Below are 56,528 nucleotides of genomic sequence, written 5' to 3' on the forward strand. Positions count from 1 at the left end.
CAGCGGCACGTCGAGCAGGGCGCCCACCTGCACGCCGCGGTAGCCTTCGGCGAAGGCGGCGGTGCGCGGATCGGTGGTCACGTCCCGGATCAACAGCGGGCGGTCGGCCTTGAGCGTCGCGAGCGCCTCGGAGCCGAAGATGTCGAGGGAGAGGGTGACGCCGGTGAGGCGCTCGACGTCGCCGCGGCTCCAGTCGCCGAGGATGACCATCCGCGCGCCGTCCTCGCTGATCTGGGCGTAGCCGGTGCGGGCCGCGCCGAGCCGCTCGCCCAGCAGGCGCGCGGCGGCGGCGAGGATCTGCTCGGGATCGGAGAGGGCGCGCAGGGTGTCGGCGACCTCGAGCATGAAGGCGCGGCGGCTCTCGAGCTGGGCCAGGCGCTCGGCCTGGGCGCGTTCGCGCTGGGCCTGCGCCCGCCGCTCGGTCACGTCGCGGAAGTTCAGGCAGAGCCCGTCGTGCAGCGGGAAGACGCGGAACTGCAGCCAGCGGCCGGGATGCAGGTCGGAGGGGACCTCCTCCTCGGCGGTGATCCGCTCGGCCATCGCCCGGGCGAGGAAGCGCCGCAGGGCGCCCTCGGGCGGGTTGTCGACGAGGTCCCAGATGACCTGGCCGAGCGCGGTCTCGGGATCGAGGCCCAGGTGGGTCGCGGCGGCGCGGTTGCAGTAGGTGATCCGCCAGGCGAGGTCGAAGGTGATGAATCCTTCGCCCAGGCCGTCGAGGATGTCGGCGACCCGGCGCTCCAGATCGCCGGCGGCCGTCGGGCCGGGCTGAGGCGCGATGGTCTGCGAAATGGCCGTTCCCCCCTCGAACCAGCTGCACCGTAACGCGTCCGCGGAACCCGCGTTCCGCCCTGAGCCTCGCACGCGGGAGGCGGGCCCGGCGAGGGGGTTCGTCGTGGGGCGAATGGACGCTGGGGCGGGGCGTGAGAAAAAATGCGACGGCGGCGGGAACGCCGAATCCGGAACGGCGTTTTCCGATCCGACCGCACGAAGCCCCCCCCCGCGTGACGGTCGGAAAGGCCGGCTCCGCACACTCCCCTCGCATTCCCCTGGACCCGAGCGGAGCCGGCCGATTTCCCCCTGACAGTCGACGATTGGACGCGGTGCGTGACGCATCACGCACCTCCTCCCCCATCGGGGTGGGGGAGCATGCGCAGCATGGTGGTGGGGGCTCGCCACCTAGCTCGGCGGATGGGGCCGGCCCCCTCCACCGCTATCGCGGTCCCCCTCCCCCGATGGGGGAGGAGGGGGGCGGGCGTCGACGGGCTTCGGCGGCGATGGCGCGCAGGGCGGCGTCCATGTCCTCCAGGACGAGGCTGGCCGAGAGGCGCAGGGTGCGGATCCCGCGGGCGGCGAGCCAGGCGTCGCGCTCGGCGTCGCGTTCCTGGGCGCGGCCGAGCCAGTGGCGCTGGCCGTCGACCTCGACGCAGAGGGCGGCGGCCTCGCAGTAGAAGTCGAGCACGTAGGAACCGATCGGGTGTTGGCGGCGGAAGCGGAGGCCGTCGAGGGCCTTGCCGCGCAGGACGCGCCACAGCCGGACCTCGGGCGGGGTCATCCGCCGCCGCAGGGCGCGCGCCCGGCCCACGGTCGCCTTCGGTGCGTACATGGAGGGGCAGGCTATCACCCTCCTCCCCCGACGGGGGAGGGGGACCATGCGCAGCATGGTGGTGGGGGCTTGCCGGGGGCTCGGAGCGTGGGGCCGGCCCCCTCCACCGCTTCGCGGTCCCCCTCCCCCGAGGGGGGAGGAGGGGTGGGGGGGAGAGGAAGGGGGGTGGGCCCCGGCGCTCGGAGCTTCGCCGGGGCCCGGCGACGGGGGGAAGCTGGTCACGTCCCTCGAAGTCCCGTCGCGGCGCCACAACCGGGGGTCGAAGGGCATTGTTCCGGGCCGACCGATGAAATGTGGAGCGGGAACGGCAGGGGCCGGTCGCTCGTTTGGGCGCCCGATGCGTGAACCCGATCCTCAAAGGAGCGCCGCGCTGCGGCTGCTGATCGGCGCGGCCCTGGCCGCGGCGCTGGGGTCGAGCGCCGGGGCGGCGCTGCGGCCGGCGCCGGCCGAACGGGGCGGGCCGGCGGCGCCGCAGCAGATCTACCTGGACGGGGTGGCGCTGAGCGCCGCCGAGCAGTCCGGGGGCGGCTGGCCGGCGCGGGCGCGGAGCTAAAGCCGCCCCCGCTGCCCCCGCGTTAACGGAATAGAGGGGCGTTGCGCGGTCCAGTTGAGGGATGGTGACCGCGTTCCCCCCGCTCGCGCCCGCCGGCGCGGCCCTGTTGTGGCGCATCGCCCTGCTGGTCGCGGTGGTGGCGGGCCTGTCGTACGTCGGCATGGTCGCGCCCAAGGAAGCCGGCAAGGTGGCCCCGATCTGGCTGGCTAACGCCCCGGTGCTGGCCTGCCTGCTGCGGGCCCCGGTCCGGAACTGGTGGATCTGGGTGGCCGCGGGCCTGGCCGGCAGCCTCGCGGGAGAGATCGCGGCGGGCGGGCGGCTGGAGCCCAGCGTGGCGCTGTCGCTGTGCAGCAGCCTGGAGGTCGTGCTGTGCGCGACGGTGGCGGGCAAGCTGATCGGCGGCCAGATGGACGTGACCCGCGCCTGGCACCTGGCCGCCATGGCCCTTTCGGCCTGCCTGTCGGCGGTGATCTCGGCGACGCTGGCCTCAAGCTACCTCGGGCTGATGGGCGAGGGACGGTTCCTCGACCACCTGATGCTCTGGTCGGTGTCGAACGCCCTGGGGCTGACGCTGCTGACGCCATGCCTGCTGGTGCTGGTGGAGTGGCGGGGCTGGCTGGCGGAACGGCCGATGTCGCGCGCCGGGGCGGCCTCGCTGACCGGACTGGCGGGCCTGGCGGTGGCCGTGTTCGGCCAGGACAGCTGGCCGCTGACCTTCCTGATCCCGCCCGCGATCCTGGTCGCCTGCCTGACGCTGGAGATGTTCGGCGCGGCGGTGGCTGTGATGCTGACCTGTTCGATCGCGGTGGGCTTCACGCTGAAGGACCACGGCCCGCTGGCCATGACGAGCGGCGGCTGGACCGCGCGGCTGATGGTGCTGCAGCTGTTCCTGCTGGTGGACGCGCTGCTGGCCTTCCAGGTGGCGGCCCTGCTGCGCAACCGGCGGCTGATGCGCGAGGAGCTGGAGGCGGCCCGCCAGGAGGCCGAGGCGCGCGCCGCCGACGCCGAGGAGGCCAAGTCGCAGTACCGGCTGCTGGCCGAGCGGGTCACCGACGTGATGAGCCGCTCCACGGTGACGGGGCAGATCACCTACCTGTCGCCCAGCGTGGTCAAGCTCTCGGGCTTCTCGCCCGAGGACCTGGTGGGGCAGCAGATGCTGGAGGGCGTCCATCCCGAGGACCAGGCCGCCTTCCTGCACGCGCACATGGACATGCTGCGCGGCCGCCGCGCGCCGGGAACGCCGATCCGCTACCGGGTCGCCTGCAAGACCGGCGGCTGGGTGTGGATCGAGGGCAACCCCTCGCTGGTGCGCGACGAGCGGGGGCGTCCCGTCGAGTTCGTGGACGTCTCGCGCAACGTGACCGAGCGGGTCGAGCTGGAGGCGCGGCTGGCGGCGGCGGTGGCCGAGGCCGAGCGGGCGGCGACGGTGAAGTCGGACTTCCTGGCCAACATGAGCCACGAGATCCGCACGCCGCTGACCTCGATCCTGGGGTTCGCCTCGTTCCTGGACGAGCTGAAGCTGCCCGAGCCGGCGGGGGGCTACGCCGCCAAGGTGACGACCGCCAGCCGCACGCTGCTGGCCATCGTCAACGACGTGCTGGACTTCTCGAAGCTGGAGGCCGGGCGGCTGGAGATGAAGCCGCGGCCCACCGACCCGGCCGAGTGCGCGCGCGACGTGCTGGACCTGTTCGGGCCGCAGGCGCAGGCCAAGGGGCTGGAGCTGGTGCTGGAGCCGGCGGCGCCGGCCGTGGCGATGATCGACGCCGACCGGCTGCGGCAGGTGCTGATGAACCTGGTCGGCAATGCGGTGAAGTTCACCCAGTCGGGCTCGGTGCGGCTGTCGTGCGCCTACGATCCGGCCGAGCGGCGGCTGACCTGCAAGGTGGCCGACACCGGGCCCGGGATCGGGGCCGCGGCGATGGAGAAGCTGTTCCAGCGCTTCAGCCAGGTGGACGGCTCGACGACCCGGGCGCACGGCGGGACGGGCCTGGGGCTGGCGATCAGCAAGGGCCTGGTCGAGGCCATGGGCGGGCGGATCGGGGTGGAGAGCGCGCCGGGCCGCGGCTCGACGTTCTGGTTCGAGGCCCCGGCCGAGCCGGCCGCGGCGGCGCCGGCCGAGGCCGACGAGGCGCCGGACGTGCAGGTGATGGCCGGGGTGCGGGTGCTGGCCGCCGACGACAATCCGCAGAACCTGGAGATCGTCCGCTCGATCCTGACGCCGCTGGGGGTGGACCTGACCGAGGCCCAGAGCGGGGCCGAGGCGGTGGAGGCGGCGCGCCTGGCGCCCTTCGACGTGATCCTGATGGACCTGCGGATGCCGGGGGTGGACGGCTGGGCGGCGGCGAACGCGATCCGGGAAGGCCACGGGCCGAACCGCGACGCCCCGATTCTGGCGTTCTCGGCCGACGTGGCGCCCGACCGGCGCGAGGCGATGGGCGTGTTCCAGGACCTGGTCAGCAAGCCGATCGAGCCGCCGGCGCTCCTGCGGGCGATCCTGCGCTGGACGCTGGCGGAACCGGCGGCGGCGGACGGCGAGGAGTCCTCGGGACGGGCGGCCGGTTGAGGCCGGGCGGAACAAAACCGACGCGGGAACATCATTTGCAGTTGTCAAGCTGGCGGCGGCGCGCTTCGCTCGTCGGTTCGAAGAAGGCCTCACGCATGAACAGCCTCGCCCCCGCAGCCCAGATCGCCGCCATCGCCGCGGCCGTGAGCGGGCCGTTCCTGGCGGGGCTGGCGGTGGTGATGTGGTCGAAGGCCCGCGCCGCGCGCCGCCAGCAGCGGCTGGCCGAGCTGGAGGGCGACCTGCGCGGGCTCTATGGCAAGGTGGCCGAGGACGCGGTGCCCGAACGGCTGGCGATGGTGGTGGACGCGCTCGAGGAAGGCCAGGCGCTCAAGCCCGCAGGCAAGGCCGCCGACAGCAAGGCGCCGGCTTAAGGGGCGTCAGCCGCGCGAGCGTTTCCAGAACACCTGCACGGCCAGGACGATCAGGCAGACGACCAGCAGGAAGCCTGCTATGGCGCGGGCCGCGTCCACGAGGAATCCCACGACCGCGAGCGCCACGATCGCGGCGATGAGGATGCCGATCCATTTTCCCATGACCGGGGAATGCGCGCGGGAGCTTCGGCGTTCCGGTGACGGTGAAGCTTTTTTCGCCCTCGTGCGTTTGAACACGACCGGCGGCGCGGGGGCGCCGCCCGAGCAAGGGGGGGTCATGCGGCGGAGAGGCGAGGGAGTCCGGACGCGGCTGGCGGCCGCGACGGCGGTCGCGGCGCTGGCCGGGGCGCTGGCCGGGGCGGGGTTGACCGCCGGGACGGCGCAGGCGGAGGAGGCGGCCGCGCCGCCGGGACCCGCCCAGGCGCTGGGCGAGCTCTCCATCGAGGAGCTGTCGCAGGTCAACGTGACCTCGGTCTCCAAGCGGCCCGAGCCGCTCGGCCACGCGGCGGCCTCCATCTACCTGATCACCAACGAGGCCCTGCTGCGCTCGGGGGCGATGAGCCTGCCCGAGGCCCTGCGGCTCGCGCCCAACGTCGAGGTGCTGCGGATCGACGCCCTGGACTATTCGATCAGCAGCCGCGGCTTCGCCGGCTTCGAGAGCTCGAACAAGCAGCTGGTGCTGGTCGACGGGCGCAGCGTCTACACCCCGCTGTTCTCGGGCGTGGACTGGGACCAGCACCACCTCGTCATGGAGGATATCGAGCGCATCGAGGTGATCAGCGGGCCGGGCGGGACGCTGTGGGGCGCGAACGCGGTGAACGGCGTCATCAACGTGGTCAGCAAGAGCGCCTTCGACACCGACGGCCTGCTGGCGGCGGCCAACCTCGGGACGCTGGACAGCGACGTGCGGCTGCGCGCGGGTCGCCCGCTGGGCGACATCGCCGCGGGCCGGGTCTACGTCACCGCCTTCCGGCGCGGCGACCTGGAGACGGCGGACGGCGCCGACGCCAACGACGGCTGGGACGGCTGGCAGGCCGGCTTCCGGGTCGACGTGGCGGGCGACCGCGACACCTTCACCCTGCAGGGCGACGTGCAGGACGCCGACATCCCCGAGAGCCTGGGATTCGCCTCGGGCTATGCGCGGGGCGGCAACCTGGTGGCCCGCTGGACCCGGCGGACGGCCGGAGGGACACAGCTGGAGCTGCAGGGCTACTACGACGTCATGGAGCGCGAGGCGCGCCAGGCCCATGACGAGCAGCGGGTCTGGGACGCGGCGCTGCAGGTCTCGCGGCCGATCGGGACGCGCCACCAGCTGGTGGCCGGCGGCGGCTACCGGGTGACCAAGGACGAGTTCCGCACGCTCCTCGAGCCGCAGCTGCTGGCGACGCCGCGGCGCACGACCGAGATCGGCAACCTGTTCGTCGAGGACGAAATCGCCCTGACCCCCGAGCTGCTGCTGGCGGTGGGGGTGAAGCTGGAGACGAACAGCTACACCAAGGCCGAATGGATGCCGAGCGCGCGGCTCGGCTGGCGGGTGAGCGAGCGGCAGTTCCTGTGGGCCTCGGTGTCGCGGGCGGTGCGCAATCCCTCGCGCATCGAGCGGGACTTCACCATCGAGGGCCTGGTGCGGCCGGGCGTGATGGGCTCGGAGAAGCTGATCGCCTACGAGGGCGGCTGGCGCGGGCGGCTGACGCCGCGGGCGACCGCCTCGATCACGCTGTTCTATCACGACTACGACGACATCCGGACGAACGAGCTGACCCCGCCGGGGACCCTGCCGATCGTCGTCGGCAACGGCATCGAGGGCGAGACCTGGGGCGTGGAGGCCTGGGCCGACGTGCAGGTCACCGACCGCTGGCGGCTGAGCGTCGGCGGCGTGCGGCTGGAGAAGCAGTTCCGGATCAAGGACGGGGTCATCGACCTGTCGGGCTTCGAGGCCGCCGGCGCCGATCCCGCCTGGTGGCTCAAGGCCAACTCGCACATCGACCTGACCGACCGGCTGAGCCTGGACGTCGGGGTTCGCGCCTTCGACGCCATCCCGCGCCTGGCGCCGGCCGACTACGTGGGCGCGGATGGCTATGTGGAGGCCCAGGCGCGGCTCGCCTTCAAGGTGCGCGAGGACCTGGAGCTGTCGCTCACCGGCCTGAACCTGCTGCACGCCCGCCACGCCGAGGCCAGCGAGGCGCGGCGCAACGAAATCCCGCGCAGCGTCCACGTCGGCCTGCGCTGGATGCGCTGATGGGAGCACCCGCCCGGACCCGGCTGGCGGCGGCCGCGCTCGCGGCGGCGGCCCTCGCGCCCGCGGCGGCCGGCGCGCAGCCGCTGGAGACGCAGGTGAAGGCCGCGTTCCTCGCCAAGTTCGCCGCGTTCGCCTCCTGGCCCCCGGGCGTGCTGGAGACCGCGCCGGCGTTGCGCATCTGCGTGGTCGGCCGCGACCCGTTCGCCGGCGCCCTGGAGCGGGCCTCGCGCAGCCAGACCGTCTCGGGCCGGCCGCTGGCGGTGGTGCGGATGGCCGAGGTGGACCGCGGCTCGGGCTGCCATGTGATGTACGCCTCGGGCTCGGACCGGCAGTCGGCGGCCCAGGCGCTGGCGGCGGTGCGCGGCCAGCCGGTGCTGACGGTGACCGACGCGGCCCGCGGCGGCGCGCGCGGGATGATCCATTTCGTGGTGTTCGAGGAGCGGGTGCGGTTCTACGTTGACCTGGCGGAAGCCCAGCGCAGCGGCCTTGGCCTGTCCTCGAAACTGCTGTCGGTGGCGCTCACGGTGAAGCGATGAAGCTGGCCTGGCCTGACCTTACGGACCGTCGGCAGGTGGGACTCGCCTGGATGGCGGCGCTCGCGCTGACCGCCTTCGCGCTGCTGCTGGGCGGCTTCAACGAGCTCAACTACCGGCGCAGCACCGCGGCCGACGCGGTGGCCCAGGCCCAGCTGCTGGCCGGCAGCGTCAGCGGCGCGCTGGCGTTCCAGGACCGGGAGACCCTGAGCGAGCAGCTCGGCGCCCTGCGGCTGAACCCCGCCGTGGTCTCGGCGGCGGCCTACGACGCGCGCGGGCGGCCGCTGGTGGCCTACGCCAAGGAGGGGAGCGCGGCGCCGCCGCAGACCGCCCCGCCGCCCGGCGCGCGCCGCCTGGGCGGGGCGGTGCTGGTGACCCGGGAGGTGACCGAGTCCGGGGTCCGGCTGGGGGCCGTCTACCTCTCGACCCGGCCGCAGCCGCTGGCCGGGGTGCTGATGCGGCACGGCGGGCTGGCGGTGCTGACCCTGGTGGCCTACGCCCTGCTGGCGGTGCTGACCCGCGCGGGGCTGCAGCTGCAGCGGCGGGCCGACGAACTGGCCACGGCGAACGAGCGGCTGACCGTCGAGATGGCCGAGCGGGAGAAGGCCGAGGAGGCCCTGCGCCAGAGCCAGAAGATGGAGGCGCTGGGCCAGCTCACCGGCGGCATCGCCCACGATTTCAACAACCTGCTGCAGGTGGTGCAGGGCGCCTTCGAGCTGATCTCCCGGCGGGCGGACGATCCCGCCAAGGTGAAGGCCTACGCCGCCCACGGCCTGCACGCCACCGAGCGCGGGGCGAGCCTCGCCAAGCAGCTGCTGGCGTTCTCGCGGGCGCAGAAGCTGGAGCTGAAGCCGTTCGTCGTGGCCGACCTGATCCGCGACATGCGCCAGCTGCTGGTCCGCACCCTGGGGCCGAACGTGACCCTCGACTTCCGCTTCGACGACGACAAGATCGCGGTGGTCTCGGACCGCACGCAGCTGGAGCTGGCGGTGCTGAACCTGGCGATCAACGCCCGCGACGCCATGCCCGACGGCGGCACGCTGACCATCGTCACCCGCCCGAGGCCCATCCCGGCTGGCCACCCGACCCTGCCGCCGGACACCTACCTGGAGCTCTGCGTCTCGGACACCGGCAAGGGCATGCCGGCCGAGGTGGCCGAGCGGGCGTTCGACCCGTTCTTCACCACCAAGGGCGTCGGCAAGGGCACGGGCCTGGGCCTGAGCCAGGTGTACGGCGTCGCGCGGCAGGCGGGCGGCGAGGCGGTCATCCAGACCGCGCCGGGCGAGGGGACCACCGTCTCGCTGCTTCTGCGCCGCTCGGACGCCGCGCCAGCGGAGCGCCCCGAGGCGGCGCGCGCCGAGGCCGGCCACGCCGCGCCGCCGAACGCGCGGGTGATGGTGGTGGACGACGACGACGAGGTGCGGCGGCTGGTCTGCGACAGCCTGGACCTGCTGGGCTACGAGGTGGAGGCGGCCGGCGACGGCCCGACCGCCCTGGCCGAGCTGGACCGCGTCCAGCCCGACCTGCTGCTGCTGGACTTCGCCATGCCGGGGATGAACGGCGCCGAGGTGGCCACGGCCGCCCGGGCCCGGCGCGGCGGCCTGCCGATCGTCTTCGCCAGCGGCTACGCCGAGACCGACGCGGTGCGCCAGGCGGTAGGACGCGGGGCGGTGATCCTGCGCAAGCCCTTCGAGATCGACGACCTCGCCCGGGTGGTGCGCGAGGCGCTGTCGCAGGCGCCTCGGCCGCAAACCGGCCATGGTCCAGAAAAGGACACAGGCGGGTCGTTGACTTTGGACGGCGGCGCTCGCTGAATCGGAGCTACGAGGCCAGGCGCGATGATCCACTCCCTCAGGCATGCCCTCACGAGCCGGATGGCGGGACCCGTGGCGACGGCGCTCGCCATGGTGCTGGCCGCGACCCTGGGCCTGGCCTGGGCGGACTGGACCGCCGACCGGGCGGTGCTGGAGCGCCGGATCGCCGAGCTGACCCAGCAGGCCGACCGCTCGCAGTCGCTGTGGAAGGCGCAGCTCGCGGCCTGTCACGCCGCGGCCGGGGCGAACCGGCTGACCGAGGCGGCCTACGAGAGTTCCGGTGGGACTCCCGAAGGAGATCCGAAGGACGCCGCCCGCCGGCTGCTGTCGCAGCAGCCCGAGGGCATCGACGTCTGCGCCCGCATGGAAAGCGCCGACCAGGCGGTCCTCTCCACCCTGAAATGACGTTGCGCCGGGGCCTGAAGATCCTGCTGGCCGCAGGCGCCGGCCTGGGGCTCGCCGGATGCGAGACGCTGGGCGCCGGGCGGGTGAAGCCGGCGGCGCCCCCGCCGGTGATCGCCGTCAGCCCGCCGCCGGTGGTGCAGGTCGAGCCGCCGCCGGCCCAGGCGCGCCCGCGGCCGGAGCGGAGCTGCGTGCCCCGCTCGCTGGGTCCCCCGCCGCGCTATCCCGACACCGACGCGGCCCTGCGCAACGCCGCGGGCGCCGCCGACCGCTACCAGCTGCTCGCCGCCGGCCGCCTGCTGCGCCAGAAGCGCCTGGCGGAGCTGGAACGCGCGATCGCGGCCTGCCGGTAGGGGGTTAGTCCCGCATCATGCAACCTCCTCCCCCATCGGGGGAGGGGGACCATGCGCAGCATGGTGGTGGGGGCTTGCCGGGGGCTCGGAGCGTGGGCCGGCCCCCTCCACCGCTGTCGCGGTCCCCCTCCCCCGACGGGGGAGGAGGGGGGCGGGCGTCGACGGGGGCCTGCAACCTAGCTCGGAGCGTGGGGCGGGCCCCCTCCACCGCTATCGCGGTCCCCCTCCCCCGAGGGGGGAGGGGGGTGGGGGGACAGACGAAAACGCCCCGGCCGTGGGGCCGGGGCGGTCGTTGCTCTCCTGGCCGAAGCCGGGGCCTAGAACCGGTACTGCAGCTCCACGCCGTAGGTGCGCGGGGGCACGTACGAGATGGTGCGGTTGATGAAGCCGGTGTTCGGACCGGTGTTGATCCGCGAGCCGTCGGCGCCGGCGACGCCTTCCTGCTCGAAGATGTTCTTCACGTAGGCGATCAGCGTGTAGCGGTCGTCGATGTCGTTCCAGAGCAGGCGCGCGTCGGTCTGATGCCACGCCTTCCCTTCGTTGTAGTAGCGGTTGAAGATCGAATAGTAGGTCTTGTCCTTCCACACGTGGGTCAGCGAGGCCGACAGCTCGCCGACGTCGAATTCCCAGGTGTAGTTGACGTTGAACGTCACGCGGTGCGGCGTGGACGAGGGCAGCTTGGCCCCGTCGAGGTCCTGGTTGAGGCCCGCCGTCGGGCTGGCGAGCGCCGCGGCGGTGTTGCCGGCCAGCACCACGCCCGGCTGCAGGCCGCGCGGGTCCTCCGGATCCTGGAAGCAGCAGGCCTCCTTCAGCTCGGCGTTCAGGTAGGAGTAGTTGGCCAGGATCTGCAGGTTGTCGATCGGCTGCCAGATGGTCTCCAGCTCGAAGCCGACGATCCGCGCCTTCGGCATGTTGAAGAAGCGGGTGACGTTCAGGTCGGTCACCGGGTCGCGGCCCGTGATCGGCACCTGGATGTCCTGGTAGTCGTAGAGGAAGGCCGAGGCGTTGGCCTGGAAGGTCCCGCCGAAGGTCTTCTTCAGGCCGACCTCGTAGGCGTCGATGGTCTCTTCCTGGGTCGTGACGTTCGGCGTCAGGGTCGTGGTGCCCGAGTTGAAGCCGCCCGCCTTGTAGCCGCGGGTGTACTTCGCATAGGCCAGGGTGTCCGGATCGGGCTGCCAGTCGACGCCCAGGGTGCCGGTGATGCCGCTCCAGTCGTACTTCAGGCCGCGGTGGCGCAGGCCCGTCGTGGGATCGGTGAAGGCGGGCAGGTAGACGGCCGGATCGGTGCTGGTCCCCGGCGCGGCCACTGCCGTCACGTCCACCGGACGGCCCGTGACCCGCGAGATCGGGCAGGTGGCCGTGTAGAGGCAGAACAGCCGCGCGCTCTCGAACGAGCGCTTGCGGTCATAGGTGTAGCGCAAGCCGGCGGTGAACTTCAGCTCGTCGGTGAACTGCCAGTCGGCCTGGCCGAAGACCGCGTAGGACTCGCTGCGGTTCTCGGAGCTGCCGTAGGCGTAGCGCCGCTCGGGGTTCGGGGCGGCCGGAATGAGCTGGGTCGCCGGATTAAGCGAGAACAGGGTGGGGTTCTCGAACCGCGCATCGTCCGGATGGCGGGCGTCCGAGAGGGTGTAGTTGGACCCTTCGCGGAACTGGTAGGCGCCGATCAGCCACTGGAGCGGGCTGTCGTAGGTCGAGGCGATGTTGATCTCGTTCGAGAACCACCAGACCTCTTCCTGGTACTGGTTGTTGCGCCGCGGATAGTAGGGCTGGGTGCTGACCGGCAGCTGGAAGGGCGCCTGGCGCGAGGTGGCGTCGAGGTCGGTCTGCAGCCGGTAGTCGTAGTAGGTGTAGCCGGCGATGTACTTCACATCGAAGCTGTCGAGGTGCAGCGTGGCGTTGAACGCGTAGCCGTTGTTCTCGAGGCTGATGTAGTTGCCGTCGTCGGTGTCGAAGCAGAACTGGCACTGGTTGCCCGGCAGGCCCAGCGGCAGGCCCAGCGCGGCGGAGTTGGGCGTCAGGGCCGCCTGAAGCGGCGAGGTGACGTCGCGCAGGCCGTAGGTGATGGTGGTGCGCCCGCCCGGGCCGCGGCCCAGGTTGTGCCACTCGGCGCTGTCGACCTTCAGCCACCACTCGAGCTTGCCGTCGCCCAGCTCGCCGTCGAGCTGGCCCTCGACCTGCCACTGGTCGCCGCGGCCGCCCTCGGACTTGCCGTTCGGATTGAGGTTCGTGAAGTACCCCTCGCCCTGCGAGTTGTAGGAGCCGGCGAGGCGGCCGCGGATGTTCCCCACCAGCGGGCCCGAGATCGCCGCCTCGGTCATCCAGGTGTCGTAGTTGCCCATACCGGCGCGCACTTCGGCGTAGAAGTCGTCGGTGGGCCGCTTGGAGATGATGTTCAGCGCGCCGCCGATCGAGTTGCGGCCGTAGAGGGTGCCCTGGGGCCCGCGCAGGGCCTCGGTGCGGTCGATGAACAGCGTCGAGCGCGCGAAGGCCGTCACCGACGAGGTGTAGACGCCGTCGTTGTACATGGCCACGCCGCCCTCGGAGGAGCGGTTGTTCGTGAAGCGGCCGATGCCCCGCATGTTGATGCGGTCGTTGTTGGTCGAATAGGCCAGGCCCGGCGTGAAGTTGGTCAGGTCCTGCACCGAGTTGATGCCGACCATCTCGCGGCGCTCGTCGGTGAAGGCGGAGACCGCGACGGGCACGTCCTGCAGGGACTGCTCGCGCTTTTCGGCGGTGACCACGAGCTCTTCGATGACGGTCTGAGCCTGCGCCGCGCCGCCGCCCAGCGCCATCAGGGCGCAAGACAGCATTAGAGTCTTTCTGGAAATCATCAGGACGTTCCCCCAAGCCGGTTCTTCGATCGCACCTTTGTGGCGCTTGGTTTCGAAGATCGGGGATGGAATCGGCGGCGTCAACAAGGCTTTGCCGTACGCCGTATCGCCAAGGGAAGACGGGCGAGCGGCGGCGAGGCGCGCGCGGGGCGAGTGGAAGGCCGGGTACGCCGGGCCGCTGTCGGCGGCGGCAAACCGGTTCCTGCAATTCCCGGTGGAGTCCGCTCCGTCTCCCCGCCGCGTTGCCCCTGCGGGGAAGCTGGGGCACCCTCGCCGCGGGGAGGCCCGGATGGCGAGCTACCGACGGCGCCTGGAGCGCGACCTGGACGGCTGGATCGGCAGGGGTCTGGTGCCGGCGGCCAGCCGCGAGGCGATCCTGGCCGACCTGGGCGAGGCCCGCCGGCTGGACGCGGCGACGACCCTGGCGGTGCTGGGCGCCCTGCTGGCCGCGGCGGCGGCCGTGGCCTTCGTGGCGGCCAACTGGTCGGCGATTCCCCGCATCGTGCGCTTCGGGCTGATCCTGGGCGTCTTCCTGGCGTCGGCCGGCGGCGCGGCATGGGCCAGCGCGCGGGAGCGGACAGTCACGACGCACGCGCTGCTGGCCGTGGCGGCCATCGTGTTCGGGGCGGCCATCGGGCTGACCGGGCAGATCTTCGACCTGACGGGCGATGCGCAGGCGGCGCTGCGGGGCGCGGGCCTGGCCGCCGCCCTGCTGGCGCTGGCCGGCCGTTCGCCCTGGCCGGCGGCGGTGGCGCTGCTGTTCATCGGCCTTGGCGACATGAGCGGGAGCGGCTGGTTCGAGGGCGCGCCGCGCTGGCCCGGCTGGCTGGTCTGGGCCGCGCCGCTGGGGGCGGCCACGGCGCTGGCCTGGCGCTCGACGCCGCTGGCGCACGCCGCGGGGATCGCCTCGATCGCGGCGGTCCTGTCGCTGACGCAGATCGCGCCGCGCCATCCGGAAGCGCTGTTCCTCGCGGCGGCGGCCGTGCTGGCGGCGCTGGCGCTGGTTGCACGCGGTCTGCGGGACGGCCGCGAGGGCGTGGCGAGCCCGCTCTACGGCTGGTGGACGTGGGGCGCGCTGATCTGGTTCGGGGCCGCCGGCCTGGGCGAGGCCTTCCGGGGCGTGCCGCACGCGGTCGCCTGGCTGGCGCTCGCGGCCGCGGTCCTGGTCCTGGGCCGGCACGACCGGCACGCGGCGGTGACCGGGGCCGGGGTGGTCGGCCTGTTCGCGGCGGGGGCGAGCCTGCTGTTCAACCTGGGGGTCGGGCTGATGACCTCGGCGGCGGTGTTCGCCGTCTGCGCCGTGGCGGCCCTCGTCGTGGCGCTGCTGCTGAAGCGGGGGCGGGCGGCGTGAGGTTCGGGACGCCCGCGCGGATCGTGACGGCGGCGGGGCTGCTGGCCCTGGCGCTGATCGGCCTCGTCGTGCGCGAGGGCGTGGCCCGGGCGCAGGGCCGGGAGGTGCGGCTGGCCATCGAGGCCTACGATCCCCGCAGCCTGCTGAGCGGGCACTACCTGCAGTTCCAGATCCAGGACCGGCCGGCCGGGGACAGCGCCTGTCCGCCCGGCGCCGAGGGCGACCCGCGGTCGCGGATCAGGGGATGGATCGCGCTTGTCCCGGCGGGCGGGCGCCACCGGGCGGCGGGATTCGCGGACAGCCGGGCGGGCGCCGAGCGGCTGGGCCCGGTGGCGGTGCGGGGACGGCTCACCTGCCTGCCGCGCGGGCGGCCGGGCCCGGAGGGGGCCCAGATGGAGCCCGACATGACGGCGGTGCTGGACCTGGGCGTGGACCGCTTCCACGCCGAGCAGGATCAGGCCGAGCGGATGGAGGCGGCGCTGGTCCGGGGCGCCGAAGGGACGCCGGACGGGGAGACGCCGCTGGCGGTCGTCTCGGTGGGGCGCGACGGCAAGGCGCGGCTGAAGGCGGTGGTGATCGGCGGGCGGCGCACGGATCTCGACTGGTTCTGAGGCCGCGGCTGGTTCTGGGGCCGGCGGACCCTTATAGCCTCGCCGCGAGGAAGTTGGGGGACGACACTTGGCGACACTACCGGCGGCCGGCGCGGCGGCGCCCATCAGGCGCACGCCGATCTGGAACCAGCTCTATGTGCAGGTGCTGGTGGCGATCGCCGTCGGCGGGGCGATCGGCCACTTCTGGCCGGAGACCGGCGAGGCGCTGAAGCCGCTGGGCGACGCCTTCATCAAGCTGGTGAAGATGATCATCGCCCCGGTGATCTTCCTGACCGTCACCACGGGCATCGCCGGCATGCGCGACATCGGCAAGGTGGGCGGGGTGGCGGCCAAGGCGTTCGGCTACTTCATCGTGGTGTCCAGCTTCGCCCTGGTGGTGGGGCTGGTGGTGGCCAATGTGGTCCAGCCGGGCGCCGGGATGAACGTCGACCCGGCCACCCTCGACGCCGGGGCGGTGCAGGACTACGCGGCCAAGTCGCACGAGATGACCATCACCGGCTTCCTGATGGACATCATCCCCGCGACGGTCGCCGGGGCCTTCGTCAGCGGCAACATCCTGCAGGTGCTGTTCTTCTCGATCCCGTTCGGCCTGGCGCTGGCGATGATCGGCGAGCGGGGCGAGCCGGCGCTGGCGGTGCTGAACGCCGTGGCCGAGGCGTTCTTCCGGCTGGTGGCGATCTTCATGCGGGCGGCGCCCATCGGGGCGCTGGGGGCGTTCGCCTTCACGGTGGGCCGGTACGGGCTGGAGAGCATCGTCAACCTGGCGGCCCTGGTGGGCACGTTCTACGCCACCTCGCTGATCTTCGTGCTGGTGGTGCTGGGGGCGATCGCCCGGCTGCACGGCTTCTCGATCCTGCGGCTGATCCGCTACCTGAAGGAGGAGCTGCTGCTGGTGCTGGGGACCTCGTCCTCGGAGGCGGCGCTGCCCAGCCTGCTCGAGAAGATGGAGCGGGCCGGGGCGCCCAAGACGGTGGTCGGGCTGGTGGTGCCCACCGGCTACAGCTTCAACCTCGACGGCACGAACATCTACATGACCCTGGCGGCCCTGTTCATCGCCCAGGCGGTGGGGATCGACCTGCCGCTGGGCGAACAGCTGCTGCTGCTGGCGGTGGCGATGCTGAGCTCGAAGGGGGCGGCGGGCGTCACGGGGGCCGGGTTCATCACCCTGGCCGCGACGCTGTCGGTCGTGCCCAGCGTGCCGGTGGCGGGGATGGCGCTGATCCTGGGCGTCGACCGGTTCATGAGCGAGTGCCGGGCGCTGACCAACTTCGTCGGCAATGCGGTGGCGACCCTGGTGGTCAGCCGCTGGGAAGGGCAGCTCGACCGGCAGGCGCTGGAGGACGCGCTGTCGGGCGCGCCGCAGCCGATCGCGGCCCCGCCGGTGGAGGCCGACGCGGACTAGGAGCGGCCTTCGCGGGTTCAGCTCGCGCGGGAGAGCGGCGTGGCGCGGGCGGCCGCGGCGCGGGTGACCGAGGCCATCAGCCCCGAGACCAGGATGGGCTTGGCGACGAAGTCGTTGAAGCCCAGGGCCACGTACTCCTGCGGCCGGCGCGACAGGACGTCGGCGGTGACGGCGATCACCGGGGTGTCGCGGCCGGGCCCGGCCGAGGCGCGCAGGCGGCGGACCGCCTCGACGCCGGTCATGCCGGGCATGTGGATGTCCATCAGCACCACGTCGAAGGCCTCGCGCGAGAGGTGCTCGAGCGCCTCGTCGCCGGAGGCGGCCATCACGGCCGAGTGGCCGAACGCCTCGAGGATCTCCTGGACCACGCGCAGGTTCATGGCGTCGTCGTCCACGTGCAGGACCCGCAACCGGCGGGCAGGGCCTTGGGCGTCGCTCACGGCAAGCTCCTTCGGCGGGCGCGGCCGGGACCTCGCCCGAATACGTCCGGAATGTGGCGCCGAGAAGCTAAGGTAACGCTGACGGACGTGGCTAACCGCCGTTAAGGCGGGGCGGACGCCAGACGTCGGGGGGGGCGCCGGCCAGTCGAAGCCGGCTACGGCCAAGCTTTGCGGTTCAGGACGCGGCGCGCGGAAAGGTCGGCCTCGGTTAAGCCGGCGGGTTTCGCGCGGCGGAATCTGCAAGGGTGCTTGCCCGGGCGCGCGGCCGGGCTAACTAGCGGGCATGCAGCAGGCCGCGAACGCAGCGAGCATCACCGCCGGATGGCTGGTGGGCGTGATGATCGAGGTGGAGGGCGAGCCGCGGCCGCTCCGCCACTACTACGCCGTGGGCCTCGCGGACCGGGACCAGGCCCAGTGGCGGGCCGTGGACAGGGCGATCGCCGCCGGCCGCGTCGCGACGAGCCCGGTGGGCGGGCTGGAGCCGGTGCAGGCGGTCAACCCGCTGACCCTGGCGCGGATGCGGACCCTGGGCCTGGCGGCGGGCGAGGTGCGCGAACTGGGCTGGCGGCACCCGCGCCGCTGGATGAGCTAGCGCAGCCGGTCGAGCCGGGCGGCGAGCTCGCCCTCGCGGCCGATGTCGAGCTTGGCGAAGAGCGCCTTCACCTGGCTGCGGACCGTCTCGAGCGACACGCCGCGCCGGGCGGCGACGGCCTCGCGGGACTCGCCGCGGGCCAGGCGGACGGCGATGTCGGCCTCGGCCGGGGAGAGGCCGAAGACCTGGCGCAGCAGCTCCGGCAGCTGGTCGTCGCGGCGCGCCCCGCGGACGATGACCAGGGCGCGCGGTTCGAAGCCCAGGCCGTGGGGACGGAGCGGCAGCGCGGCGACGTCGACGACCTCGAAGGCCGCCGGATCGCCGGGGGCGCGGAGCACGAGCGTCTGCAACAGCGGACGCGGCGCCGTCCCACGGGCCGCGCGCAGGACGGCGGCCTCCAGCGCCCGGCCGTCCTCGTCCCTGGCGGCGTCCAGACGCCCGCCCCGCAGCCGGAGCAGGCCCCGGCGCAGCGCCCCCTCGGCGGCCGGCGTGTGGGCGCGGGCGCGGCCGGCGCCGTCGCAGACGAAGGCGGCCACGCCCGCCGACTCGAGCGCGCCGGCCAGGAGGGCGGGCCCCTGGCCCTCGAGCGTGATCTGGGTCCGCACGGCCGCCCGGACTTGGCCGACCAGAGACTCGAAGGCGCGGCGGTCCTCGGCCTGCGGCACGCCGCGGCGCTCGCCCCGCAGCACGGCCAGGCCGATGAGCATGCCGTCGTCGCGCATGAGGGTCGACTGGCTGCCGTAGGGGATGTCCCAGCGACGGCAGTAGTCGGCGTAGTCGAAGTTGCGGCGCAGTTCGTCCTCGGTGGCGCAGCGGACGTCGTGCCAGCTGGCCAGGAGCGGCGCGCGCAGGCCCATCCGCACCCGCGGATTGCGCGCCGGATCGCCTCCGCCCATGCCGACGAACTCGTCCAGCCCGGACGGGTCCATGCGGGTCATCCAGTTGAAGGGGACGGCGCGGTCGGCGCCGACGCCGATCAGTTCGCCGCGTTCGGCCCCGCAGGCGTCCGCCAGGCCTTCGAGCGCGACGGGCCAGGAGCCGTCCAGCGCGGCCGCGGCGAAGAGGTCGGCGACCGCCGTCCAGTGTTCGTCGTTGGCGATCATCCGCCGCCGCGGACGACGCCCGTCCGCCCCGGAACCACGCCTCCAAGCCACGGACTCATTACGCTTACCCCCCCCTGAAGCGTAACTTGTTATGCGACCGGAAGCCGGTCAATCGCGCGAGGGTTGCGCGCCGCGAGGCGCTGGGCGCGCTAGAGCGCGCCCCGAGGAAGTGGGCGCGCTAGAGCGCGCCGAGGAGCACGGCGGCCAGGCCGGCGAGCGAGGCGGCCAGCGCCAGCGTCTCGGCCAGCCGCCGCCAGCGGACGACGACGCGGCTCGCGCCGCCGCCCCGGGCCGGCGGCCGGTCGGTCGCGGTGAACAGACGCGGCATGGATGCAACTCCCCCCGCGGCGCAGGGTAGGGAAACCGCGCGGTCCCGCGCTTCCCCCAGATGGGGGAGTTCAGCCGCCGGGCAGCAGCGAGCGCAGGTCGGCCTGGCGGCGGACGCCGGTCTTGGCGAAGGTGGACTTGAGGTGGCTGCGGATCGTGCTCTCGGCGACGCCCAGGGCGAGGGCGGCGCTGGAGACCGCCCCGCCGTCCACCAGATGCAGGACGATGCGGGTCTCCTGAGGGGAGAGGCCGTGGACGTCGCGCAGGTGCTGGGCGCGGGCGCCGTCGGCCCGCTCGGCGGCGGCGCGGATGGCGCGGGCGGCCTCGCGCGCCAGCGGATGGCCCGACTCGTAGGCCGCCTTCAGGCGAGCGCCTATGCTGGGATAGAGCTTCGAATAGGCGGTCGCCGACTTCAACAAACGCTGGTCGAACGCGTCATCATCGCTCATGGTCGCCCACGGGGTAAGTGTTCAGGACCGAGTAATGAGCGTTTCGGTGGGGGTTGGCCAGCCCTTTGCTGGCCTGGGGGGCGTCCAGATCATGGACCGCCCCGGCGAAGCGGCGCTGAAGTCTCTGGCGCGGCGCGCGGCGAACAAGACGATGCAGTGGCTGGTCACCCGCTCCATGCGCCAGGCGGTGCGGGCGCACGCGGCGGGTCCGGAGGCGTTCCTGGCCTACGTGGAGCGCCAGCGGCGCATCCACGAGCGGTTCGACGCCCCGATCCTGCCGATGATGGAGGCCGAGGCGATCCGCGTGGCGGGCCCGGGCGTGCTGTCCTCGCCGCCGGCGCCGTCGGAGTGGTTCGCCCCCAAGGCCGCCAAGCCGCGGGGCCACGTCTTCTACGTCCACGGCGGCTCGTTCGTGGCCGAGCGCAGCCCGCGGATCACCCAGCTGGTGGCCCGGTTCGCCGCCACGGCCGAGGCGCAGGTCTTCGCCCCCAGCTACCGGCTTGCGCCCGAGCATCCCTGTCCGGCGGCGGTGGAGGACATCGTCGAGGCCTGGGCCTGGTTCCGCCGGACCTATCCCGACGAGCCGGTGGTGGCCCTGGCGGAATCGGCCGGGGCGGCGGTGCTGCTCTCGGCGCTGCAGCAGGCGAACGCGCGGGGCCTCGGCCTGCCCGGGGGCGTGGTGCTGCTGTCGCCCTGGGTGGACCTGTCGCTGCAGAGCTGGAGCGTCACGGCCGCCTCGCTGATGGGCAGCTCGCCCTACACCATGGAGAGCCTGGCGCTGGTGGCCAGGTTCTACCTCAACGGCCTGTCGGCGACGGACCCGGTCGCCTCGCCGCTGTTCGGATCCTTCGACGGCTTCCCGCCGATGCTGATCCACGCGAGCCAGGGGGACATCCTCTACGACGACGCCGTGCGGCTGGCCGACAAGGTCCGCGACGCCGGCGGCGACCTGACCGTGCGCCTGTGGTCCGAGGAGACCCACGTCTGGGAACGGATGAACACGCCCAAGGCCAAGCAGTCGATCCTGCTGGCCGCGGACTTCATCCGCCGCCGGCTGGACGCCGCAGCGCTAAACTGACGCGCCTCCCCCATTTGGGGGAAGCGAGAGGGTTCCCTACGCCAATACCGTCTACCCCCTTGGGGGGAGAGTACGCCGAAAGAACATAACGGCGTTCTCCCAGAAATGTCGTGCGCCGCGACTGAAAGTCCGCGCGCGCGTGATCTCGGATGGTGGGGACCATGGCCGAATTCAACGGAACCGCGGACGCGGACGTGCTCGACGGCGGCGTGGACGCCGACCTCGTTACTGGCCTGGGCGGGGACGACACTCTGGGCGGCGGCGCCGGAGACGACACGATCACGGGCGACGCCGGGGCGGACATGATCCGCGGCGGCGAGGGGAACGATTCCATCGACGCCGGGAGCGAGGCGGACCTCGTCTGGGGGGACGCCGGCGACGACAGCATCCTGGGCGGCGACGGCCGCGATCAGATCAACGCCGGCGACGGAAACGACACGGTCGACGGCGGGGCCGGGATCGACCGGATCAGCTACACCGGCGCCACGGGCGGCGTGACCGTGGACCTGTCGCTGAGCGGCCCGCAGGCCACCGGCTGGGGCACGGACACCCTGATGGGCGTCGAGCAGGTCTCGGGCTCGAACCACAGCGACCGGCTGACGGGAAGCGACGCCGCGAACTGGCTGTGGGGCCTGGACTTCGGGACCGAGACCATCTCGGGCGGCGACGGCGACGACCTGGTGCAGGTGGGCGCGGGCGACCACATGCTGGACGGCGGGGCGGGGACCTCGGACACGCTGGGCTTCTACGCGCTCAGCCTCGAACACCCGATCGTCGTCTCGCTGGCGCTGCAGGGATCGGCGCAGGCGACCGGCAACGGCTCGATGACCCTGAACGGGTTCGAGAACCTGTCGGGCACGATGTGGGGCGCCGACACCCTGACCGGCGACGGCCTGGCCAACGTGCTGGCCGGGTGGGGCGGCTCGGACAGCCTGTCGGGGGGCGACGGGAACGATACGCTGCTGGGCGACGGCGTGATCTTCCCCGACGCCGACGGGGCGATCACGACCTATGACGACGACGGGGTCCAGCCCGACCCCGATCCCTATTTCGAGGTCGGCTACAACGACACCCTGGAGGGCGGGAACGGCGCCGACACCCTGAAGGGCGGCGGCGGCGACGACCGGCTGACCGGCGGCGCGGGGAACGACTCCATCGACGGCGGGTCCGGGACGGACACGGTGGCGTACTCCAGCGCCGACCATCCGCTGGGCGTGTTCGTGGACCTGGCGGGGGGCGCGGCCTCGCGGTTCGACGCGGACCTTGGCGATTGGGTCGCCGAGGACACGATCGCGGGCGTCGAGAACGCCATCGGCACCGAGAGCTGGGACCGGCTCCAGGGCGACGGCGGGGCCAACCGGCTGGAGGCCCGGGGCGGCCACGATGTGGTGATCGGCGGCGACGGCGACGACACCCTGCTGGGCGGCGACGGCAACGATCTCCTCCGCGGCGGGAGCGGCGACGACGTGCTGAACGGCGGCGCGGGCATCGACCGCGTCAGCTACTTCGGCGCCGCGAACCTGGGCGACCCGGGCGTGACGGTGGACCTGAACCTCCAGGACGTGGCCCAGAACACCGGCCAGGGCATGGATGTCCTGAGCGGCATCGAGGCGGTCTCGGGCTCGGACGGCGACGACACCCTGACGGGCGACGCCGGGGCCAACTGGCTGTACGGCGGCCAGGGGAACGACCTGATCTCGGGCGGGGACGGCGACGACCTGGTCGAGGTGGGCTCCGGCAGCCACACGCTGGACGGCGGCGCCGGGCTGGACGTGGTCTCGTTCAACGGCAACACGCTCGAGACGTTCGGTGGGGTGGCGTTCTCGCTGGCGGCCCAGGGCGGCGCGCAGGCGACCGGCCAGGGCTCGGTGACGGCGAGCGGCTTCGAGGGCGTCTCGGGGTCGGGGCACGCCGACACCCTGGCGGGCGACGGCGGCGACAACACGGTGGCCGGCGGCGGCGGGGCCGACAGCCTCTCGGGCGGCGCGGGCCACGACCGGATCTACGGCGACCGGGTGGTCTCGGTGGACACCGACGGCGCGGGCACGGCCGGCGTCTCGGCCCTGCTGCTGGCGGCCTCGCCCGGCGACGATACGCTGTCGGGCGGCGAGGGGAACGACACCCTCGACGGCGGCGACGGCGCCGACACGGCGGTCTTCAGCGGCGCGCGGGCGGATTTCCAGATCGTGGTCAACGGCGACGGCTCGGTCACCGTCACCGACACCGTGGGCGCGGAGGGCGTCGACACCCTGACAGGCGTGGAGACGCTGCAGTTCTCGGACGGCGCCGTGGCGGTGAGCTCGCTGCTGGACGGCGGCGCGGGCGCGGACAGCCTGACGGGCACCGGCGGGGCCGACAGCATCCTGGCCGGCGCCGGCGACGACACCGTCGCGGGCGGCGACGGGGCGGACACGCTCGGCGGCGAGGACGGCGCCGACATCCTGCGCGGGGAGGGCGGGAACGACAGCCTTTCGGGCGGCGCCGGCGTCGACCTGCTGACCGGCGGGGCCGGCGACGACGTGCTGGACGGCGGGGCGGACGCCGACCGGGCGTCCTACTTCGACGCCACGAACGGGGTGAACGTGAGCCTGGCGGCGGCCGGGGCGCAGAACACCGGCTGGGGGACCGACACCCTGGTCTCCATCGAGCACCTGACCGGCTCGAACCACGACGACACCCTCACCGGCGACGGCGGCGCCAACTGGCTGTGGGGCGCCGGCGGCTCGGACAGCATCTCGGGCGCCGCGGGCGACGACCTGGTCTCGGTCGGACGGGGCGCCCATACGGTGGACGGCGGCGACGGGATCGACAGCCTGTCGTTCTTCAGCAACACCCTGACCGGACCGGTGAGCGTCTCGCTGGCCGCGACAGGCGCGCAGGACACCGGGCAGGGCGTGATGGCCCTGTCGGGCTTCGAGAACCTGTCCGGCAACATGCTGTCGGGCGACACCCTGACCGGCGACGGGGCGGCCAACGTGCTGGCCGGCTGGGGCGGGTCGGACAGCCTGGACGGCGGGGCCGGGAACGACCGGCTGCTGGGCGACGGCGCCATCTACGGCGACGTGGCGGGCGGGATCACCACCGCCGAGGACGACGGCCCGATCGCCGATCCGCCGTTCACCGTCACCTACAACGACACCCTGACCGGCGGCGACGGGGCGGACACCCTGATCGGCGGGGCCGGCAACGACCGCCTGGAGGGCGGCGCCGGGAGCGACACGGCGGTCTTCGCCGGGGACCTCGCGGACTACACCGTCACGACCGCCGCCGACGGCACGGTCACGGTGGCGGGCGCCAGCGGCACGGACACGCTCATCGGCGTCGAGGCGCTGCAGTTCGACGACCAGACGATCGCCCCGCCGGTCCACAACGCCAGCAACACCGGCACGGCCGGGGACGACACCCTGACGGGCGGGGCCGGGGCCGACACCCTCAGCGGCCTGGGCGGGGCCGACAACATCAGCGGCGCCGACGGCGACGACCTGATCGACGGCGGCGCGGGCGACGACTTCCTGAGCGGCTGGACCGGCAACGACACGGTGCAGGGCGGCGACGGCGTCGACCTGATCTACCTGGGCGCCGGGACGGACTCGGTGGACGGGGGCGCGGGCTTCGACCGGGTGGCCTTCGACGGCGGCGCGGCGGTGAACGTCGACCTGGCGGTCACCACGGCGCAGGCGACGGGCCAGGGCTCGAAGACCATCGTCAACGTCGAGGCGGTCTCGGGCACGAGCGGCGACGACACCCTGGCCGGCGATGACCAGGCCAACTGGCTGTGGGGCCACAACGGCGGCAGCGACGACCTGTCGGGCCGCGGGGGCGACGATGCGCTGATGGTCGGCGACGGCGACCATGCGCTGGACGGCGGCGACGGCTCGGACACGCTGGTGACCGCCTACGCCATCACGGGCGCGATCGCGGTCGACCTGAACCAGACCACGGCGCAGGCCACCGGCCGCGGCGCCTGGACGCTGACCGGCGTCGAGAACGTGTCGGGCACGGTCGGCGCCGACACGCTGACGGGCGACGGCGGCGCGAACACCCTGGCCGGCATGAAGGGCGCGGACGTGCTCGCGGGCGGGAGCGGCGCCGACGTCCTGTGGGGCGACGGGCAGATCGGACCCCTGAACGGGGTGATCGTCACCAGCCTGACGCCGTTCGCCGGCTCGCCCGAAGGCGTGGAAGGCGACGACACCCTGACCGGCGGCGCCGGGAACGACACCATCGACGGCGGCGGCGGGACCGACACGGCGGTCTTCAGCGGCGCGCGCAGCAGCTACACGATCGCCATCGCGGGCGACGGCGTGATCACGGTCGAGGGACCCGACGGGACGGACACCCTGACGAACGTCGAGCTGCTGAAGTTCGACGACGCCGTGGTCTCGGCGAACGGCGGCGAGAGCCTGACCGGCGCGGGCGGGGACGACACGCTGGACGGCGGGAACGGGCCGGACACGCTGAGCGGGCTGGCCGGCGACGACGTGCTGCAAGGCGCGGGCGGCGGCGACCTGCTGCAGGGCGGCGACGACGACGACACGCTGCGCGGCCAGGACGGGAACGACACCCTGCAGGGCGGCGCCGGCGTGGACGTGCTGGTGGGCGGCCTCGGGGACGACTCCATCGACGGCGGGGCGGGCAACGACCGCGCGGCCTATGGTGACGCGACCACCGGCGTGAACGTCAGCCTGGCGGCGGCCGGGGCGCAGAACACCGGCTGGGGCGTCGACACCCTGACCGGCGTCGAGCACCTGTCGGGCTCGCAGTACAACGACACCCTGACCGGCGACGCCGGCGACAACTGGCTGTGGGGCCTGGACACCGGGACCGAGTCCATCTCGGGCGGGGCCGGAAACGATCTCGTCTTCGTCGGCGCCGGCGCCCACGTGCTGGACGGCGGAGCGGGGACCTCGGACACCCTGGGCTTCTACGCCACCAGCCTGACGAACCCGCTGGTCGTCTCGCTGGCCCTGCAGGGGGCGGCCCAGACCACCGGCAACGGGGCGATGCGCCTCAGCAATTTCGAGAACCTCTCGGGGACGAGCTGGGGCGGGGACACGCTCACCGGCGACGGCGCGGCCAACATCCTGGCCGGCTGGGGCGGCTCGGACAGCCTCGCGGGCGGGGCCGGCAACGACACCCTGCTGGGCGACGGGGCGGTGTTCCCCGACGAAGCCAGCGCGATCACGGTGCACGACGAATACGCCATCGTCTCGGGCGCGCCCTTCACCGTCACCTACAACGACACCCTGAACGGCGGCGACGGGGCCGACACGCTGAAGGGCGGCGGCGGCGACGACCGGCTGATCGGCGGGGCCGGCGCGGATTCGATGGACGGCGGCGCCGGGAACGACACCGTCGACTACTCCGCCGCCTCCGCGGCGGTGCGCGTGAGCCTGGCCGACGGGACGGGCGAGCGCTGGGACGGCTCGGCCTTCGTCGGCGAGGACACGATCGCCGGCGTCGAGCATGTCGTCGGCACGGCGTTCTGGGACACCCTGATCGGCGACGAGGGGGGCAACAGCATCGCGGGCGGCGCGGGGCACGACGGCCTGGTCGGCGCCGGCGGGAACGACACGCTCTCGGGCGGGGCCGACGACGACTTCCTGGCCGGCGGCCTGGGCGACGACGTGCTGGACGGCGGCGCGGGCATCGACCGGGTCTCGTTCAGCGCCGGGGCGACCGCGGGCGTGACGGTGGACCTGGCCACCCAGGGCGTGGCCCAGGCCACCGGCATGGGCTCGGACACCCTGATCGGGATCGAGCACGTCTCGGGCACGGCGTTCAACGACACCCTGTCGGGCGACGGCGGCGACAACTGGATCTGGGGCGGCTCGAACGGCACGGGCGTCACCGGGAACGACAGCCTCTCGGGCGGCGGCGGGAACGACCTCATCCAGGTGGGCAACGGGACCCACACCGTCGACGGCGGCGCCGGCGTCGACACGCTGAGCTTCGAGGGCAACGGGACCGACATGTCGGCCGGCGTGAACGTCTCGCTGGCCACGGCGGGCGCGCAGGCGTCGGCGGGGGTGACGGTCACGGCCACGGGCTTCGAGAACCTGTCGGGCTCGACCCACGGCGACACCCTGGCGGGCGACGCCGGAAACAACCTGCTGGCGGGCCACGCGGGCGCCGACTCCCTCTCGGGCGGGGCGGGCGCGGACCTGCTGCTGGGCGACGGCCTCGTGGAGACCAGCAGCCCGGTGGGCAACGGCGGGCCGATCGCGACGGTGCTGGACGACGGCGGCGCCGGGGCCGACACCATCGACGCCGGCTCGGGCAACGACACGGTCAACGCCGGCGGCGGGGCCGACCGGGTGAGCGTCGACACCCAGGCGGGCGAGACCTCGCGGATCACCCTGGGCGCGGGCGCCGACACCCTGTCGCTGGCCGGCTCCACGCGGGGCATGGTGGTCACGACCGACTTCCAGGCCGGCCCCGGCGGCGACGTGCTGGACATCACCGACGCCCTGGCCGCGCGCCTGACCGGCTGGACCCCCGGAACGGATCCGTTCGCGGACGGCTACATGCGGCTGGTGCAGGACGGCAACGCCGCCGTCATCCAGATCGACGCCGACGGCGGCGGGAACGCCTGGACCGACTTCATGCGGCTGGAGAACACCAGCAGCCTGAGCCTGACGGCGGCGAACCTGGGCGATGCGGACTACGTGCCCGCGCCGATGGTCACCGGCGGCTCCAGCGGCGATTCCTTCGCCTGGACCCCCGACAGCCCGGCCACGGGCGTGGACGGCGGCGAGGGCGTGGACGAGGTGGTGATCGAGGCGCCCGCGCCGCCGCCCGGCATGAGCGCGACGATCAAGCCCAGCGCCGACGGCACGTCCATGGAGCTGGACTTCGACGGCGACGGGACCCCGGACCTGACCATCACCAACGTCGAGGAGCTGGTGCTCAACGGCAAGCGGGTGGTGATCACCGGCGACCTGTCGCGCACGGGCCTGGCCCCCAACACCATCACCTACGGGGGCGATGCGGACGACAACCTGTTCGACGCCGGCGGCATGACCTCGATCGAGTCGGTCAACGCGACCGGCGCGGGCGGGGCCGACACCCTGATCGGGGCCGGCGGCAACGACAGCCTGTCGGGCGGGGCGGGGGCCGACAGCCTGGCGGCCGGGGCCGAGAACGACACCCTGAACGGTGGCGACGGGAACGACACCCTCGACGGCGGGGCGGGGTCGCTGGACGTGGCCGTGTTCTCGGGGAACCGCGCGGACTACACCATCACCGCCCTGGGCGGCGGGGTGGTGGAGGTCTCGGGGACCGACGGCGCCGACCGGCTGTCGAACATCGAGCGGCTGCGCTTCGACGACAAGACCACCGACATCAACGGCGCGGACATCGGCGGCGGCGGTGGAGGCGGCGGCGGCGGCGGGAGCGGTCCGCCGGTCGCCACGGCCGGGAACGACATCGCCGTCTTCGGCATGGCGAACGACAGCTTCCAGGCGGGCGCCGGGAACGACTCGGTGACCGCCGGCGGCGGGGACGACTACGTGCACGGCAACACCGGCGCGGACAGCGTCTCGGGCGGGGCGGGGGCCGACACCCTGCGCGGCGGCCAGGGCGACGATCTGATCAACGGCGACGACGGCGACGACCGGCTGTACGGCGACCTCGGCGACGACCGGGTGTTCGGCGGGGCCGGGAACGACCGGATCGAGGACTCGGAGGGCAGCAACTTCCTGCGCGGCGGGGACGGGGCCGACGAGATCTACGGCGGCTCGGGCTTCGACGACGCCCACGGCAACATCGGCGACGACCTGGTGCGCGGCGGCGACGGCGGGGACTGGGTGGTCGGCGGCCAAGGCAACGACCGGCTGTTCGGCGACGCGGGCGGCGACGCGGTCCTGGGCAACCTGGGCGACGACACCGCCGAGGGCGGGACCGGGAACGACATCGTCCGCGGCGGCCAGGGGGCGGACGTGGTGCTCGGCGGCGACGGCGACGACTGGCTGTCGGGAGACCGCGGCGCGGACACGCTGACCGGCGGCGCAGGGGCCGACACCTTCCACGCCTGGGGAGACTCCGGCGAGGACCGGATCCTCGACTTCAACTTCGCCGAGGGCGACCGCGTGAACCTGCTGGCGGGCTCGACCTACACCGCCGCCCAGGTGGGCGCGGACGTGGTGGTCAGCATCGACGGCGGCGCGCAGGTGACCCTGGTCGGCGTGCAGCTCGCGAGCCTCGGAGACGGCTGGCTGTTCGTGGGTTAGGCCGCGGGGACGGGGGAACGGGGGGAGGAGCCCGGCCGGGATCGGAGAGGGACCCGGCCGGGCGATCTTCCGCGCTAGATCGCGCCGAGCAGGACGGCCAGCAGGCCCAGGGCCGAGGCGGTCAGGGCGACGGCCTCCGGAACCCGGGACCAGCGGATCACATAGCGCACGCGCACGGGTGACAGCATGGGGGGACGACTCGCCTCGCGGTGGGGCTCGTCACCCGGGCGGCCGCGCACTCGGGGGGAGGGGTGAGACGCGGCGGGCGAGGGGCGGGGCGGGCTCCAAGCCTTGCGTCCGGGTGACGAGAACTCGTTCTACAGTGAGAACGTGTTTAGTTTAAACTAAACACCCCGTCAACCGCCGTGATCCCGGAAATCGCTAGCAGGCGTAGCGGCGCTTCACCGTCACGTTGCGGCGGGCGTAGGGATCCCAGTACCGCTCCTTGGCGGTGCAGGTCCGGTAGCCGTAGCCGTATCCGCGCGGGGCGTAGGCGTAGGGCCGGTCGTAGCGGTAGTCGTAGCCGTAGCGCGCGCCGTAGGGGGCGCCGTAGCCGTAGCGGGAGCCGTAGTAGCCGTCGTTGTAGTAGGTGCGGCTGTTGCTGTTGCCGGCGAGGGCGGCGCCGAGCGCCAGGCCCGCGACGCCGGCCACGATGGCGGCGGCCGCGGCGTCGTCGTTGTCGCGGTGGCGGTAGTGGCGGCGGTAGTCTCGCGCCTCGGCCGGGGCGGCGGTCGCGGCGACCGCGCCCGCGGCGGTGACGGCGGCGAGAGAGGCGGCAAGGATCTTACGCATGGGGAGGCCTCCTGAGCTTGCCGCCAAGCCTGCGGGGCCGCCCCTGAACCCAGGCTGAACGGGGCCGTCAGGGTCGCCGTGCGGCCGCCGTTTCGGCGCGGATGGGCTTCAACTCGGAGCCCTCGTTCCAGTCCGGCCAGGCGCGGGAGTTCGCCAGCCGCAGGCCGATCTCGTAGGCCAGGTTCACGTCCGCCGCCGCGCCGCTGTAGTCGTGGGTCGGCTCCCAGCGGTCGCAGGTCTGGTGATAGCAGCGGGCGGTGAAGTCCTCGACCCACCTGTCGCCGGCGGCGCGGCCGCCCTCGACGAGGTCGGGCCCGCCGGCCAGGGCCATCAGCAGCAGGGTCGGCACGCCGCGGCGGCCGAACGAGAAGTGGTCGGCGCGGTAGTTGAGCGCGCGCTCGGGGCGCGGGTCGGGGGTGATGGTGCGGCCGCGCTTGGCGGCGGCGGCCTTCAGCAGGTCCTCGAGCTGGTTCTGACCCGAGCCGATCAGCACCACGTCGCGGGTGGGGCCGAGAGGCTGGAGGGTGTCGAAAGCGATGCTCGCGACCATCTTGCCCACCGGATAGGACATGGTCTGGGCGTAGAACTCGGACCCCAGCAGGCCCCGCTCCTCGCCGGTCCACAGGCCGAACAGGACGGTGCGCTCGGGGCGTGGGCCGGCCTTGAAGGCGCGGGCGACCTCGATGACCCCGGCCACGCCCGTGGCGCTGTCGAGCGCGCCGGGGCGGATGGTGCGGCCCTCGGCGTCGGGCGCGCCGACCCCGTAAGCGTCCCAGTGCGAGCTGTACATGACCGTCTCGTCGGGATGCCTGGAGCCACGGACGGCGCCCAGGACGTTGCGGCTGGTCAGCTTCTCGACCGCGTTGCCGTAGTCGGCGGAGAAGGCGGCGCCCTTGAGCTCGACGGGGGTGAAGGCGGCGGTGCGGGCGCGGGCCTTCTGGGCCTCGAAGTCGAGCCCCGAGGCCTTGAACAGCTCGACGGCGAGGTCGCGCTGCATCCAGCCCTGCAGCAGCAGGCGGTCGGCGGCGGGGTCCTTGCGCACGACGTCGTAGCTCTCGCCGCCGCCGGCGATCACGGTGCTCCAGGGATAGGCCGCGCCGGCGGTCTCGTGGACGATCAGCGCGCCCAGGGCGCCCTGGCGCACGGCCTCCTCGTACTTGTAGGTCCAGCGGGCGTAGTAGGTGGCGGCCTTGCCGCCGAACTTGCCGGCGACCGGCTCGCCCGCCTTGGCCTCGAAATCGGGGTCGTTGATGAGGATGACGGCGATCTTGCCCTTCAGGTCCACGCCCTTGAAGTCGTCCCAGCCGCGCTCGGGGGCGGTGACGCCGTAACCGACGAACACCAGCGGGGCGTTCTCGATGCGGATGCGCGGGGTCGGGCGCTGGGTCTCGACGCGCAGGTCGGTCTGGGTGGCGAGGGTGCGGTCGAGGCCGGGGGCGGTGAGCCGGTAGGCCCCGCCGGGGGCGGTCTGGAAGCGGTAGAGCTGGACCTCCTGCACATAGGTCCCGTCGTCGCCGGCGGGCTCGAGGCCGAGCGCCCTGAACTGCTCCACCAGATAGTCGACGGTCTTCTGCTCGCCCGGGCCGCCGGGCGCGCGCCCGAAGTAGGCGTCGCTCGCCAGCTCGCGGGTGATGTCGGAGATGCGCTGGGCCGAGATCGGGCCGGTGTCGGCGGTCGCTTCGCGGGCCAGGACCGGGGCGGCGGGAGCGGCGGCGAGGAGCGCCGCGGCGACGATGAGGGCTTTCATGCGCCGGACCCTACAGGCCCGGGCGGGCGGGGTGGAAGGGGGCGCTGCCGGTTGCGGTCAGACTTCGGCCGGAACTCGCGAAGATTTTTGCGGTTTTCGCCCCGCGCGGCCGGACCGATCGGCGGTCGGGCGCGTTTAGCTCTGGCGCGGGGCCGGCAGACGCGGCCGCGCGCGCGGAATTCGCCTGCTCGGGCGTGCGGCTTGCGGAGACGACCATGACCGATATCGACACCACCGGCGGCCTTTCGGCCGACACCTCTGGCGACACCCGGGGCGCGGGCAAGAAGGGCCAGGCCAAGGCGGCCATCGGCCAGGCGGGCCATGCGCTGAAGCAGGAGGCCCAGACCTTCGCCTCGGCGGCGCAGGAACGGGCCCGGACCGAGGCCCAGAAGCGGACCCAGACGGCCACCAAGACCCTGGGCGACTTCGCCAACGCGGTCCGGCGGGCCGGCGACGAGCTGGCCCAGGCCGACCAGAGCCCGGCCGCGCGGCTGATCGGACAGGCGGCCGACGGGCTGGAGAAGCTGACCCGGAACCTGGAGGACAAGCAGCCCGAGGAGCTGCTGGACGCGGTGCGCGACTTCGGCCGCCGCCATCCCGCGGCGTTCATCGGCGGCGCCGTGCTGGCGGGCATCGCGCTGGGCCGGTTCGTCCGCGCCAGCGAGAGCGCCACGGGCCTGACGAGCGACTACGCGGGCGATCTTTCGGATACGGCGGGCGAGACGACCTATCCGCCGGCCGAGACGTCCACCTATGCGGCCGGCCCGGCGGCGACCGCCGACGAGACCCTGGGCCTCTCGGGGGCCCTCTCGGGGGGCCTTTCGGGGGGCATGACCGGCGCCTCGGGCGTCGACGCCGAGGTGGAGACGCCCGGCCTCGTCCCCTCGGACGTGGAGGACCAGACCTCTGTGCTGGGCGTGGACGAGGATGCGCCCGAACGGCGGGGGACGTGACGCATGGATGATCCCCGCATCGGCGCCGACGCGCGGACGCTGCCCGAGCTCGTCTCCCAGCTCACGACCGACCTGGCCACCCTGGTGCGCAAGGAATCGGAGCTCGTCCGCACCGAGATGACCGAGAAGATGCACCTCGCCGGCAAGGCGGTCGGCGAGATCGTGGCCGGCGGCGTGCTGCTGCTGGCGGCGCTGGGCGTGCTGCTGGCGGCCCTGGTCCAGGCGCTGTCGGAATACATGCACCCGGCCTTCGCCTCGCTGCTCGTCGGCGTGGTGGTGGCCGCCATCGGGATCGTCCTCGTGCGTGCGGGCATGAAGATGATGAAGCCCGAGAACCTGACGCCCGACCGGTCGGCGCGGCAGCTGCAGAAAGACGCCCAGCTCGTGAAGGGAAGGTGAGGATGGCCAAGTCATCGGCGGAAGTGGAGCGCGAGGTCGAGGCCACGCGCGGGCAGATCGACCGGACGGTCGAGGCCCTGAAGGAAAAGATGCAACCCAAGGAACTGTTCGACGAGGCGACGAGGATCATGGGCGGAACGAGCAACAAGGTCCTGACCACGGTGGTGGAGCAGGCCAAGGAAAATCCCATCCCGGTCGCCATGATCGGCGCGGGCATCGCCTGGCTGGCGCTGAGCCAGGGCCGCAAGCGGCGCGACTACGACGCCTATTCGGGCGCCGGCTACTACGAGACCTACGAGGGCTACGACGAGAGCGAGGGCATGGCCGCCAAGCTCAAGGCGAAGGCCAAGGGCGCCGTCGGCGCGGCCAAGGGCAAGATCAGCGAGGCCAAGGAGAAGGTGGCCGAGGCCGCCCACCACGCCCGCAGCGGCGCGGCGGACGGCGCCTCCACCGCCAAGGGCCGCATGGCCGGCCTGACCGGCGCGGTCTCGACGCGGGCCAGCACGATGAGCCGCCAGGCGCAGCAGCGCTACCAGGAGACGCTGGACACCGAGCCCCTGATCCTCGGCGCCATCGGCGTGGCGGTGGGCATGGCCATCGGCGCCTCGATCCCGGCCAGCCGGACCGAGAACCGCTACATCGGCCCGCACCGCGACAAGCTGGTGGGCAAGGGCCGCGAGATGGCCAAGAGCTCGCTGCACGAGGCCCGCACCGTGGCCGAGCGCGCCTACGGCCAGGTGAAGGAGGAGCTCCATCGCCAGACCGGTCCGGAAGGCGAGGGCTCGACGCTGAAGGACAAGGCCAAGGCCCTCGCCGACGCCGGCGTCGGCAGCGTCCGCGAGGACGTGGACGGGCGGCTGCAGCACTAGGCTTAGGGCCGTCGGAGCTTGCTCCCCCTTCCTCCCCGACGGGGGAGGGGGACCATGCGCAGCATGGGGGTGGGGGCTTGCCGGCGGGCTCTGTGGATGGGGCCGGCCCCCTCCACCGCTATCGCGGTCCCCCTCCCCCGACGGGGGAGGAGGGCTTCTGCGTGAGGACGTGGACGGGCGGCTGCAGCACTAGTCTGAGGGCTGTCGGAGCTTGCTCCCCCTTCCTCCCCGACGGGGGAAGGGGACCATGCGCAGCATGGGGGTGGGGGCTTGCCGGCGGGCTCGGTGGATGGGGCCGGCCCCCTCCACCGCTGTCGCGGTCCCCCTCCCCCGACGGGGGAGGAGGGTGCGGGCCGCGGCAGCACTAGCGGTCTTCCGGTTCGCTGACGCGAACCGGCCCTCTCCTCGATCCTCTCCCTCTCGCTTCGCGGGGGAGAGGACGGGAGAGGGCCCGAGCGGAGCGAGGGTTTCCTAGAAGAACGCCTTGAGGCCGACGACGAGGCGGGTGTCCTCGACGGGTTCGCCCTCGGCGCGGGCGTAGTCGGCGGTGTCGCCGAACTTGCGCTCCCAGCTCACCCCGACATACGGCGAGACCTCGCGCAGACGAAGGTCGTAGCGCAGGCGTAGGCCCAGTTCGAGGTCCGAGAGGCCCGAGCCGACGCCGGTGGCCGGGTCGTCCGAGGCGGCCAGGTTGGCCTCGGCGGACGGCTCCAGGATCAGGCGGTTGGTGAGGCGCAGGTCGTAGGCGGCCTCGAGCCTGGCCGAGACGTCGCCCTCGTCGGACAGGAACAGCGCGCCCCCCACCTCGAACCAGTACGGCGCGAGCCCCTCGACCCCGAGCACGGCGTAGGTGCGGCGCGGGCGGGGCTGGAAGTCCTGACGCACGCCGGCCTGCAGGTCGAAGTAGGGCCCGAGCGCGCGCGACCACAGGGCCTGGACCTCGGCGGACTCCAGATGGCCCCCGGTCTCGCCCTCGCCCTCGGTCTTCAGCGCCAGGCGGTTCACGTCGCCGCCGACGCGGTACTCGGCCCCCCAGGCGAAGCCGTCGGACCCGTCCTGCGGGCGCAGCTCCAGCTCGTCGATGCGCAGGCTCCAGTGGCGCATGCCGCCGTGCTCGGACGCCAGGATGGCGCGGGCGCGGTCCATCTGCGCGCGGCCGAAGATGGCGTCGGCCTGGCGGTCGGCCGGCGGCGGCGGGGCCGGCGCGGTCCCGACCGGCAGGTCGGCGGCGCGGGGCATGGCGTGGCCCGCATGCGGATCGGCCGGCGCCTGGGGCATGGCGTGGCCTGCATGCGGATCGGCCGGCGCCTGGGGCATGGCGTGGCCTGCATGCGGATCGGCCGGCGCCTGGGGCATGGCGTGTCCCGCGTGAGGATCGGCCGGCGCCTGCGGCGTCGCGTGTCCCGCGTAAGGATCTGCGGGCATGGCGTGCCCGGCATGGGGATCGGCCGGCGGCGCCTTGTGGTGCGCGTGGGGGTCCGCCGCGGGCGGCGGGGCCTCGGCGGCGGGCGCCGGGTGGTGGTGGGCGTGCGGGTCCTGAGCGAGGGCCGGGGCGGCGAGGGCCGCGGGCACGAGCGCGAGGAGGGCGGGGCGGATCATGCGGCGGCTCCGTCGCGGACGGCGAACACCTGGAACATCCCGGCGTGCATGTGGAACATCATGTGGCAGTGGAAGGCCCAGTCGCCCGCCTCGGCGGTGAAGTCGAAGGTCACCTTGCCGCCGGGGGCGACGTTGACCGTGTGCTTGCGCGGCAGGCGGCCGACGGGCGCGTGGACCAGCTCGAAGAAGTGGCCGTGCAGGTGGATCGGGTGGGTCATCATGGTGTCGTTCACCAGGGTGACCCGGACGCGCTCCCCGGTCCGGAAGGTGTAGGGCGGCGGGCCGTCGGAATACTTCTTCCCGTCGAAGCCCCACATGAACCGCTCCATGTTGCCGGTGAGCCGGATCTCCAGCGCGCGCTCCGGCGGGCGGGTGTCCGGGTTCGGGTGCAGCGCCTCGAGGTCGGTGTAGACGAGCACGCGGTGGCCGACGCTCTCCAGGCCCTGGCCGGGCTCGCCGGTGCGGTCCTGGGGCATGGGCGCGATCGACTGCACGCCGGGGCCGGGCTCGACCTGGGGCGCCTTGGAGAAGTCGAGCATGTCCATCTCGTGCCCCATGACGTCCGAGCCGCGGACGCGGGGCGGGGCCATGCCGGGGACCGGAGCGGCGGCGGCGGCCATGGCGTGGCCGGCGTGTCCGCCGGAGCCGTGGCCGGCGTGCGGATCGGCGGCGGCCGGGGCGGCATGGCCTGCGCCGTGCCCGCCGCCGTGGGCCGACATGTCCATGCCCATGTCCTTCATCGTCCCGAGGGGGCGTTCGCGCAGGGGCGGGGCCTCGGCGCGCATGCCCGCCCGGGGGGCGAGGGTGGCCAGGGCCATGCCCGAGCGGTCCACCGCCTCGGCCACCAGGGCGAAGGCGCGGTCGTCGGCGGGCGTGACGATCACGTCGTAGGTCTCGGCGTTGCCGATCTGGAACTCGTCCACCGCGACGGGGCGCACGTCCTGGCCGTCGGCGGCCACGATGGTCAGCTTCAGGCCCGGGATGCGGACGTTGAAGATGGTCTGGGCCGCGGCGTTGATGAACCGCAGGCGCACCCGCTCGCCCGGGCGGAAGAGGGCGGTCCAGTTGTCGGCCGGGCCGTGGCCGTTGATCAGGTAGGTGTAGACCGCGCCGGTGACGTCGGAGATGTCGGTGGGATCCATCCGCATCTTCGCCCACTCCAGCCGCTCGGCCAGGGTCTGGTCGCGGCCGGCGAGCAGACCCGCCACGGTCTGCTTCTGGAAGTTGAACACCCCGCCCTGGGCCTTCATCCGGCGGAAGATCGTGTGCGGATGGACGAAGCTGAAGTCCGAGAGGACCACCACGTGCTCGCGGTCGTAGGCGACGGGGTCGGGGCCGGCCGGATCGATGATGATCGGGCCGTAGTGGCCCATCGGCTCCTGGAGGCCCGAGTGGCTGTGGTACCAGTAGGTGCCGCTCTGGATGACCGGGAACTCGTAGGTGAAGGTCTCGCCCGGCCGCACGCCGGGGAAGGCGACGCCCGGCACGCCGTCCATCTCGAACGGCAGCAGCAGGCCGTGCCAGTGGATCGAGGTGTCCTCGGCCAGGTTGTTGGTCAGGTGCAGCCGGACGTTCTGGCCTTCCTTCAGCCGGATCAGCGGGGCCGGCACCGTGCCGTTGATGCCCACGGCGTGGCCGACGCGGCCCTCGACCCGGTGCGGGAAGTGGCCGGCGGTCAGGCGGATGTCCTCGCCGGTGAGGGCCGGCAGGCCGGCCGCGGCGCTCTGCGCCCAGCCGGGCAGGAGGCCCGCAAGGGCCGCCCCGCCGCCGAGGGCGGCCGCCCCTTTCAGGAGCTTGCGTCTATCGAGGTCGCTCGCGCGGGCTCGCATGGGTAATGTCCTGGTCAGTGAACGGGGGGAATCGGATGCTTCGTTGGTCGACCCAGATCCATAAGTGGCTGGCCCTGGTGGTCGGCCTGCAGGTGCTGGGCTGGGTGTTGGGCGGCCTCGTGATGACGGCCATCCCGATCGAGACGGTGCGCAGCGAACACCATGTGGCGTCCTTCCAGCCGGCGGCGCTGCCGACCGATGGCCTGCTGAGCGCGGCCCAGGCGGCGCAGGCCGCCGGGGTCGAGCCGGTGGAGGCCACGCTCCGGACCACCCTGCGCGGGACGATCTGGAGCCTGAAGGCGGCCGACGGCAAGGTGCGGGTGGTGGACGCCGCCACGGGGCGGCCGATCACGCCGATGGGCGAGGCCGAGGCCCGCCAGCTGGCCGGCGCGCTGTACGAAGGCGATGGCCGGCCCGTCGCCGTGCGCTGGTTCGACGAGGCGCCGCAGGAGACCGGCCGCGAGGGTCCGCTCTGGCGCGTGGACTTCGACGACGCCGAGCGCACCAGCTTCTACCTCTCGCCCGAGACGGGCGAGATCGCCAGCCGCCGCTCGAACCTGTGGCGGTTCTACGACTTCTTCTGGCGGGTCCACATCCTGGACTTCAAGTCGGGCGATGACTTCAACCATCCTGTGCTCGTGGCGGCGGCGGCGCTGACGCTGCCGATGGTGGTGACGGGCCTGATCCTGCTGGTGATCCGGCTGCGCCGGGACTGGCGGGGCTTTCGGGCTCAGCGGGCGGTGCGCTCCAGGAGCTGAACCAGCTCGGCGGCCTTGGCGCGCTGCTCCTCCTTGTCGCCGCTGACGATGGCGCCCTCGATGCAGTGGCCCAGGTGGTCGCGCAGCATCTCGGTCTCGACCTTCGAGAGGGCGGCGCGGACCGCCTGGATCTGGGTCAGCACGTCGATGCAGTAGCGGTCCTCCTCGACCATGCGGGCGATGCCCCGCACCTGCCCCTCGATACGGTTCAGGCGGTTCAGCAGACGCGGCTTGTTCTCGCGGTTCATGGCGGGCTCCGTTCGGGTTCTGACAATATACCCTCCCGGGGTAATTGCAATATGCCCCATGGGGGTATATGTGCGGCTAACGGCTGATGCCCCCATGGGGTATAAGGAAGCAACGGAGGCTGCGGCATGGCCAAGGCGCACGAGCACCACCATCACCACCATCACGACGACCATAAGGGCGGCCATTCCTGCTGCTCGGGCGGCGGCCAGGCCGCAGGCAAGGCCGTCGATCCCGTCTGCGGCATGACGGTGGACCCGGAGACGACGCCGCACCACGCCGAGCACGGCGGGGAGGCCTTCCACTTCTGCTCGGCCGGGTGCCGCACGAAGTTCGTCGCCGATCCGGCGAAATACCTGGAGAAGGACAGCCGGCCGCCCGAGCCGCCGCCGCCGCCGGGGACCATCTACACCTGCCCCATGCACCCCGAGGTGCGCCAGGAGGGGCCCGGGAGCTGCCCGATCTGCGGCATGGCGCTGGAGCCCGAGCTGGTGACCGCGGACGCCGCGCCGAACCCCGAGCTGGCCGACATGACGCGCCGGTTCTGGGTCGGCCTGGCGCTGACCCTGCCGGTCTTCGCCCTGGAGATGGGCGCCCACGTCGTCCCGGGGCTGCACCACCTGATCCCGCCGGGCGTCTCGCACTGGGTCCAGTTCGCCCTGGCCACGCCCGTGGTGCTGTGGGCCGGGTGGCCGTTCTTCGAGCGCGGCTGGCGCTCGCTCGTCACGCGCAACCTCAACATGTTCACCCTGATCGCCATGGGCGTCGGGGTCGCCTGGCTCTACAGCGTCGTGGCCGTGATCGCCCCGGACGTGTTCCCGCCGGCGTTCCGCACGGCCGAGGGCGCGGTGCCGGTCTATTTCGAGGCCGCGGCGGTGATCACCGTGCTGGTGCTGCTGGGCCAGGTGCTGGAGCTGCGCGCCCGCGAGCAGACCTCCGGGGCGATCCGCGCCCTGCTGGACCTCGCGCCCAAGACCGCCCGCCGGGTGCGCGCGGACGGCGAGGACGAGGAGGTCCCGCTGGACCAGGTGCTGGCCGGCGACCGGCTGCGGGTGCGGCCGGGCGAGAAGGTCCCGGTCGACGGGACGATCCTCGAGGGCCGGGTGGCGATCGACGAGTCGATGGTCACGGGAGAATCCATGCCCGTCACCAAGGAGGCCGGCGAGACGGTGATCGGCGGCTCGATCAACAAGACCGGCTCATTCGTCATGCGCGCCGAGAAGGTCGGCGCCGAGACCCTGCTGTCGCAGATCGTCCAGATGGTCGCCCAAGCGCAGCGCAGCCGCGCGCCGATCCAGCGGCTGGCGGACATGGTCTCGGGCTGGTTCGTGCCGGCGGTGATCGCCGCGGCGGTCCTGGCCTTCGCCGCCTGGGCCACGTTCGGGCCCGATCCGAAGTTCGGCTTCGCCCTGGTGGCGGCGGTGTCGGTGCTGATCATCGCCTGTCCCTGCGCCCTGGGCCTGGCGACGCCGCTGTCGATCATGGTCGGCGTGGGACGCGGGGCGCAGGCGGGCGTGCTGATCAAGAACGCCGAGGCGCTGGAGCGCTTCGAGGCCATCGACACCCTGGTGATCGACAAGACCGGCACCCTGACCGAGGGCCGGCCGGCGGTGACGGCGATCCGTCCGGCGGCGGGCTTCGAGGAGGCCGAGCTGCTGCGGCTGGCCGCCAGCCTGGAGCGGAGCAGCGAACATCCGCTGGCCGAGGCCATCGTGCGGGCGGCGAAGGCGCGGGGGCTCGTGCTCGCCGAGCCGGCCGCCTTCGACTCGCCCGTGGGCAAGGGCGTGACCGGCGAGGTGGACGGCCGCCGGGTGCTGCTGGGCTCGGGCCGGTTCCTGGCCGAGGCGGGCGTCGAGACCGGGCCGCTGGCGGCCGAGGCCGAGGCCCTGCGGGCGGACGGCGCCACGGCGATCTTCATGGCCGTGGACGGGGCGCCGGCGGCGGTGTTCGCCATCGCCGACCCGGTGAAGGCCACCACCCCTGAGGCGGTCCGCGCGCTGAAGGCCGCCGGGATCCGGCTGGTGATGCTGACCGGCGACAACCGCACCACGGCCCTGGCGGTGGCGCGCGGCCTGGGCATCGACGAGGTCGAGGCCGAGGTCCTGCCGCAGGACAAGGCCGCCGTCGTCCAGAAGCTGAAGGCCGAGGGCCGCAAGGTCGCCATGGCGGGCGACGGGGTGAACGACGCCCCGGCGCTGGCCGCCGCCGACGTGGGCGTGGCGATGGGCGCGGGCGCGGACGTGGCGATCGAGAGCGCGGGGGTCACCCTGCTGCGGGGCGACCTGCAGGGGCTGGTGAAGGCGCGCCGGCTGTCGAAGGCGGTGATGGCCAACATCCGCCAGAACCTGTTCTTCGCCTTCGTCTACAACGCCGCCGGCGTGCCGATCGCGGCGGGCCTGCTCTATCCGGTGTTCGGCTGGCTGCTGTCGCCGGCCATCGCGGCGGGGGCGATGGCGCTGTCCAGCGTCAGCGTCGTGGGCAACGCGTTGCGGCTGCGGGGCGTGCGCCTGTAGGGGCCAAGGTTGTGCGGGCGCAAGGACGGCGGAGGCGAGGCGGGCCAGTGGTCGGGGACGTTCAGCACAAGGATGTTTCCGTGACCAAGACCTTCCTCGCCCTCGCCGCCGCGGCCGCGCTGACCGCCGGCCCGGCCCTGGGCGCCCCGCCCGCCGCGGCCCACCACCACGCCGACCACGCCCGGGGCGGCGACGGCCACCACGCCGGTGCGGCCGCTCCGGCCAATCCCCAGGCTACGCCCCAGGCGGCGCCGGGGCCCGCGCACTGCCATCCGGACGCCGCGCCGGCCGGGGCGGGCCAGGGCCATCCGCACGGCCACGGCCATGCGGGTCCGGCGGCCGGCGCCAAGGCCGGTCCGCACGACCACGCCGAGATGAAGAAGATGCACGAGGCCTGCATCGCCGCGATGAAGGCCAAGTAAGGCGCTCCCCGGGAACCGACCCGGCGGCCCGGGGCTTCTCCGTCGATCCGTCAAGACATGGAGAGACCGATGACGAGGATGCCCCGGAATGCGGCGGCGGCCGCGGCGCTGTTCGCCGGCGCGGCGGTGCTGGCGGCCTGCAGCGGCGAGCGCGAGGCCGAGGTGGACACCGGCGCGGCCCAGGCCGAGGTCAGCACGACCCTGCCGGAAAGCCAGGTGAGCGACGAGCAGCTGCGGGCGGCCGCCGAAGGCGCGGCGGCGGTGGCCGAGACGCCGCAGGGCTCGAACACCGCGGTAGTGGTGACGCCGCCGTCGGACTCGAGCGGCATGACGACCACGGACGGCGCGGCCGCGCCGGCGCCGCAGCCGAAGTAGGCCCCCTAGACGCGCTGCGGGCCGGTCTCGATCCAGGTCCGCAGCGCCCGGGCGGCCCGCCAGCCGAGCCAGGCGGCGGGCAGCATGACGAGCCCCGAGAGCGCCACCGGCGCCCAGGGCCCGATCCCCGAGAACAGCGGCCCCGAGATCAGGGGCGCCAGCACCCGCGACAGGGAGCCGGACGCCGTGGCCGCGCCCAGGACCGCGCCCTGGCGGTCGGCGCCGGCCGAGCGCGAGGCGATGGACATGGCCGCGGGCTGCCAGGCCGCGTGGCCGGTGACCGAGGCCAGCAGGAGGATCGCGGCGAGCCAGCCGAAGGGCGCCCCCGCCATGGCGACCGTGGCGATGGCCGAGACCACGAAGCCGATGGAGATGGTGGCGCCGGCGCCGATCCGCCGGACCATGGCGCCCGACAGGATCCCCTGGGTGAGGGCGGCGGCGACGCCGGTCAGCGCCATCACGAAGCCCACCTCGCGCGGGCCCCAGGCGAAGCGGGCGTCCATCCACAGGCCGAGCACCGACCAGAGCCCGGCGCTGGAGAAGAAGCCGAAGAAGATGGTGGCGAACACCAGCGCCAGGACCGGGTGGCCGGCGACCTCGCGCAGGCCCGCCAGCGGATTGCGCCGGACGCGGGCGGCGGCGGAGGCGGCGGCGGGCGCGACCCTGCGGTGGTCGCGCACGAAGATCAGCAGCCCCGCCACGGCCACCAGGCAGAGCCCGGCGGCGACGAGCAGGGGCGGGCGGAAGCCGGCGGCGCCCAGCTCGGGCCGGGCCAGGAGGCCGCCCAGGGCCGGGCCGACCACGAAGCCGACCCCGAACGCCGAGCCCACGAGGCCGAGGCGGCCGGCCAGGCGCTCGGGCGGGGAGACGTCGACGATGTAGCCCTGGATCGCCGACATGTTGCCCGAGAAGAAGCCGGCGACGGCGCGGGCGGCCACCGCGAACCAGATGTTCGGCGCGAAGGCGAGGGCGACGTACCCCAGGGCCGAGGCGACGATGGTCATCAGCAGGACCGGCCGCCGGCCGATGCGGTCCGAGAGCCGACCCCAGGTCAGCTCGCCCAGGAACTGGCCGGCCGAGAACACCGAGAAGAGCAGGGTGACCTGCCAGGCCTTCGCCTCGAACACGATGGCGAAGAACGGAAGGAGCGGGATGACGACGCCGAAGCCGATCAGGCTGAGGAACACCAGCAGCAGCATGACCGGCAGGGCGCCGCGGGGCGCCGGGGGGGGCGCCGGGGCCTGCGTGGGTTCGGGCGGCTGGGTCATGCCCCCGGGCTTAGCGGCGTCCGGGCGGCGCCTCCACACCTAAAACCGGACCCCGAACGAAACGAGGCCCCAGCCGGAGCCGGGGCCTCGCCACGTCCACGCGGGGGAGCCTGCCCTAGCGCGTGGTCATGCGGCCGTGATGGGCGGCCTCGGCCTCGGCCTCGCCCATCCGCATCGCCTTGAAGAACGGCATCAGCTGCCACAGGGCCGAGAGGCCCACGAGGCCGTAGACGATGCGGGACAGGGCGGCGTCCTGGCCGCCGAAGAGGTTCGCGACGAGGTCCATCTCCGGGCCGCCCAGGGCGACCAGGCCCCAGTTGAGCCCGCCGATGATGACCAGCGCCAGGGTGATCACGTTCAGCCACTTCATGCGCAGTCTCCTATTCCTGGGAAGGTAACCGGCGGACCGGGCCCATCGTTGCCCGGGGCGTCAAATGACGTCCCGGGCGGAGCGGCGGCCTACGGCTTCAGCACCACCTTCACGCAGCCGTCCTGCTTGTCGCGGAACAGCTTGTAGAGCTCGGGCGCCTGGCCGAGCGGGGCGGTGTGGGTGATCAGGAAGGTGGGGTCGATTTCGCCCTCGTCGATCCGCCGCAGCAGGTCGTCGGCCCAGCGCTTCACGTGGGTCTGGCCGGTGCGGATGGTCAGGCCCTTGTTCATGGCCGCGCCCATGGGGATGGAGTTGGACATCCCGCCGTAGACGCCGGGGATCGAGACCGTGCCGGCCGACTTGCAGGCCATGATCGCCTCGCGCAGGGCGATCGGCCGCTCGGTCTCGAGCTTGAGGGCGGTCTGCACGCGGTCGATCAGCTCGAGCACGGCGGTGGGGCCGTGCGCCTCGATGCCCACGGCGTCGATGCACTTCTCGGGGCCGTGGCCGCCGGTCATGTCCTTCAGCGCCTGGATGACGTTGGTCCCGCGCCGGTCCAGCACCTGGGCGCCCAGGGTGGCGGCCATCTCCAGCCGCTCGGGCACGTCGTCGATGGCGATGACCCGCTCGGCGCCCATGGCGATCGCCGACAGGACGGTGAAGAGGCCCACGGGCCCGCAGCCCCAGACGGCGACCGTGTCGGTGGGCTGGATGTCGGCGAAGGCCGCCGCCTGCCAGCCGGTGGGCAGGATGTCGGAGAGGAAGACGTACTTCTCGTCGGCGCCGGTCTTGGGGACCTTGATGACCGTCGTGGCGGCGAACGGCACGCGCATGTACTCGGCCTGGCCGCCGGCGTAGCCGCCGGTGATGTGCGAGTAGCCGAACAGGCCCGCGGTGGTGTCGCCGAAGAAGGCCTTGGCGAGGTCGGCGTTGCGGTTGGTGACCTGGCAGACCGAAAAGTTGCCGGCCCGGCACTGCTCGCACTGGCCGCAGATCATCTGGAAGGGGACCACCACCCGGTCGCCCACGTTGAGGCCGGCGGCGCGGGCCTCGGCGCCTACCTCGACGACCTCGCCCATGGGCTCGTGGCCCATTACGTCGCCCTTGCACATGGTCGGCACGAAGCCGTTCATCAGGTGCAGGTCCGAGCCGCAGATGCAGGTCGAGGTGACGCGGATGATCGCGTCCTTCGGATCCTCGATGACCGGATCGGGCACCTCCTCGCAGCGGAGGTCCTTCTTGCCTTGCCAGCAGATGGCTTTCATCGCGGTGTCCTCCTTCAGTCGCAGGTGCGCTTGACGGTGCTCATGCGCACGGCGGCGAGCACGTCGAGGGCGGTGACGGCGAGCACGACCCCCATGGCGATGCGGACGTTCGTCCGCTGGGGATTGTCGGGGCGGTCCAGGGAGCGCAGCACGGCGATGTCGAAGACGTCGCCCGCCACCCGGCTCCACAGCGCGGTGGTGCAGGTGGGGTCGCTGACCAGGCGCAGGCCGGTGGCCATCTCGCGCGCGCCGAACAGCAGCTGGACCATCTGCGGATTGGCGTCCATGCCGAGGAACCGGTTGACGCTCTTCGGCGCCATGAGGCCCCAGACGCCGAGGCCGATGGCGTTCTGTCCGAGGGCGCCCGACAGGGTGGGGGTCAGCGCCGGGGCGGCGCGCACCCGGTCGGTGGCGAGCGTGATGGACTTGCCGCCCATCATGCTGAGCGTGGTCGAGGGCGAGCGCGCGAAGTTCTGGAAGGCCTCGCCGGTCAGCCAGCTGCGGGCTTCGCGCAGGCCATGGGCGTGGCCGCCGTCGTGGGCGTCGGCGCCGTCGCCGCGCTTGGGCGGCGTGGAAAGTGGGGCGGAGTCTGAGAGCGACACGTCCGGCTCCTCTCGCTTCAGTTGGGGGATGCGGGAAGGAGACGGGCGAGCGCGGCCTAGCGTTCCATCAACTGTCGGATGTTGCGCATTTTATCCGACCGCACGGCAAGACGCCCGCCGGCGGGGGCCGGCGGGCGCCTCGGGACATCGAGTCCGGGTGGGGGCTAGTTGGCGCCCGCGCCCTGCTGGATCTGGCGCACCCGGTCGAGGTGGGCCTGGATCTTCGGCGCGGCCTTCTGGGCCAGGGCCTTGAGCTGGGCGTTGTCGCCGTTGTCGGCGTAGCCGCGCATCAGCGTCAGGGCCTCCTGGTGGGCGGCCTCCTGCTGCTCGAGGTAGACGCGGTCGAAGTCGGCGCCGTTCGCGGCGCGCAGGTTGTCGAGCATGCCCTTGCGGCGCTCGTCGAGGTCGGCCGGCGGGGTCTGGCCGGCGGCCTGGGCGGCCGGCTTCATCTCGTTCGACATGGCCGTGTGGTCGGCGACCATCATCTTGCCGAAGGCCTTCACGTCGGCCGACTGGCCCTTCTGCTGGGCCATCTCGCCGGCCTGGATCTCGTACATGTCGCTCATGGCGGCGTTGGCGACGAAGGCTTCCGTCGAGTTCGCGCCCATGGTCGAGGCGGAGACCTGGCCGACGGCGGCGCCCACCGCGTCCTGGGCGGCGTTCACCGGCTCGGTCTGGCCGGGGCTTTCGGCCTGCTGGCCGCAGGCGGCGAGGGCCAGCGCGGAGGCGGCGGCGGCGCAAACAAAGATCGCGCGGGTCATGGACGGCATCTCCCTATCCGAAGTCCTGGATGCCGGAATGCCGCGCTAGAGCCTTGGTTCCCGCACGAGGGTCGGGCCGGGAGGCACGAGGAACAGGCCGGCGGCGGCCAGGTCCAGCACCATCCGGAAGCGTTCCAGGAAGCCCGTGCCGAGGAGGCCGGGCGGGATCGGCCCGCGCACGCTGGGGGCGTAGACCTGGACGTCGACGTCGCGCAGCGTCACCCCGGCGGCCTCGACCGTGCGGGCGCGGACCATCTGGTCGAGGCTGACCCCGCCCAGGCTGACGGAGTGGGCTCTGCGCACCTCGCGCCCGGGGGCGAGGAGGCCGGCGGTGCGTGCGGCCTCGGCGGACAGGGCGAGCACGCCGGTGGCGCCGGTGTCGACCATCACCCGCAGCGGCGCGGCGCCCTCGATGCGGACGGGGGTCATCGGCGCGCCGCCCTGGAGGGTGACCGGGACGGCGATGGCGTCGTGCGGGCGGGCGTAGGTTCCCCGCCGGTGGAAGGCCGTGCGGCGGCGGGGGAAGTCGGCCTCGACCACCAGCTCGCGCAGGACGTCGCGGCCGAGCAGGATCTGGAAGTCCCGGCCGGTGGCGGCGGACAGGCCGGCGATGTCGAGCACCGCCGCGCGCATGCCGCGGACGGTCAGCCCCGGAAGCGCGAGGTCGAAGCGGACGGTGTGCGTCAGGCTGGGCTCGCCGCTGACGCCGTAGGCCAGCATCGGCAGGGCGACCGGCTGCGGCAGCTCCAGCCGCTGGGCGAGGCTGCGGTCGATGGCCGAGAACTCGGCGCCGGAATCCACCACGACCCGCAGCGGGACGCCCGCCGCCTCGGCTGGGAGCTCGATCAGGCCGCCGCGGCCCGGCATCGGGATCCACGGCGTGCGCTCGCCCCCGGCGAACTCGACGCCGGGCGCGGGCCAGGGGAGCCGGTCGCGGAGGAGATAGAGGGCCGCCCCGCCCGCGGCGAGCAGGCCAAGACGCGAGACGAGGGCGCGGCGGGAGATCACGCCCCTTCTCTAGCCGCAAGGGCGGGGCGGAAACAGGGCGCGCTACTGGGTCTGCAGCTCGTCGGCGCCGAGGGCATAGGCGCCGTCCAGCCAGGCCTCGATCTCGCGCGCGGCGGGGTGGTCGAAGACGGCGAGGCGCTCGCGCAGGCGGGCCTTGTGGTCGTCGGTCATGCCGTCGAGGCCGGACTCCTGCAGGGCCAGCAGGTTGCGCCCCACGAGGGCGGCGAAGTCCTCGCCCAGCACCTGCACGGCCGCCCGGCGGAAGCTGGCGGCGTATTCGTAGGCCTCGCCCTGGCGGTAGCTGTCCACGAGGGTCAGGGCGGGGATGCGGCTGAGCACCGCCTGGGACGCGGGGTTGATCCCGTGGGCGGCGAGCCGGGAGCCGATGGCCGCCGGCCGGCCGGTGAAGGCGCGCAGGTGCAGCCGCCGGCTCATGCGCGGGCCGTCGTTGACCGGATAGTTGTCCCACAGGAACGGCTTGCGGCGCATCTGCCCGGCGACGCGGTCGAGGTGGGCGGGGGTGACCTGCAGGGAGCAGACCTCCTCGCCGGTCCACATCAGGCGGATCGCCGGATCGAGCCCGGCGCCGAGATCCTCCAGATAGTCCGGCGGGCGCTGGCCGAACACGCGGTCGAGCACCGGATCGTCGCTGTAGTAGCTGGGGCAGGCGGCGATGCGGGCCTGCGGGACGCGCCCGGCGATCCAGTGGACGATCTCGATCTGACGGGCGGCGAGATCGGGCAGGTCGCCGCGCATGTCGTCGAAGAAGACGCCGAGGTCGTCCAGGCCGAGCGAGGCGAGCTGGTCGAGCTTGGCGGCGAGGTCGGCCTTCGCGGCGGCGTCGAAGTCGCGGTAGAGCTCGTAAGGCGAGAGGCCCACGCCGAAGCGGACGCCGGCGCCCCGGCAGGCGGCGGCGAAGGCGGCCAGGCGCTCCAGTTCGGCGTCGGGACAGGGCTCGCGCCAGCGCTTGCGCAGGAAGGCGTCGGCCTTGGGCGCGTAGAGATAGAAGCCGTAGCCCGCCGGCCCCAGGGTCCGGACCATGTCGGCCCGCTCGGCCCACGAATAGGGGCGGCCGAAGAAGCCCTCGATGATTCCCAGCTCGGTCACGCCCGGACCTTAAGCGAGCGGTTGCTAGGACGCTGTAAATTCGTGATGGTCGCGCCTCACGCACGAGGGAGAGCGTCCATGAACCCCAACGCCGAGTTCGACCTGATCGTCTACGGCGCCACCGGCTACACCGGGCGGCTGGTGGCCGAGCACCTGGCGCAGCGCTACGGCGTCGGCGGCGAGGTGAAGTGGGCCATGGCCGGGCGCTCGGCCGAGAAGCTGGAGGCGGTGCGGGACGAGATCGGCGCGCCGAAGGAGACGCCGCTGGTGGTCTGCGACGCCGCCGATCCGGCGCAGGTCCGGCAGATGGTGCGGCGGGCCAAGGCGGTGATCACGACGGTCGGGCCCTACCAGCTCTACGGCTCGGACCTGGTGGCGGCCTGCGCCGAGGCCGGGACCGACTACCTGGACCTGTGCGGCGAGCCCAACTGGATGCGCCGGATGATCGACGCCCACGACGCCAGGGCGAAGGAGACGGGCGCCCGGATCCTGTTCTCGTGCGGCTTCGATTCCATCCCGTTCGAGCTGGGCGTCTACTTCACCCAACAGGCGGCGAAGAAGGCCCTCGGCGGGCCGGTCCCGCGGGTGAAGGGCCGGGTGCGCGGCATGAAGGGCGGCCTGTCGGGCGGCACGGCGGCCAGCGGCAAGGCCACCATGGAGGCGCTGCAGAAGGACCCCTCGCAACTGGCGGTGATGATGAGCGACTACGGGCTCACGCCGGGCTTCGAGGGGCCGGCCGCGCCGCCCTCGAACGCGCCCTACGACGACCCGGACGTGGGACCGGTGGCGCCGTTCATGATGGCGGTGATCAACGTGAAGAACGTGCACCGCTCGAATCTCCTGATGGGTCACGCCTACGGGACCGACTTCGCCTACGACGAGATGGTGATGGGCGGGCCCAGTGGCGGGCCCGGCTTCACCGACCTGGGCTCGCTGCCCGGCGGCGGCCCGAAGCCCGGCGAGGGGCCGACCAAGGAGGAGCGGGAGACCGGCTTCTTCGACGTGCTGTTCGTCGGCGCGGCGGCGGACGGGCGGCAGGTTCGCGCCTCGGTCAAGGGCGACAAGGACCCCGGCTACGGCTCGACGTCCAAGATGCTGGCCGAGACGGCGATCGCCCTGGTGAACGCCCCCGACGTGGCGGGCGGGATCTGGACGCCGGGCGCGGCGCTGCAGGACCGGCTGGTCGAGCGGCTTTCGAAGCACGCGGGGCTGACCTTCACCGTCGAAGCAGCCTAAGAGACCGCCCATGGCACGCATCGTCGCCGTGGGCGAAGTCATGGTCGAGCTGAGCCTGGCCGGCGAGGGCCGGGCGCAGATCGCCTATGCCGGGGACACCTTCAACACCGCCGTCTACCTGAGCCGGCTGGGCCATGACGTGGCCTACGCCACGGTGCTGGGCGGGGACGACCCGTTCAGCCGCGGCGTGGCCGAGCTGATGGCCGCCGAGGGCCTGGACGCGAGCCTGGCGGCGCGGGTGGAGGGCCGGCTGCCCGGGCTTTACGCCATCGAGCGGGACGCGGCCGGCGAGCGGCGGTTCTTCTACTGGCGCGGCGAGGCGCCGGTGCGCCAGCTTCCCGAACTGGCCGACGGCGAGGCGCTGGCGCAGGCGACCCGCGCGGCGGACCTGACCTATCTGTCGGCCATCACCCTGGCGGTGGTGGGCGAGGCCGGCCGGACGATGCTGGACGGCTTGCTGGCGGGAGCGAAGGCGGTCGGCTTCGACCTGAACTACCGCCCGCGCCTGTGGCCCGACGTGGAGACCGCCCGCGCGGCCATCGACCGGGCGGCGCTGGCGGCGCGCTACGTGTCGGCCAGCGCCGAGGACCTCGACGCCCTGGGCATGGGCGACGCCCCCGAGCGGTGGGCGAAGGCCGGCGCCGAGGTGCTGCACCGCGGGCACGACCATTCGCTGACCATCCTGCGGCCGGGCGAGGCGCCGGTGCGGATCGCGCCGGGCGAGACGGTTAAGCCGGTGGACACGACGGGGGCGGGCGACAGCTTCAACGCGGGCTACCTGGCCGCGCGGCTGGACGGCGCAGGCCCCGAGGCCGCCACTGCGGCGGGGCGGACGCTGGCCGGCGTGGTGGTCCGGCACGTGGGCGCGATCATCCCGCGCGAGGCGATGCCCCAGTAGATGCCCCAGTGGTGGATGAGGCCGCCCGACGCAGCCGGACGGCCCCTCTGTTCGACACGCCTAAGGCCAAAAGTCCCTCAAACTGGATCCGGCGACGAACACCAGGACCCAGAAGATCACGACCGCGGCCAGGGGAAGAACCCTGTCCCAGCGGATTCGCATCACGTCCCTCAAAATGCGCCCCCATCCCAACGCAATCCAAGGTGGCGGACTTTGCGGGGCGCCGCAACCGGTTGACCCGCGTCAAGGCGAAGCAGTCTCCTGCGCGCGAGAGTGACGGCGGACAGGAGGCTTTCGTGGCGGACAGGCGGACCCCTTCGATCGGCCAGGCGGTGATCGGCGCGGTGTGCGCCCTGGCGGGCTCGGTCGCGCTGACAGCCATGTTCTGGGCGGTGAACAGCCGCTCGGAGGCGTGGGTGTTCCGGCTGGGCCTGGCGCCCGCGGCCCTAGCCTCGGCCGTGGCCCAGGGCCTGGTCTTCTACGGCGTCTGGCAGCTCTGGCGGGCGTTCCGGAACAACGGACCGGGGTAGCGCCCCCTCCCCCGCGGGCGGGGGAGGTTGGTCGGAGCGCGTTCAGGAACCTCCCCCATTCATGGGGGAGGGGGACCCCGAAGGGGTGGAGGGGGCGCTGGCGCGTCGCCGGGCGAGGTCGAGCAGGGCGTCGGCGATGACCTGGGGCGAGGAGATCACCTCGGACGCGCTGAGCCGCAGGGTGGAGACGCCGAGCGAGCGAAGGCGCCCATCGCGGCGGGCGTCGGCGGCGGGCCGGTCGCCGAAGCCATGCGCCCCGCCGTCGAGTTCCACGCACAGCCGTGCGGACGGACAGTAGAAGTCCAGCACATAGGGACCGAGCGCGTGCTGGCGGCGGAAGACCGGCTTGCCCGGTTCGCGGCCGCGCAGGCAGCGCCAGAGCATCACCTCCGGAAGCGACATGCGCTTGCGCAGGCGGCGGGCGCGCTGTCGGACGTTGCTGGTGACTCTCATGGTGCGGGCAGCGCCCCCTCCACCGCTTCGCGGTCCCCCTCCCCCGCGGGCGGGGGAGGTATTTTGGCGTCAGTCCTCACATGAGGCCGAGGGCCTTGAAGCTGGCGACGCCGTCGCGACCGACGACGAGGTGGTCGTGGACGGCGATGCGCAGGGCGCGGGCCGCGTCGACGACCTGGCGGGTCATGTCGACGTCGGCGGAGGAGGGGGTGGGATCGCCCGAGGGATGGTTGTGCACCAGAATGAGGGCGCTGGCCGACAGTTCGAGGGCGCGGCGGACGACCTCGCGCGGGTAGACCGGGGCGTGGTCGACGGTGCCGTGGTTCATCACCTCGTCGGCGAGGAGCTGGTTCTTCTTGTCGAGGAACAGGACGCGGAACTGCTCGCGGCTCTCGTGGGCGAGGGCGGTCTTCACATAGGCCAGCAGGGCGGACCAGGACGAGATCACCGGCCGGCGGCCCACCTGCTCCTTCGCCGTGCGCAGGGTCGCCTCGTGCAGCAGCTTGAGGTCGAGGGCCACGCTCTCGCCGACGCCGGGGACGGTGCGCAGCTCGGCGGCCGTGGCGCCGAGCACGGCGCCCAGCGAGCCGAAGCGGGCCAGCAGCTGCTTGGCCAGCGGCTTGACGTCCTTCTTGGGGATGGAGCGGAAGAGGAAGAGCTCGAGCAGCTCGTAGTCGGGCAGGGCGGCGAGCCCGCCGGCGACCGCGCGGCGGCGCAGCCGCTCGCGATGGCCCGCGAAATGGGGCGCCGGCGCCGCGAAGAGATCGGGCGCGCCGGAGGCGTCCTCTATGCCGGCCAGACCGCGCATGAGGAACAATGTTCCCCATGCGTTCCGGCTTGGCAAGCCTAGTTGTAGGCGACGGTCACGTTGAAGGTGCCGGTGTAGGCGCCGGGCGGGGTGCTGTCGCTGATGGCGAGCTGGCCGCCGACGCCGAAGGCGGCCGTCCCGGTGCCGCCGGTCGGACCGGAGAGCTGGCCCCCGCCCATGGTGGAGTTCAGGCTGACGGTGATCGGATCGGCGCCGCCGCGGGTCATGGTCATGGAGCCCGGCACGGTGACGGTGATGTTCATGCCCGCCTCGCCCGAGACGGTGAACGCCGCGCGGGTCGGGGTGGCGGCCGAGCCGCCGGTCACGCCGCTGGCGTTGCCGGTGACGTTCCGGTTTCCGGACTGGGCGTCGATGATGACGTTCCCGCTGCCCGACGTCGGCCGCATGATGGTGCCGAACACCAGGTCGGTGACCTTCGTCAGCTGCAGCGGCTGGGTGATGTTCATGCTGGCGGTGGTCGAGGTCGTGGTGCTCGTCTGCGCATGCGCGGTCCCGCCGACGGCGCACACGGCGGCCGCGGCGGCGGCGAGGCGGGCGAGGGCGGGCAGGATCTTCGACATGGTACGCGCTCCGGAGACTGGCCGTCCCGGACTGGTCCGAAACGGAACTTGGCCATACTGACCCCGCCCCGGGCGAGCAAGGTCCGGGCCAGCTTCCAAACGAAGACGATTACCCAATATGGGACTTCGGGAGCCCCGCCGGCGCGCGGATGCAACTTCCGCTAAGCATTTCGCCGGCGGTTCAACCCGCCAGCGCCGTAATGGCGCGGTCAGCCCTCGACGCTGACCTTGATGGCGTTGTCGTCAGAGTTGCGGTCGATCTGCTTGTTGTAGGGATCGACGCCCGCGAACCTGGGCGGCTTGTCCACCGTGACCGTGATCGTCTGGGCGCCGTCCCGGAGGGGCGTCAGACGGAAGTAGGCCACGTCGTCCTTGCCGAAGCCGGGCTTGCCGGGCTCGGCGGTGAAGACGCCGACGTCGAACAGCTCGCCGGGACGCAGCGGGGCCGGCGTCTCCTTGCCCTGGCCGTCGGCGTACATCTTGCGGGCCTCGATGGTCAGGGTCACGTCGTAGCGGCCGTCGGGACGCTTGCGGGCCGTGGCCGTCTTCGTCTTCAGGTCGTAGAGCGTGATCTTCTCGAAGAGGTCGGTGATGAGCTGCTGGTGCTCGGGCCCGGCCTCGGCGCGCAGGGCGTCGACCAGGTCCTGCGAACGGGGGTAGGGCGCGCCCTTGAAGGCGTACTGCGCGAGCACGCGGCGCAGGGCGGCGTTGACCTTCTCCTCGCCCAGCCGGTCGCGCAGCAGGTACATGACGATGCCGCCCTTCTGGTAGTGGATGTAGGGCTGGTTCTCGACCCGGATCAGCGGCAGCTCCTCGATCGCCTCGCCGCCGCGCGAACGCAGGTAGGTGTCGAGCTCGCGCTTCAGGAACCGCCGGATGGCGTCCTGGCCGTAGGTCTTCTCCATGACCATCAGGGCCGAATACTGGGCCAGGGTCTCGGACAGGACCGTGCCGCCCTGCATGTCGGCGCCGATCACCTGATGGGCCCACCACTGGTGCCCCAGCTCGTGCGCGGTGACGTAGGTGACGAAGTCGATCTTGTCGGGCTTGGTGTTGTCGGTGACGAACCCGATGCTCTCTGAATAGGGCATGGTGTTCGCGAAGGCCTGGGCGAAGGACGCGTAGGCCGGGAACTCCAGGATCCGCGCCTGGCGGAACTGGTAGGGGCTGAAGTTCGCCTGGAAGTAGTCGAGGCCCAGCTTCAGCGCATCGATCATCCGGTCCACGTTCCAGGGATGCTGGGCGTCGTAGTAGATCGCCAGCTCCACGCCCTTGTAGTCGACCTTGCGGATCGCGTAGTCGGCCGACTGCACCGAGAAGAAGTTCAGCACCGGCGCGTCGGTGCGGTAGCGCACCGTGCGGCGCCCGTCCCGCGTGACGTCCGAGACGAGGTAGCCCGGCGCGATCGGCGTCTGGCCGGCGACGGTGGTGATGGTGATGTCGGCGTTCACCCAGTCGGCGTTGGCCAGGTAGTTGCGGCCGGTCGCCGTCATGTCCTCCAGCTTGGGCGGGCGGATCTCGGCGGGCAGGCGGTACTTGCGCCGCTTGGCGCGGTCGCGGAGCAGGTCGTTCTTGTCCATGCCGACGACGGGCGCGAACTCGAAGTTGTTCACGAACGTCCCGTTGTCGACGAGCCGGGTGGTGTTGCCGCGGTTCCGGAAGCCCTTCTGCTGCATCACGGTGGTGAAGCTCAGCGTGGCCTGCTCGCCCGGCTGCAGCGGGGTCTCGAAGGTGAAGATGCGGTAGTTGAAGCGCGGGTGCGTCTCGAGCTTCGCCGGCCGCGACAGGACGATCTTCTCGGCCTCCGTGTCGCGGTCGAGGCGCAGGTGGAGCTGGCGGATCGGCGCGCCGGAGTCGTTGACGAGCTGGTAGCGGCCCTCAGTGACCAGCCGCGGGGCGTGCGGGTCGAGGTCGAGCGCCAGGACCACATCGGTGATCGAGGGCTGGACCAGCGTCTCGTACCGCAGGAAGCGCTTCTCGTAGTCGGCCTGCCAGCGCTCGTCGTCGATGGCGGTGCGGTAGTCGTTCCAGACGTTGGTGTTGACGAAGATGTAGCCGCCGAGGGCGACGAAGGCGACGAGCGCGACGCCGCCGACGAGGCCCGCGGGACCGGCCAGCCGGCGCGGCAGGCGCTTCAGGCGCGGCGCGAGGCGCGTCTCGGTCCCCCGCCGCCACAGGCCATAGGCCAGCACCAGCAGGATCACCGCGAAGGCCGACCAGTAGGCGCGGAACCAGGCGGCGAACTTCCAGTAGTCGCCCTGGCCGTTCATGTCCGACAGCGGCACGGGCGGATAGCCGCCGTAGAGGTAGAGGTTGTGGTCGAACCCGACCTGCGAGAGCGTCAGGGTGGCGATCAGGTAGACCAGCATCAGCCCCCAGCCGACGAACTTGTGCGGCGAGATGGCCTGCAGGAACACCGCCAGCGCCGCCAGCAGCGTCCAGTCCACCGCATAGGGGACCACGTACCAGGCGAGGTACTTGCCGAACTGGTAGTCGGTGTAGCCGTGGAAGGTCTGGACGATCACGCCCGCCGCGGCGCTGACCAGCAGCGTCGAAAGCAGGACGAGGGCGATGGCCAGGGTCTTGGGGACCACGAAGGCCCAGTCGGGCACGGCCGTGGAATCGACGATCTCGTGCGTGCGCCGCTCGCGCTCGCGCCAGACGAGTTCGCCCGCGTAGTAGATGGCGATGATGATGACGATGAGCGAGAACGAGCCGTTCAGCACGTCGATCACCCAGCGGGTCACCGGATAGAGCGCCGAGCCGCGCAGCTCGGCCCCGAAGGCGAGCGCCCCGATGCTGTTGAACAGGCCGAGCAGCAGCAGGACCACGTAGGCCGGGCTCTTGAACACCTGGGCCATCTCGAAGCGGGTGCGCTTCACGAGCTGGGCCCGGGCCGCGGCCGCGCCGAAGCTGGGCGCCGGCAGCGGACCGGCGGGCGGGACGTAGGCCTCCTCGGCCTTCGTCTCGGCCTTGCGGCGGGTCCTGGCGCCCTTGGTCTCGAAGCGGAACAGGGGGTAGGCGGCGGCCAGGGCGGCGAGCGCCACCGACAGCCAGATCACCCGGTTCCAGAGCAGGCCGCCCGCGACCGCCGGCATGGTGGTGTTGGCGTCGGCGGCGGTGAAGTAGCGGGTGGCGGCCTGGAAGGCGGCCAGGCCCAGGGGCTCGGCGAGGGCGGCGAGTTCGATCCGGCTGGGGTCGCGCAGGGCGCCCATCAGCACGAAGTAGGCGATCAGGAAGCCGGCGACCCCGATGTAGGCGCCCATCATCGAGCGCGTGACAGTGGTCAGGGCGAAGAACAGCGCCGAGACCAGGAACAGACCCGGCAGCGCCAGGTAGACGTAGGCGAAGGCGTAGTCGGAGAGCCGGTTCGGCCCGAGCGTCTCGGGATCGACCCACGGCATCAGCGAGCCCACGAACACGCCCAGCGGCACGAACAGGAAGGCCAGGGCGATGGCGACGAAGGCGCCGGCGAAGCGGCCGTACAGGTAGTCGAACTTGCGGATGCGCGTGGAGCGGACGATCGGGCCGTAGCCCGTCTCGTCGTCGCGGACGATGACGTTGGCCACGAACGCCGTCGAGGCGAACATGAAGAACAGCGTCATGATCAGCGTGGTCGTGCCGATCGCGACGGGCGCGTTCTTGTGGATGTTGCCGCCGGAGCCGATCTGGATCTGGTCGATCACGACCGAGCCGAACACCAGCAGGAAGAAGATCAGGCCGGTGATCCAGAAGATCGGCTGGCGGACCTGGTAGCGCAGCTCGAAGGCCGCGATCTTGCCGAACATGGGACGCGCTCCGGGATCAGGCGGCGCGGCGCGCGGCGGCGAGGGTCGAGAAGTAGACGTCCTCCAGGCCGCCCGGGGCGGGCTCGAAGCCCGGATCGGGGCGGGCCGCGGCCAGGACGTGGATCACCGTGCGCCCGCCGGCCAGGCGGGTGGAGATGATCTCGTGGCGGGCCTTCTCGCCGTCGAGTTCGTGGCGGTCGATGACCTTGCGCCAGACGCGGCCGTTCAGCTCGGCCATCAGCTCGGACGGGGCGCCTTCCTTGAGGATGCGGCCCTGCGCCAGGACGGCCATGCGGGGGCACAGGTCGGCGACGTCCTCGACGATGTGGGTCGACAGGATGACGACGACGTTCTCGCCGATCTCGGCCAGGAGGTTGAGGAAGCGGTTGCGCTCCTCGGGGTCGAGGCCGGCGGTGGGCTCGTCGACGATGATGAGCTGCGGCTGGCCGATCAGCGCCTGGGCGATGCCGAAGCGCTGGCGCATGCCGCCCGAGTAGCCGGCCAC

The 56,528-nt window shown here is 72.9% G+C and carries 49 protein-coding genes (2 of these 49 cut by a window edge); 24 read left to right on the forward strand and 25 right to left on the reverse strand.

Annotated elements, in window-relative coordinates; all coding sequences use genetic code 11:
- Both PHZ_RS21515 and PHZ_RS05645 read right to left on the reverse strand, forming a co-directional pair.
- Positions 1-861 carry the beginning of a sensor histidine kinase gene (locus PHZ_RS21515; RefSeq protein WP_049758150.1) on the reverse strand. Its footprint begins 1,107 nt before the window's first position, so 861 of the gene's 1,968 nt are visible here — the first part of the coding sequence; its start codon is at positions 859-861; the stop codon falls past the left edge of the window.
- 349 nt (positions 862-1,210) lie between these two features.
- Positions 1,211-1,603, reverse strand: coding sequence for an endonuclease domain-containing protein (locus PHZ_RS05645; protein WP_012521592.1), 393 nt, complete (start codon positions 1,601-1,603; stop codon positions 1,211-1,213).
- Positions 1,604-1,940: 337 nt separating this feature from the next.
- Between PHZ_RS05645 and PHZ_RS05650 the strand changes: the two genes are divergently transcribed.
- The 3 genes from PHZ_RS05650 (at position 1,941) to PHZ_RS05660 (ending at position 5,090) form a co-directional block, all read left to right on the forward strand.
- The gene (locus tag PHZ_RS05650; RefSeq protein WP_041373258.1) at positions 1,941-2,156 is read left to right on the forward strand and encodes a hypothetical protein; all 216 of its coding nucleotides are present in this window, start codon (positions 1,941-1,943) and stop codon (positions 2,154-2,156) included.
- 64 nt (positions 2,157-2,220) lie between these two features.
- Positions 2,221-4,719, forward strand: coding sequence for an ATP-binding protein (locus PHZ_RS21520; RefSeq protein WP_187149101.1), 2,499 nt, complete (start codon positions 2,221-2,223; stop codon positions 4,717-4,719).
- Positions 4,720-4,814: 95 nt separating this feature from the next.
- The gene (locus PHZ_RS05660; RefSeq protein ID WP_041373260.1) at positions 4,815-5,090 is read left to right on the forward strand and encodes a hypothetical protein; all 276 of its coding nucleotides are present in this window, start codon (positions 4,815-4,817) and stop codon (positions 5,088-5,090) included.
- A 6-nt stretch (positions 5,091-5,096) separates the two neighbouring features.
- Here the strand turns inward: PHZ_RS05660 and PHZ_RS23015 are convergent, their stop codons facing one another.
- Positions 5,097-5,252: a hypothetical protein gene (locus PHZ_RS23015; protein WP_183281129.1), complete on the reverse strand. Its 156-nt coding sequence runs from the start codon at positions 5,250-5,252 to the stop codon at positions 5,097-5,099.
- A gap of 115 nt (positions 5,253-5,367) precedes the next feature.
- Here PHZ_RS23015 and PHZ_RS05665 point away from each other — a divergent pair, with 115 nt between their 5' ends.
- The 5 genes from PHZ_RS05665 to PHZ_RS05685 are packed head-to-tail and all read left to right on the forward strand — an operon-like array spanning position 5,368 to position 10,431.
- Positions 5,368-7,329 (forward strand): TonB-dependent receptor plug domain-containing protein, encoded by a 1,962-nt coding sequence (locus tag PHZ_RS05665; RefSeq protein WP_012521594.1) that lies wholly within the window; start codon positions 5,368-5,370, stop codon positions 7,327-7,329.
- Positions 7,329-7,865: a YfiR family protein gene (locus tag PHZ_RS23020; protein WP_012521595.1), complete on the forward strand. Its 537-nt coding sequence runs from the start codon at positions 7,329-7,331 to the stop codon at positions 7,863-7,865. The genes PHZ_RS05665 and PHZ_RS23020 overlap by 1 nt, the downstream gene beginning before the upstream one ends.
- Positions 7,862-9,676, forward strand: a complete 1,815-nt coding sequence (locus PHZ_RS05675; protein WP_012521596.1) for a response regulator — start codon at positions 7,862-7,864, stop codon at positions 9,674-9,676. Before PHZ_RS23020 ends, PHZ_RS05675 begins: the two co-directional genes overlap by 4 nt.
- Positions 9,677-9,700: 24 nt before the next feature.
- On the forward strand, positions 9,701-10,081 hold the full coding sequence (locus tag PHZ_RS05680; protein ID WP_148216800.1) for a hypothetical protein: 381 nt from the start codon (positions 9,701-9,703) through the stop codon (positions 10,079-10,081).
- Positions 10,078-10,431, forward strand: coding sequence for a hypothetical protein (locus PHZ_RS05685; RefSeq protein ID WP_148216801.1), 354 nt, complete (start codon positions 10,078-10,080; stop codon positions 10,429-10,431). The genes PHZ_RS05680 and PHZ_RS05685 overlap by 4 nt, the downstream gene beginning before the upstream one ends.
- Before the next feature lie 317 nt (positions 10,432-10,748).
- Here PHZ_RS05685 and PHZ_RS05690 read toward each other — a convergent pair whose 3' ends face one another.
- Positions 10,749-13,241, reverse strand: coding sequence for a TonB-dependent receptor (locus tag PHZ_RS05690; RefSeq protein ID WP_041373263.1), 2,493 nt, complete (start codon positions 13,239-13,241; stop codon positions 10,749-10,751).
- A gap of 310 nt (positions 13,242-13,551) precedes the next feature.
- Between PHZ_RS05690 and PHZ_RS05695 the strand changes: the two genes are divergently transcribed.
- The 3 genes from PHZ_RS05695 to PHZ_RS05705 all read left to right on the forward strand — a co-directional run bounded on the left by PHZ_RS05695 (position 13,552) and on the right by PHZ_RS05705 (position 16,626).
- Complete coding sequence (locus PHZ_RS05695; RefSeq protein ID WP_012521598.1) at positions 13,552-14,613, forward strand: DUF2157 domain-containing protein; 1,062 nt, start codon at positions 13,552-13,554, stop codon at positions 14,611-14,613.
- Positions 14,610-15,224 carry a GDYXXLXY domain-containing protein gene (locus PHZ_RS05700; protein WP_012521599.1) on the forward strand — a complete coding sequence of 205 codons (615 nt, stop codon included), beginning with the start codon at positions 14,610-14,612 and terminating at the stop codon, positions 15,222-15,224. The genes PHZ_RS05695 and PHZ_RS05700 overlap by 4 nt, the downstream gene beginning before the upstream one ends.
- A 67-nt stretch (positions 15,225-15,291) precedes the next feature.
- Positions 15,292-16,626 carry a dicarboxylate/amino acid:cation symporter gene (locus tag PHZ_RS05705; protein WP_012521600.1) on the forward strand — a complete coding sequence of 445 codons (1,335 nt, stop codon included), beginning with the start codon at positions 15,292-15,294 and terminating at the stop codon, positions 16,624-16,626.
- Between the two features lie 17 nt (positions 16,627-16,643).
- Here the strand turns inward: PHZ_RS05705 and PHZ_RS05710 are convergent, their stop codons facing one another.
- On the reverse strand, positions 16,644-17,066 hold the full coding sequence (locus PHZ_RS05710) for a response regulator (RefSeq protein WP_041373264.1): 423 nt from the start codon (positions 17,064-17,066) through the stop codon (positions 16,644-16,646).
- Positions 17,067-17,349: 283 nt separating this feature from the next.
- On the opposite strand from PHZ_RS05710, the gene PHZ_RS05715 reads away from it, so the two are divergent.
- The gene (locus tag PHZ_RS05715) at positions 17,350-17,658 is read left to right on the forward strand and encodes a hypothetical protein (RefSeq protein ID WP_041373265.1); all 309 of its coding nucleotides are present in this window, start codon (positions 17,350-17,352) and stop codon (positions 17,656-17,658) included.
- Here PHZ_RS05715 and PHZ_RS05720 read toward each other — a convergent pair.
- The 3 genes from PHZ_RS05720 to PHZ_RS05725 all read right to left on the reverse strand — a co-directional run bounded on the left by PHZ_RS05720 (position 17,655) and on the right by PHZ_RS05725 (position 19,537).
- Positions 17,655-18,761, reverse strand: coding sequence for a helix-turn-helix transcriptional regulator (locus PHZ_RS05720; protein ID WP_012521602.1), 1,107 nt, complete (start codon positions 18,759-18,761; stop codon positions 17,655-17,657). The genes PHZ_RS05715 and PHZ_RS05720 overlap by 4 nt on opposite strands.
- A 178-nt stretch (positions 18,762-18,939) precedes the next feature.
- Positions 18,940-19,089, reverse strand: coding sequence for a hypothetical protein (locus PHZ_RS23025; RefSeq protein ID WP_183281137.1), 150 nt, complete (start codon positions 19,087-19,089; stop codon positions 18,940-18,942).
- A gap of 70 nt (positions 19,090-19,159) precedes the next feature.
- A complete protein-coding gene (locus tag PHZ_RS05725; RefSeq protein ID WP_012521603.1) occupies positions 19,160-19,537 on the reverse strand; it encodes a helix-turn-helix transcriptional regulator in 378 nt (125 codons plus the stop codon).
- 34 nt (positions 19,538-19,571) lie between these two features.
- Here PHZ_RS05725 and PHZ_RS05730 point away from each other — a divergent pair, with 34 nt between their 5' ends.
- Positions 19,572-20,615, forward strand: coding sequence for an alpha/beta hydrolase (locus tag PHZ_RS05730; RefSeq protein WP_041373267.1), 1,044 nt, complete (start codon positions 19,572-19,574; stop codon positions 20,613-20,615).
- A 161-nt stretch (positions 20,616-20,776) separates the two neighbouring features.
- Complete coding sequence (locus PHZ_RS23540; protein ID WP_187149102.1) at positions 20,777-28,846, forward strand: type I secretion C-terminal target domain-containing protein; 8,070 nt, start codon at positions 20,777-20,779, stop codon at positions 28,844-28,846.
- Between the two features lie 381 nt (positions 28,847-29,227).
- On the opposite strand, the gene PHZ_RS05740 is transcribed toward PHZ_RS23540, so the two are convergent.
- Both PHZ_RS05740 and PHZ_RS05745 read right to left on the reverse strand, forming a co-directional pair.
- Positions 29,228-29,638, reverse strand: coding sequence for a hypothetical protein (locus tag PHZ_RS05740; RefSeq protein WP_012521606.1), 411 nt, complete (start codon positions 29,636-29,638; stop codon positions 29,228-29,230).
- Between the two features lie 67 nt (positions 29,639-29,705).
- Positions 29,706-31,385 carry a M28 family metallopeptidase gene (locus PHZ_RS05745; protein WP_012521607.1) on the reverse strand — a complete coding sequence of 560 codons (1,680 nt, stop codon included), beginning with the start codon at positions 31,383-31,385 and terminating at the stop codon, positions 29,706-29,708.
- A 215-nt stretch (positions 31,386-31,600) separates the two neighbouring features.
- Between PHZ_RS05745 and PHZ_RS21525 the strand changes: the two genes are divergently transcribed.
- The 3 genes from PHZ_RS21525 to PHZ_RS05760 are packed head-to-tail and all read left to right on the forward strand — an operon-like array spanning position 31,601 to position 33,606.
- Positions 31,601-32,338, forward strand: coding sequence for a hypothetical protein (locus PHZ_RS21525; protein WP_012521608.1), 738 nt, complete (start codon positions 31,601-31,603; stop codon positions 32,336-32,338).
- Positions 32,339-32,341: 3 nt separating this feature from the next.
- Positions 32,342-32,737, forward strand: coding sequence for a phage holin family protein (locus tag PHZ_RS05755; protein ID WP_012521609.1), 396 nt, complete (start codon positions 32,342-32,344; stop codon positions 32,735-32,737).
- A 2-nt stretch (positions 32,738-32,739) separates the two neighbouring features.
- Positions 32,740-33,606, forward strand: a complete 867-nt coding sequence (locus PHZ_RS05760) for a DUF3618 domain-containing protein (RefSeq protein ID WP_041373269.1) — start codon at positions 32,740-32,742, stop codon at positions 33,604-33,606.
- 471 nt (positions 33,607-34,077) lie between these two features.
- Here the strand turns inward: PHZ_RS05760 and PHZ_RS05765 are convergent, their stop codons facing one another.
- Complete coding sequence (locus tag PHZ_RS05765; RefSeq protein ID WP_012521611.1) at positions 34,078-35,205, reverse strand: copper resistance protein B; 1,128 nt, start codon at positions 35,203-35,205, stop codon at positions 34,078-34,080.
- Positions 35,202-37,034, reverse strand: a complete 1,833-nt coding sequence (locus PHZ_RS05770) for a copper resistance system multicopper oxidase (protein ID WP_012521612.1) — start codon at positions 37,032-37,034, stop codon at positions 35,202-35,204. The genes PHZ_RS05765 and PHZ_RS05770 overlap by 4 nt, the downstream gene beginning before the upstream one ends.
- Before the next feature lie 35 nt (positions 37,035-37,069).
- Here PHZ_RS05770 and PHZ_RS05775 point away from each other — a divergent pair, with 35 nt between their 5' ends.
- Positions 37,070-37,792 carry a PepSY domain-containing protein gene (locus tag PHZ_RS05775; RefSeq protein ID WP_012521613.1) on the forward strand — a complete coding sequence of 241 codons (723 nt, stop codon included), beginning with the start codon at positions 37,070-37,072 and terminating at the stop codon, positions 37,790-37,792.
- Here PHZ_RS05775 and PHZ_RS05780 read toward each other — a convergent pair.
- Entirely contained in the window at positions 37,765-38,040 is a 276-nt protein-coding gene (locus PHZ_RS05780; protein WP_012521614.1) for a metal-sensitive transcriptional regulator, read from the reverse strand. The two genes, PHZ_RS05775 and PHZ_RS05780, sit on opposite strands and share 28 nt — an antisense overlap.
- Before the next feature lie 126 nt (positions 38,041-38,166).
- Between PHZ_RS05780 and PHZ_RS05785 the strand changes: the two genes are divergently transcribed.
- From PHZ_RS05785 to PHZ_RS05790, 3 genes are all read left to right on the forward strand, one after another.
- Positions 38,167-40,551, forward strand: coding sequence for a heavy metal translocating P-type ATPase (locus PHZ_RS05785; RefSeq protein ID WP_012521615.1), 2,385 nt, complete (start codon positions 38,167-38,169; stop codon positions 40,549-40,551).
- 80 nt (positions 40,552-40,631) lie between these two features.
- Entirely contained in the window at positions 40,632-40,973 is a 342-nt protein-coding gene (locus PHZ_RS21530) for a hypothetical protein (protein WP_049758151.1), read from the forward strand.
- Between the two features lie 69 nt (positions 40,974-41,042).
- Positions 41,043-41,348: a hypothetical protein gene (locus PHZ_RS05790; protein WP_041373270.1), complete on the forward strand. Its 306-nt coding sequence runs from the start codon at positions 41,043-41,045 to the stop codon at positions 41,346-41,348.
- A 5-nt stretch (positions 41,349-41,353) separates the two neighbouring features.
- Here the strand turns inward: PHZ_RS05790 and PHZ_RS05795 are convergent, their stop codons facing one another.
- From PHZ_RS05795 to PHZ_RS05825, 7 genes are all read right to left on the reverse strand, one after another.
- On the reverse strand, positions 41,354-42,616 hold the full coding sequence (locus PHZ_RS05795) for an MFS transporter (protein WP_012521616.1): 1,263 nt from the start codon (positions 42,614-42,616) through the stop codon (positions 41,354-41,356).
- Positions 42,617-42,731: 115 nt separating this feature from the next.
- Positions 42,732-42,986: a DUF378 domain-containing protein gene (locus PHZ_RS05800; protein WP_012521617.1), complete on the reverse strand. Its 255-nt coding sequence runs from the start codon at positions 42,984-42,986 to the stop codon at positions 42,732-42,734.
- Positions 42,987-43,075: 89 nt separating this feature from the next.
- The gene (locus PHZ_RS05805) at positions 43,076-44,251 is read right to left on the reverse strand and encodes a zinc-dependent alcohol dehydrogenase (RefSeq protein WP_012521618.1); all 1,176 of its coding nucleotides are present in this window, start codon (positions 44,249-44,251) and stop codon (positions 43,076-43,078) included.
- 14 nt (positions 44,252-44,265) lie between these two features.
- Entirely contained in the window at positions 44,266-44,853 is a 588-nt protein-coding gene (locus PHZ_RS05810) for a hypothetical protein (protein ID WP_049758152.1), read from the reverse strand.
- A 164-nt stretch (positions 44,854-45,017) separates the two neighbouring features.
- Complete coding sequence (locus tag PHZ_RS05815) at positions 45,018-45,614, reverse strand: DUF4142 domain-containing protein (RefSeq protein WP_012521619.1); 597 nt, start codon at positions 45,612-45,614, stop codon at positions 45,018-45,020.
- A gap of 45 nt (positions 45,615-45,659) precedes the next feature.
- Positions 45,660-46,622, reverse strand: coding sequence for an aspartyl protease family protein (locus PHZ_RS05820; RefSeq protein WP_041373271.1), 963 nt, complete (start codon positions 46,620-46,622; stop codon positions 45,660-45,662).
- Positions 46,623-46,664: 42 nt separating this feature from the next.
- The gene (locus tag PHZ_RS05825) at positions 46,665-47,729 is read right to left on the reverse strand and encodes a beta-N-acetylglucosaminidase domain-containing protein (protein ID WP_041373272.1); all 1,065 of its coding nucleotides are present in this window, start codon (positions 47,727-47,729) and stop codon (positions 46,665-46,667) included.
- A 78-nt stretch (positions 47,730-47,807) separates the two neighbouring features.
- Between PHZ_RS05825 and PHZ_RS05830 the strand changes: the two genes are divergently transcribed.
- The 3 genes from PHZ_RS05830 (at position 47,808) to PHZ_RS05840 (ending at position 50,393) form a co-directional block, all read left to right on the forward strand.
- Positions 47,808-48,965 carry a saccharopine dehydrogenase family protein gene (locus PHZ_RS05830; protein WP_012521622.1) on the forward strand — a complete coding sequence of 386 codons (1,158 nt, stop codon included), beginning with the start codon at positions 47,808-47,810 and terminating at the stop codon, positions 48,963-48,965.
- A gap of 10 nt (positions 48,966-48,975) precedes the next feature.
- Positions 48,976-49,863, forward strand: coding sequence for a sugar kinase (locus PHZ_RS05835; RefSeq protein ID WP_041373273.1), 888 nt, complete (start codon positions 48,976-48,978; stop codon positions 49,861-49,863).
- Positions 49,864-50,159: 296 nt separating this feature from the next.
- Positions 50,160-50,393 (forward strand): hypothetical protein, encoded by a 234-nt coding sequence (locus tag PHZ_RS05840; RefSeq protein ID WP_041373274.1) that lies wholly within the window; start codon positions 50,160-50,162, stop codon positions 50,391-50,393.
- A gap of 42 nt (positions 50,394-50,435) precedes the next feature.
- On the opposite strand, the gene PHZ_RS05845 is transcribed toward PHZ_RS05840, so the two are convergent.
- From PHZ_RS05845 to PHZ_RS05865, 5 genes are all read right to left on the reverse strand, one after another.
- Entirely contained in the window at positions 50,436-50,846 is a 411-nt protein-coding gene (locus PHZ_RS05845) for an endonuclease domain-containing protein (protein ID WP_012521624.1), read from the reverse strand.
- A gap of 76 nt (positions 50,847-50,922) precedes the next feature.
- The gene (gene radC / locus PHZ_RS05850) at positions 50,923-51,654 is read right to left on the reverse strand and encodes a RadC family protein (RefSeq protein ID WP_012521625.1); all 732 of its coding nucleotides are present in this window, start codon (positions 51,652-51,654) and stop codon (positions 50,923-50,925) included.
- Positions 51,655-51,692: 38 nt separating this feature from the next.
- Entirely contained in the window at positions 51,693-52,235 is a 543-nt protein-coding gene (locus tag PHZ_RS05855; protein ID WP_012521626.1) for a DUF4402 domain-containing protein, read from the reverse strand.
- 209 nt (positions 52,236-52,444) lie between these two features.
- A complete protein-coding gene (locus PHZ_RS05860; protein WP_012521627.1) occupies positions 52,445-56,023 on the reverse strand; it encodes an ABC transporter permease/M1 family aminopeptidase in 3,579 nt (1,192 codons plus the stop codon).
- A 16-nt stretch (positions 56,024-56,039) separates the two neighbouring features.
- Positions 56,040-56,528: the 3' portion of an ABC transporter ATP-binding protein gene (locus tag PHZ_RS05865; RefSeq protein ID WP_012521628.1), read on the reverse strand. 390 nt of this gene lie beyond the right edge of the window; the window shows 489 of its 879 coding nt (coding positions 391-879); its start codon lies beyond the right edge, outside the window; the stop codon is at positions 56,040-56,042.

The sequence above is a fragment of the Phenylobacterium zucineum HLK1 genome (genome assembly GCF_000017265.1).
In the GTDB taxonomy this organism is placed as follows: Bacteria; Pseudomonadota; Alphaproteobacteria; order Caulobacterales; family Caulobacteraceae; genus Phenylobacterium; species Phenylobacterium zucineum.

Bases quoted from the DNA above. Each gene is read 5' to 3' on its own strand.
- PHZ_RS21525 (WP_012521608.1), top strand. From the start codon at position 31,601: ATGACCGATATCGACACCACCGGCGGCCTTTCGGCCGACACCTCTGGC.
- PHZ_RS05650 (WP_041373258.1), top strand. From the start codon at position 1,941: ATGCGTGAACCCGATCCTCAAAGGAGCGCCGCGCTGCGGCTGCTGATC.
- PHZ_RS05675 (WP_012521596.1), top strand. From the start codon at position 7,862: ATGAAGCTGGCCTGGCCTGACCTTACGGACCGTCGGCAGGTGGGACTC.
- PHZ_RS05815 (WP_012521619.1), bottom strand. From the start codon at position 45,614: ATGACCCGCGCGATCTTTGTTTGCGCCGCCGCCGCCTCCGCGCTGGCC.
- PHZ_RS05835 (WP_041373273.1), top strand. From the start codon at position 48,976: ATGGCACGCATCGTCGCCGTGGGCGAAGTCATGGTCGAGCTGAGCCTG.
- PHZ_RS05665 (WP_012521594.1), top strand. From the start codon at position 5,368: ATGCGGCGGAGAGGCGAGGGAGTCCGGACGCGGCTGGCGGCCGCGACG.
- PHZ_RS05680 (WP_148216800.1), top strand. From the start codon at position 9,701: ATGATCCACTCCCTCAGGCATGCCCTCACGAGCCGGATGGCGGGACCC.
- PHZ_RS05860 (WP_012521627.1), bottom strand. From the start codon at position 56,023: ATGTTCGGCAAGATCGCGGCCTTCGAGCTGCGCTACCAGGTCCGCCAG.
- PHZ_RS05845 (WP_012521624.1), bottom strand. From the start codon at position 50,846: ATGAGAGTCACCAGCAACGTCCGACAGCGCGCCCGCCGCCTGCGCAAG.
- PHZ_RS23025 (WP_183281137.1), bottom strand. From the start codon at position 19,089: ATGCCGCGTCTGTTCACCGCGACCGACCGGCCGCCGGCCCGGGGCGGC.
- PHZ_RS05740 (WP_012521606.1), bottom strand. From the start codon at position 29,638: ATGCGTAAGATCCTTGCCGCCTCTCTCGCCGCCGTCACCGCCGCGGGC.
- PHZ_RS05725 (WP_012521603.1), bottom strand. From the start codon at position 19,537: ATGAGCGATGATGACGCGTTCGACCAGCGTTTGTTGAAGTCGGCGACC.
- PHZ_RS23015 (WP_183281129.1), bottom strand. From the start codon at position 5,252: ATGGGAAAATGGATCGGCATCCTCATCGCCGCGATCGTGGCGCTCGCG.
- PHZ_RS05715 (WP_041373265.1), top strand. From the start codon at position 17,350: ATGCAGCAGGCCGCGAACGCAGCGAGCATCACCGCCGGATGGCTGGTG.
- PHZ_RS05790 (WP_041373270.1), top strand. From the start codon at position 41,043: ATGACGAGGATGCCCCGGAATGCGGCGGCGGCCGCGGCGCTGTTCGCC.
- PHZ_RS05730 (WP_041373267.1), top strand. From the start codon at position 19,572: ATGAGCGTTTCGGTGGGGGTTGGCCAGCCCTTTGCTGGCCTGGGGGGC.
- PHZ_RS05855 (WP_012521626.1), bottom strand. From the start codon at position 52,235: ATGTCGAAGATCCTGCCCGCCCTCGCCCGCCTCGCCGCCGCCGCGGCC.
- PHZ_RS05800 (WP_012521617.1), bottom strand. From the start codon at position 42,986: ATGAAGTGGCTGAACGTGATCACCCTGGCGCTGGTCATCATCGGCGGG.
- PHZ_RS23540 (WP_187149102.1), top strand. From the start codon at position 20,777: ATGGCCGAATTCAACGGAACCGCGGACGCGGACGTGCTCGACGGCGGC.
- PHZ_RS05720 (WP_012521602.1), bottom strand. From the start codon at position 18,761: ATGATCGCCAACGACGAACACTGGACGGCGGTCGCCGACCTCTTCGCC.
- PHZ_RS05770 (WP_012521612.1), bottom strand. From the start codon at position 37,034: ATGCGAGCCCGCGCGAGCGACCTCGATAGACGCAAGCTCCTGAAAGGG.
- PHZ_RS05755 (WP_012521609.1), top strand. From the start codon at position 32,342: ATGGATGATCCCCGCATCGGCGCCGACGCGCGGACGCTGCCCGAGCTC.
- PHZ_RS05695 (WP_012521598.1), top strand. From the start codon at position 13,552: ATGGCGAGCTACCGACGGCGCCTGGAGCGCGACCTGGACGGCTGGATC.
- PHZ_RS05685 (WP_148216801.1), top strand. From the start codon at position 10,078: ATGACGTTGCGCCGGGGCCTGAAGATCCTGCTGGCCGCAGGCGCCGGC.
- PHZ_RS05830 (WP_012521622.1), top strand. From the start codon at position 47,808: ATGAACCCCAACGCCGAGTTCGACCTGATCGTCTACGGCGCCACCGGC.
- PHZ_RS05805 (WP_012521618.1), bottom strand. From the start codon at position 44,251: ATGAAAGCCATCTGCTGGCAAGGCAAGAAGGACCTCCGCTGCGAGGAG.
- PHZ_RS05765 (WP_012521611.1), bottom strand. From the start codon at position 35,205: ATGATCCGCCCCGCCCTCCTCGCGCTCGTGCCCGCGGCCCTCGCCGCC.
- PHZ_RS05780 (WP_012521614.1), bottom strand. From the start codon at position 38,040: ATGAACCGCGAGAACAAGCCGCGTCTGCTGAACCGCCTGAACCGTATC.
- PHZ_RS23020 (WP_012521595.1), top strand. From the start codon at position 7,329: ATGGGAGCACCCGCCCGGACCCGGCTGGCGGCGGCCGCGCTCGCGGCG.
- PHZ_RS05745 (WP_012521607.1), bottom strand. From the start codon at position 31,385: ATGAAAGCCCTCATCGTCGCCGCGGCGCTCCTCGCCGCCGCTCCCGCC.
- PHZ_RS05660 (WP_041373260.1), top strand. From the start codon at position 4,815: ATGAACAGCCTCGCCCCCGCAGCCCAGATCGCCGCCATCGCCGCGGCC.
- PHZ_RS05785 (WP_012521615.1), top strand. From the start codon at position 38,167: ATGGCCAAGGCGCACGAGCACCACCATCACCACCATCACGACGACCAT.
- PHZ_RS05760 (WP_041373269.1), top strand. From the start codon at position 32,740: ATGGCCAAGTCATCGGCGGAAGTGGAGCGCGAGGTCGAGGCCACGCGC.
- PHZ_RS05690 (WP_041373263.1), bottom strand. From the start codon at position 13,241: ATGCTGTCTTGCGCCCTGATGGCGCTGGGCGGCGGCGCGGCGCAGGCT.
- radC (WP_012521625.1), bottom strand. From the start codon at position 51,654: ATGCGCGGTCTGGCCGGCATAGAGGACGCCTCCGGCGCGCCCGATCTC.
- PHZ_RS05645 (WP_012521592.1), bottom strand. From the start codon at position 1,603: ATGTACGCACCGAAGGCGACCGTGGGCCGGGCGCGCGCCCTGCGGCGG.
- PHZ_RS05795 (WP_012521616.1), bottom strand. From the start codon at position 42,616: ATGACCCAGCCGCCCGAACCCACGCAGGCCCCGGCGCCCCCCCCGGCG.
- PHZ_RS05775 (WP_012521613.1), top strand. From the start codon at position 37,070: ATGCTTCGTTGGTCGACCCAGATCCATAAGTGGCTGGCCCTGGTGGTC.